This window comes from Enterobacter cloacae complex sp. P15RS (genome assembly GCF_014895905.1).
In the GTDB taxonomy this organism is placed as follows: Bacteria; Pseudomonadota; Gammaproteobacteria; order Enterobacterales; family Enterobacteriaceae; genus Enterobacter; species Enterobacter quasihormaechei.
The window spans coordinates 1-57,671 of sequence record NZ_JADBQL010000008.1; the positions used below are offsets into that span (position 1 = coordinate 1).

Below are 57,671 nucleotides of genomic sequence, written 5' to 3' on the forward strand. Positions count from 1 at the left end.
GAATCTGGCCCAGTACTTTCAATATGCAATTTCTGTCAGGATAACCAGCGCAAAAGTTTTGGTTTCGCTTTATTCATATATTTTGTGAATGCAATGCATTGAACTTATTTGACTGAGTTATAAATTAAGAGAATTGACTTTTTTTGTGCAAAATGAAAAACGGTTATAATGAATGCTTTTATTTATCCGACCCCATCATTACGTTTGGTGGTGTATTAACCGTATGAGCAATGAGTAGCAGGCTATGGCGCGTAAAAAGAAAGAAGAGGCTCAAAAGACCCGTCAGCAGTTGATTGAAGCCGCTATCGGGCTATTCGCGACGCGAGGCGTGGCTAACACCACGCTTACCGACATCGCCGATGCTGCGCAACTCACTCGCGGGGCAGTTTACTGGCATTTTTCGAGTAAAGCGGAAATATTTAACGCCATCTGGGAACAGCAATTACCGCTGCGTGAGATGATTCGTGACAGGTTAATGCTTTCCGAAAAAGATGATCCGCTGTTAATGCTTCGTGAACAATTTATCGTCGGGTTGCAATATATTGCAAGCAATCCCCGACAGTATGCTCTTCTACAGATTTTGTATCATAAGTGTGAATTTCATGACGATGTGATTTCAGAATGTGAAATACGAAAGCGGATCGGTTTAAACGATGATTATCTTCGCAGGACGCTGAGGCAATGCATTGCTCGTAACACCATCTCGTCACAAACGAATATTGAACTTGCGGTAATAGTTTTCCACGCCTTTTTTAGCGGAGTCATCAAAAACTGGCTCATGAACAGCAACAGTTTCAATCTGTACCAACAGGCGCCGGCGCTGGTGGATAATATTCTGGCGACGCTGCATATCACCCGAGTGACGCCAGTGGTTTACGATACGGCCTCATGACGGCGTCCGGGGTGGCGACATCTCCCCGTGCTGGCACTGTTCCGTAATCGCTTGCGCGGTGATCGGTTTGCCCAGCAGATAACCCTGTAGCGTATTACATCCCAGTTCTGTCAAAAACGCCTGCTGCGCTGCGGTTTCCACCCCTTCCGCCACAACCTTCAGATTCAGCGTTTTTGCCAGAGCGACAATCGCCGAGACAATCGTTGCATCTTCGCTCTCACCACTTAACTCTTTCACGAAAGCGCGATCGATTTTTAACTCACAGGCGGGGAGCCGCTTAAGATAGAGCAGGCTTGAGTAACCTGTACCAAAATCGTCTATCGAGGCTTTTACGCCCGCATCCGTCAGCGCTGTCAGGACGCGAACGCTTTCGTCTGGATTGCTCATCGCCGTGGTTTCGGTCACCTCCAGGATCAACATACCGGGCGGTACGCTATGGCGCGTCAGACAATCGAGAACCGTTTTAACCAGCGTCGGCTGTTCGAACTGCAACGTAGAAAGATTCACCGCCATTGACCAGTCCGTGTGACCCTGAAGATGCCATTCACGCAGCTGACGGCAGGCCTCGTCGATAACCCAGTTTCCAATGGGAATAATCAGCCCGGTTTTCTCTGCCAGCGGCAGAAACAGCTCGGGAGACAACAATCCCTGTTTTGGATGCTGCCAGCGTAACAGCGCTTCAAACCCAAGTACTGGCCCGGCAGGGGCGTGGAATTTAGGTTGATATACCAGGCGTAGCTCATTACGGTCGATGGCCTGCCACAGATCGTTCATCAACTGAAGATGCGTCTGCGCCAGCGTATTCATTGACGGCTGGAAGAAGTGATAACCGTTGCGACCCATATGTTTTGTGTGATACATCGCCGCATCAGCGTTAAACATCAGTTCACGATCGGTTTTGCCGTCGTGCGGATAGAGCGCGATGCCAATGCTCAGGGTGACCATCAGCTCGTAAGGATCGAGATGGAACGGGCTATCAATAACGCGCACCAGTGAATTGGCCAATGAGGCTGCATCATCCGGGCTGTCAGTTTCGGCCAGCAGGACGAATTCATCCCCACCGATACGCGCCAGCGTGTACTGACCTTTCAACTGCAACAGCAGGCGCTGAGTCACGGCAACCAGAAGCTTGTCACCGACGTCATGACCGTAGGCATCATTTATGGTTTTAAAACCATCGAGATCCATAAACATCAGCGCGAAGGCGCTCCCCTCGCGATCGGCCTTGCTGATAGCCTGATCGAGACGATCCTCCAGCAGAATGCGATTGGGCAAACGCGTCAGCGTATCATGTAACGCCAGTTGTGCGAGCTCGCGGTTAGCTTCTGCCAGCGATGAGGCCAGCAGCGAGGTACGAGCCTGAAGGCGGGCATCGAACATCGACACCAGTAATGTGATCCCCAAAATAGCAAGCGCGACCACGCTTACCAGTACCGCCAGCCAGCTACCGTTAATGCCATGATGGTGGACCATCGTCGACACCGGAAACTGGGCGGCTTCCATGCCGGCGTAATGCATACCAGCGATAGCGATGCCCATGGTGATCGCCGCCCCCAGCCGCATCAGCGCCATTTGTGCAGCTTCCTGTCGTAAACGGAACGTCAGCCAAAGAGCGGCCAGTGACGCGGCCAGGGCAATGACCACAGAGACGGCCACCCACGTTTTATCCCAGACAATACCCGGTGTGACTTCCAGTGCAGCCATTCCGGTGTAGTGCATGGCAACAATGCCCGCTCCCATCACGGCTGCGCCGGGGAGCAGCCGGTGCAGACGCAACTGCTCACCGCTAACGAGCCACAGGGCGAACATCGACGAGCTGATGGCGATAACCATCGAAAGCACGGTCAGGGCCGCGTTGTAGCTCATGCTCAAGGAAAGATCCATCGCCAGCATACCGATGAAATGCATCGCCCACACGCCAATCCCCATCGACACCCCGCCGCCTGCCAACCAGACGCGCGCAGCGACGCCCTGGCTACCGGCAACGCGCGCAGCCATATTCAGTGCGGTATAGGCGGCAAGAATGGCGACAACAAAGGAGATGACGACGAGGATTTGGTTGTATTGGCTAACCAGCATGGTCTGTTCACTCGTTGGGGGATGTTAAGCAAGAGCGGTTGGAAAGGGCACAGACATTATCATCGTCAGGAAATGACGAAAAGTGATTTAAATCCCTGTTTTTATTAGGTGATAGCAGGGATGGCGCAGGGGGTAGCGGTTAGTCCAGCTCTGAACAGTTCACCAGTTTTAGCGGATTCACGGAATTCATATTGCGACATTTATCGGTTTCAGTGCTCATCAGTTCAATCCACTGCATCAGCAGCGCATCGAAAAGGAAAACAGAGACAGCAAAAACGACCAGCCACCAGTATTTACGAATCATGTGTCATTCCGCGAAAAGAGAGCCTGTAAGGTGCTGGAAATATACACGAAAAGCGGGCGTTGAAAAGTGGGGAACGAGAAGGTTTACAAAGGTTGACGGTCGCCCATTTGGGCGATAAAAAAGGCGCTTCCCCATGCCGAAGAGCGCCTTTTTAAACAAGCAGTTAGCTAATCGAAATTAGTTCATGCCGTATTTTTTCAATTTCTTACGCAGGGTACCACGGTTGATGCCCATCATCAGGGCAGCGCGGGTTTGATTACCACGGGTGTATTGCATCACCATGTCCAACAGTGGCTGTTCAACTTCAGCCAGTACCAGCTCATACAGGTCATTAACATCCTGACCGTTCAGTTGAGCAAAATAGTTCTTCAGTGCCTGTTTAACCGAGTCACGCAGGGGCTTTTGAGTCACCTGATCCTGAGAGTTAACGGTAGATACGGTCAGTACGTCAGAATTTACGCGTTGTTCGAACATAGTTCTGTCAGCTCTTTATTTCATTACGCAAGATTTTCGAAGTATGCCTCCAACGCCTCCAGCTGTTCGCTGGCATCCTCAATGGCGTTGAATGTGCGCCGAAACTGGTCATTTGGAGCGTGCTCCTGGAGATACCAGGAGACGTGTTTACGCGCAATTCGGTACCCTTTTGCCTGGCCGTAGTGGTCATGCAGTTCCCGAACATGCGAACAAAGCAAGCGCTTAACCTCTGCCAGAGGCAGCGGGGCAAGCAGCTCCCCAGTGTCCAGATAATGCTGGATTTCCCGAAAGATCCAGGGTCTTCCCTGAGCGGCACGTCCTATCATCAGAGCATCAGCTCCCGTATAGTCGAGCACAGCTCTGGCTTTAAGCGGGTCAGTAATGTCGCCATTCGCGATAATCGGAATGGAAACTTTCTGCTTAACTGCCCGAATGCTGTCGTATTCAGCTTCACCGTTGAACAAACAGGCGCGAGTGCGTCCATGAATGGTCAGGGCCTGAATGCCACAGTCTTCGGCCAGTTGGGCAATCTCTACGCAGTTACGGTGTTCCGGCGACCAACCCGTGCGAATCTTTAACGTAACAGGAACGTCCACTGCGCTGACAACCGCCGTCAGGATTGACTTCACCTGGTCGGGGTATTGCAGAAGGGCTGAACCTGCAAGCTTGCGATTCACCTTTTTGGCCGGGCAACCCATATTGATATCAATAATCTGGGCGCCACTTTCCACGTTAATACGCGCGGCATCTGCCATTTCTTCAGGCACGCTTCCGGCAATTTGCACGGTGCGAATACCTGGCTCATCAACGTGCACCATCCGTAGGCGGGACTTATCGCTTTCCCAAACCTGCGGGTTAGACGACATCATCTCGGAAACGGTCAGTCCTGCTCCCATCTCGTAGCACAGCGTCCTGAACGGCCGGTCGGTAATACCTGCCATGGGTGCTGCGATCAGGCGATTTCTGAGCTGGTGGTGTCCGATGCGCATGAGTTAAGAAATGACCATACTGTGACTGCAAGGCGGCGTATATTACGCATTTTTTGCACGAGATGAAAGGCCAAACTTTGAACAATCCACTGCTGTAGATCAATGAATCGCCAGTCATACTTTTGGGATAAGATTATTCGCTATTTAAATCATTGGGTTATGAATAAATGAACGTTTTGTGGGCTCTTACAATTTCCCGTAACTTCTCATCATTTCTGAATAAATGAATCAATTGTCCGGGATAATCTGCTGCGATATGCAGCAGATTAGGGTGCTTCTTGCGATCTGTGTCGCCTTTCAGCACAGGATATCAGCGCAAAAAATCGACTTATTCAACCACCAGGCGGCCATGAAGCGGCTGGACCGGACGGTTGTTATCGTGATGCATTGTGTGGGTGAATTTTTGCAGCTGTTCAGCAGAGACGGTCAGCGGCTGCTTAAGCACCAGCCACGTTACCCCTTCTGAGCACGGCGGCGTGGTCAGAGAGCCGCTGAAGCGCCAGTAGGTTTTATCCGCGGGCAGGAGTTTATTAATATCGAGGGTTGGCTTGATCGTGACGTTCTGGTCAACCTGTCCCGGCATCACGCTCCAGAGTTTATCCAGCTCAGCGTTTGCCGCACCCTGGTCGAACATAACGGCAACGACCGTCAGTTCGCCGTCAGCATTTTTGTGCACCAGATGCATTTCCATCGCGTATTTTTTACCGTGCACCGTGTTTTCGGATGGCGCATGGAAATGGAACTGTTGTAACGTCCAGGTCTGTTTATCAAGCGTGATGCTGTCGCGTGTATCGGCGTTTTCACTCGCCTGGATAGTATGGCCGTTGTTTGTCAGGGTGACCGGGCCGTCGATGTAGTGTGTTTCCAGCGGAGTGATATGGGCTTTGACCGTGCTATCAATGTTAATCGGCGACTGATACATCCCGCTTTTACACGTTTTATACGCCTCGTCCAGTTCGCCCCAGTGCTCCGGTGCGCCTTCTCCCTGATAGCTCCAGTGTGATGCGTAAGCCGAAGCCGACATCATGCTCAGCGCCAGCAGCGCTGCCTTGCATGCAATATGTTTCATCGTATTCTTCCTGTGAATTTTATTATTCAAATCAATAATTAACATTATTGTTTGCAGGGCTATTTTATCGGAGAAAAGATGAAGGCGGGAGGGAAAACCGAAGGGGAAAGGCGTGGTCAGAGGACCACGCCAAATGCTTATTTTTTACGACCGGTGATGCGGCACCACTCTTCTTTCTCGACGACCGGGTCAAGCGCAAAGAGATCGGCGTAGGCTTCGCAGACGCTGTCTGCCTGGCTTGCCAGAATGCCGGACAGACCCAGCAGGCCGCCCTCAACCGGCAGGACGCTGATTAACGGCGCCAGCTCGCGTAACGGGCCAGCCAGGATATTCGCGACCACCACATCGGCTTTCATGGCCTCTGGCTGTGCATCGGGCAGATACAGTTCAAGGCGATCGGAAACGCCGTTACGCTCGGCGTTATCACGGCTGGCCTGAATCGCCTGCGGATCGATGTCGATCCCGATGGCTTTGGCCGCGCCCAGCTTCAGCGCCGCGATAGCGAGGATCCCGGATCCGCAGCCGAAGTCGATCACGGTTTTGCCTTCCAGATCCAGACCATCCAGCCATTGCAGGCACAGGGAGGTTGTCGGGTGAGTACCGGTTCCAAACGCCAGACCCGGATCGAGCATCACGTTCACCGCGTTTTCATCCGGAACCTCGCGCCAGCTTGGGCAGATCCACAGACGCTGACCAAACTGCATCGGATGGAAGTTATCCATCCACTCGCGTTCCCAGTCTTTGTCTTCCAGCTGTTCGATTTTATGCGCGAAGCCTGCGCCCAGCAGCGGATGGTTTTCCAGAATCGCCACCACCTCTTTCATGTCGGTTTCTGCATCAAACAGGCCGATAACGTCGGTATCGCCCCACAGGCGCGTTTCGCCCGGCAGCGGCTCAAAGACCGGCGTGTCATGGGTATCCTGGAAAGTGATAGAGACCGAACCGGCTTCCATCAGCGCATCACTCAGTTCTTCGGCGTTCGCGCCGGTTGTGTTCAGTTTTAATTGGATCCACGGCATGGCAAAACTCTTTATTTATCAGTAGACATCAGGGTGGCGGGTGGTACGGGGCTGCCGAAACGGTTACCCACCACAAACGCCAGTAAACTTAACAGCAGCGAGGGCACAATCGGGTGAAAGCCCAGATACTGAATTTTAAACGTTGCGAGAACGGCATACAGAACGCCCCCGACAATCATGCCGCTTAACGCACCCGCGGCATTAGCGCGTTCCCAGTACAGGCCCAGCACCAGCGGCCACAGGAATACGGCCTCAAGCCCGCCAAAGGCGAGCAGGTTCAACCAGATGATCATCTCCGGTGGACGCCACGCGGCCAGCAGCAGCAGCGCACCCAGCACCAGGGTGATCGCGGCCGACATACGCTTCAGGCGACGCTCATTTTCAACCTGTTCAGGGCGTAGGTTCAGGTAGAGATCTTTAATGATCGTAGCGGAACTTTGCAGTAACTGGGCGTTGATGGTCGACATAATGGCCGCCATGGGCGCGGCGAGGAAAATCCCGGCGGCAAACGGCGGCAGCACTTTTACCATCAGGGTCGGGATGACCAGATCCGGCACGGTAAGGTCAGGGATCACCGCGCGTCCCAGCGCGCCCGCCAGGTGCATGCCAAACATCAGGATCGCCACCACAATCGTCCCGATGATGATCCCCCGGTGCACGGCTTTGCTGTCTTTATATGAGATGCAGCGCACGGCGGTATGCGGCAGGCCAATGACCCCAAAGCACACCAGCACCCAGAACGAAGTCATGAAGGTTGGAGAGAGGATATCATCCGCCCCCTGCGGCGAGACCAGCTTCGGATCGATCGCTTCCAGGGTTTCAACCGCATGGCCCAGGCCACCCGCGGCATGCACGATGCCGACCAGAAGAACGAGAGTACCTACGAGCATGACCAGCCCCTGCATCGTGTCGTTCAGCACGCTGGCGCGGAACCCGCCAAACGCGGTATACAGCGCGATACTGACGCCGAAGATGACCAGACCCGTCTCGTAGGGGATCCCGGCCGCCGTTTCCAGCAGGCGCGCGCCGCCGATGAACTGCACGGTCATCGCCCCGATGAACGCCACCAGCAGACTCAGGCTTGCCAGCCATACCAGCAGGCGGCTCTGATAGCGGGCAAACAGCATATCGTTCAGCGTCACGGCATTGTAGCGGCGGGCCAGGATGGCAAATTTTTTACCCAGTATGCCAAGCGAGAGCCAGATGGCAGGAAGCTGGATCATGGCCAGCAGTACCCAGCCCAGTCCGTACTTATAGGCTGCGCCGGGGCCACCGATAAACGAGCTGGCGCTGATGTAGGTGGCGGTCAGCGTCATCGCCAGCACGACGCCACCCATTGAGCGGCTCCCGAGGAAATACTCGTTCAGAAAGGTGCCGGTCGAACGTTTACGCATCGCATAAACCGACAGGCCAAACACCAGGAACAGGTAAGCGATAAGGGGCAGAATGACTTCAAGCTGCATCATCGTCCTCCAGAGAAATATCGCGATAGATGAATTTCACCATCGCCCAGCACAGCACAATAAACACCAGCGGCAGCAGCAGGCAGGCCATTTCAAACCAGTGCGGAAGGCCGGTTATGCCGATAGCTGAATCAGGTAAGTAAGCAGTTACTAACCAAGCAGCAAGATAGAGAAGGGTCAGCCACAGCGCCCAGCGCGCTTCTTTATGGGCCTGAACAAAACGCTTGTCCATTTTTTGTCCCTTGTGGATGAAGAAAGCGGGGATTGTACATGATGGGGCTTTGCGATCCCCAGAAATAAAAAAGGCCGGATTATCCGGCCTTTTAGCAACGCTGGTCTGTTACTTCTCGTTCAGACCGAGTTTTTTCTCCAGGTAGTGGATGTTAGTTCCACCATTCTGGAAGTGCTCGTCGCTCATGATGCGCATCTGGAGATCAACGTTGGTTTTGATCCCATCGATGATCAGCTCCTGGAGGGCGTTCTTCATGCGGGCAATTGCCACGTCACGGTTTTCGCCGTAGCAGATCAGCTTACCGATCATTGAGTCATAGTACGGCGGTACGGTGTAACCGGCGTAGATATGGGACTCCCAGCGCACACCGAAGCCACCCGGCGCGTGGAAACGCGTGATTTTACCCGGGCTTGGCAGGAAGGTGTTCGGGTCTTCGGCGTTGATACGGCACTCTACCGCATGGCCTTTCACCACAACTTCTTCCTGCTTGATGGACAGCGGCTGACCGGCTGCGATACGCAGCTGCTCTTTGATCAGGTCAACGCCGGTGATCATTTCGGTAACCGGGTGTTCAACCTGAATACGGGTGTTCATCTCAATGAAGTAGAACTCGCCGTTTTCGAACAGGAACTCAAAGGTACCCGCCCCGCGATAGCCGATATCAACACAGGCTTTAGCGCAACGCTCGCCGATGTAGCGACGCAGTTCCGGGGTAATGCCCGGCGCTGGCGCTTCTTCGACGACTTTCTGGTGACGACGCTGCATGGAGCAGTCACGTTCTGCCAGATAGATCGCGTTACCCTGACCGTCGGCCAGCACCTGAATTTCGATGTGGCGTGGGTTTTCCAGGTATTTTTCCATGTACACCATGTCATTGCTGAAAGCCGCTTTCGCTTCCGCTTTGGTCATGGAGATGGACTGCGCCAGTTCGGCATCGCTGCGCACAACGCGCATACCGCGACCGCCGCCGCCGCCGGACGCCTTGATGATAACCGGGTAGCCAATGCGTTTAGCATGAGCACGGTTAGCATCCATGTCGTCGGTCAACGGGCCGTCAGAGCCTGGTACGGTTGGAACACCGGCTTTTTTCATCGCGGTGATGGCAGACACTTTGTCGCCCATCAGGCGAATGGTGTCGGCTTTCGGGCCGATGAAGATAAAGCCAGAGCGTTCAACCTGCTCAGCAAAGTTGGCGTTCTCAGAGAGGAAGCCGTAGCCCGGGTGGATCGCGACCGCGCCGGTGATTTCGGCGGCGCTGATGATCGCCGGAATGTTCAGATAGCTTTTTACGGACGGAGCCGGACCGATACAGACCGTCTCATCCGCCAGCAATACGTGTTTTAAATCGCGATCCGCGCTTGAGTGCACGGCCACGGTCTTGATGCCCAGTTCTTTACAGGCACGAAGAATACGCAGTGCAATCTCGCCACGGTTGGCGATAACAATTTTATCCAGCATGTTCGCCTCGTTACTCGATGACGACCAGCGGCTCGTCAAATTCTACCGGCTGACCACTTTCGACCAGAATCGCTTTCACAGTACCTGATTTGTCTGCTTCGATCTGGTTCATCATTTTCATGGCTTCAACGATGCACAGGGTATCGCCTACGTTGACTTTCTGACCCACTTCGATGAACGCTTTCGCATCCGGGCTCGGGGTGCGGTAGAAAGTACCAACCATTGGGGAACGTACGATGTGACCACTGATTTCTGTTGCAGCCGCAGGTGCTGCTTCTGCTGCCGCTGGCGCAACGGCTGCGGCGAGCGCAGGCTGTTGCACTGGCGCAGCGTAAGCTTGCTGCATTACCGGGAAGCTAGCGGCTGGGGCTGCACGGCTGATGCGTACAGACTCTTCGCCTTCAGAAATTTCCAGTTCGGAGATGCCTGATTCTTCAACCAGCTCGATCAGTTTTTTAATCTTACGAATATCCATGAGTGGGTTCCGTACTCTTGTTTAGTGTGATTGTGACAAGCGTTTTACCGCTGTCTGTAAAGCGTATGAATAGCCGTCTGCACCCAGCCCACAAATCACGCCAGCGGCGATATCCGACAGGTAGGAATGGTGGCGGAACGGCTCTCGGGCGTGCACGTTACTCAGGTGGATCTCGATAAACGGGATACTCACCGCGAGCAGTGCGTCGCGTATAGCAACACTGGTGTGCGTAAACGCGGCCGGATTGATCAGGATATAGTCCACAGTGTCTTTAGCCTGATGAATACGGTCGATGATTGCGTACTCCGCATTTGACTGAAAATGGTCCAAATCCACATTCAGCGAGGCTGCTTCCGTACCCAGACGGTTAACAATTTCGCTCAATGTCAGCGTGCCGTACTTCTCTGGCTCACGGGTGCCGAGCATGTTCAGGTTCGGTCCGTTCAAAACTAAAATTTGGAATTTGTCAGCCATTGTGCCGCTATCTCCTGCGATTTTCGGGTAAAAAACAACATATACCCTCAACGCGCAATTGTCACCCTTTCAGAGGCCTAAAACCCCTGTCCGGAAAACCGAAGTCGCACATTATAACGATTTCGTAGCATTTGGCAGCTAAATACTGGTCTTATCAGGGAAGATTATCAACCGCTATCCGAAAAAGATTCGCGGTTGATAAATATTCTGCGGGAAAACGCACAGTTTCGCGAACTATCGCCACCACTGGCGGAACTTCTTGTAACGCCATGCTAAAAGGGCCAATGCCAGCAGGGCGTAGATGACCGGCTGAGGGGATAAAATCTTCACCGACCACAGGTAATGAAGGGGGGCGAGGATCGCGACAAGATAGACGAAGTTGTGCAGCCGTTGCCAGCGTCGGCCCAGTTTTCGCTGCGCGTACTGCGTGGATGTCAGCGTCAGCGCCAGTAAAACCAGCCAGCTTATGATACCCAGCGTCAGATAAGGGCGCGTCACCAGTTCGCTGCCGAGTAGTGCCAGGTTGTTAATGCCCAGCTCCAGCAGGGCGTAGCTGGTGAGATGCAGCGTCGCCCAGGCAAAACACCATAGCCCCAAAAGCCGTCGCGTGCGTATCAATAAGGGCTGTTTAGCGTAGCGCGCCAGCGGTGAGACGAGCAAGGTCGCCAGCAAAAATTTCAGAGCCATCCGACCCGTAAAATGCTGAATATCTTTAGCCGGATCGGCACTAAACTGCCCCTGACTGGCTGCCCAAAAGAGCCAGATAAAGGGGAGTAATCCGGCTAAGTGCAGGAGAACCTTCAGCCCGGTTATCTGCTTTGCCGTTAAACGCACTCAGAAGTTCTCCCGTAAATTCAGCCCACGGTACAGGGATGCCACTTCATCCGCATAGCCGTTAAACAGCAGCGTTGGCTGGCGTTTAACGTCCAGCGCGCCGCCGGAACCGATAAAACGTTCCGTCGCCTGGGACCAGCGAGGATGGTCAACGTGTGGGTTAACGTTGGCGTAAAACCCGTACTCGTCGGGCGCCGCCAGGTTCCAGGTGGTCGGCGGGCGCTCGCGGGTGAGCTTGATGCTGACGATGGATTTAATGTTTTTGAAGCCGTATTTCCACGGTACGGTTAAGCGAATGGGGGCCCCGTTTTGCGGCGGCAGCGCTTTGCCGTAAACGCCCACGGTCAGCAGCGTAAGGGGATGCATGGCTTCGTCGAGGCGTAACCCTTCAACGTACGGATATTCCAGCCCGCCGCCGATGAACCGATCCTTCTGGCCCGGCATCTCGTCCGGCGCATAGCGCGTCTGGAAGGAGACATACTTCGCGTTGCTGGTGGGCTCAGCCAGGGCCAGCAGCTTGTGCAAAGGGAAGCCCACCCACGGCACGACCATCGACCAGGCTTCCACGCAGCGCATGCGGTAAATGCGTTCTTCAAGGGGGAAGCGGGTGGTGAGGTCGTGATGATCCAGCGTCAGCGGTTTTGCCACTTCGCCGTCAATCTTCAGGGTCCAGGGATCGGTTTTCATGCTGCCCGCGTTGGCGGCAGGATCGGCCTTATCAAGACCAAACTCGTAAAAGTTGTTATAGCCGGTGACTTTTTCTTCCGGGGTCAACGCCAGCTTATTTTGCCATTGCGCCGGTTTGGTGAAGTTAAGGGGGGCACCGGAGGGGGCTTTCGGACGATCGTTACCCTTAAACCAGTCGAGCAGGTCGGCGTGGGCCGCAGGCGTGAGCGTCAGGGCGGTGGCGCTGATGCCAAGCATCTTCAGGATCTGGCGGCGCTGTAGCATAAAGACAGATTCAGACGTTACGTCGGCTTCCGTCAGTTTTCGGGTTTTCATGGCATCCTCCGTCAGGCGTTTTTCTAAGCATGACGGAGGAGGCGGGTTAGCGCGAATATGTCACGAAAATTTGAAGATTAGGCAATTTTGACCAGCGCACGACCGTGGAACTGGTTGTCCATGATTTTATTCGCGAACTCTGGCGCCTGGCTCAGGGTAATCTCCGTGGCGCTCTGCTCATAGAACGAGGCCGGTAGATCGCGGACCAGACGTTCCCAGGCCTCGGCACGCCGCTCGGCTGGAGCCATAACCGAATCGACGCCCTGAAGACGCACGTTGCGCAGAATAAACGGCATCACCGTCGTCGGCAGGGCAAAACCACCCGCCAGCCCACAGGCCGCCACGCAGCCGCCGTAGTTCATTTGCGCCAGCACTTTCGCCAGCACTTTGTCGCCGACGGTATCGACCGCGCCAGCCCAGACCTGTTTTTCCAGCGGGCGGGTTTCGGCGAACTCGTCGCGGCTCAGAATACGGTTTGCGCCCAGCTGACGCAGATAATCATGCGTACTTTCGCGGCCAGAGACGGCGGCGACCTGATATCCCAGCTTGTGCAGCAGCGTGACGGCCGTGCTGCCCACACCGCCGCTTGCGCCGGTGACGACGATTTCGCCGGAGTCAGGACGGATCCCGGCCTCTTCCAGCGCCATGACGCACAGCATGGCGGTGAAGCCCGCCGTGCCGACGATCATCGCTTTGCGGCCGTCCATGCCTTTCGGCATCGGGACCAGCCAGTCACCTTTTACGCGCGCCTGTGCTGCCAGCCCGCCCCAGTGGTTTTCACCCACGCCCCAGCCGGTGAGCAGGACCTGCTGTCCGGCGTGGAAGCGCGGATCTTCACTGGTATGCACACGGCCTGCAAAGTCGATTCCGGGCACCATCGGGAAATTTCGGATGATTTTACCTTTCCCCGTAATGGCCAGTGCGTCTTTATAGTTCAGGCTGGACCAGTCGATATCCACGGTCACGTCGCCTTCCGGCAGGCGGCTCTCCTCAATGGTTTGCACCGAGGCAACGGTTTTGCCGTCCTGCTGTTCTAAAATCAAAGCCTGCATAGGGGGTCCTCACCAGGTTTAGTAATGGGAAAATATGTTCTGAAGACTATACTCGCTCAGTGAAACACCGTGCCGATGTAACGCAATAAATTGCCAGATACACCAGGTTTGGTAGTATGCCGCATTTGAAATGCAAGTTAGCGCTCACTTGCGACCCCTTCAACCCACGGAGTAATCTCAAGGATGCGATTAACGACGAAGTTCTCAGCTTTTATCACTTTGCTGACGGGGCTGACCATCATTGTCACGCTGATCGGCTGCTCGCTGAGCTTTTATAATGCCATCCAGGATAAGCTGGTTAACCGTGTTGAATCGGTTGCATCGGTTATCGACACCCGCCTGATCACCACACCCTTCCCGGCGCTTTCGCGTGAGCTGGATGAGTTAATGGTGCCTGTGGATATTGTGCGGATCGAGATTAAACAGGGGAAGCAGACCGTTTTCAGCCATACCCGCCAGGGCAGCTATCGTCCTGCCGGCACGGTAGATCAGTATCGGGATGTAACGGTCCATTCGCTTAAACACCCTGGTATGACGATCCATATGATGTACCAGGATCCGATGAGCAACTATTTACGCTCGCTCATGACCACCGCACCTTTAACCATCGCCGTTGCCTTTATCGTGCTGCTCATTTTCCTCGCCGTTCGCTGGCAGCGTCGTCAGCTTTCCGGCCAGGAACTGCTGGAAACACGCTCCGTGCGGATACTCAATGGCGAGCGGGGGCCGCAGGTGCGGGGATCGGTGTATGAATGGCCGTCGCGCACCAGTAGCGCCCTGGACGTGCTGCTCTCCGAAATCCAGTTTGCCAGCGACCAGCGTAGCCGTATGGACACGCTGATCCGCTCCTACGCCGCGCAGGATAACAAAACGGGCCTTAACAACCGTCTCTTCTTTGATAATCAGCTGGCTACGCTGCTTGATGACCCCGAAAAGGTAGGCACGCACGGCGTGGTGATGATGATTCGCCTGCCGGACTTCGATCTGCTTCGTGATACCTGGGGACAGCGCGTGGCGGAAGAGAATCTCTTCACCCTGATTAACCTGCTGTCCACCTTTATTATGCGCTACCCCGGCGCGCTGCTGGCGCGCTACCACCGCAGTGACTTTGCTGTCTTGCTGCCGCATCGCACCTTAAAGGAGTCCGAGAGTATCGCCAGCCAACTGCTGAAAGCCGTTGATGCGCTGCCGCAGAGCAAAATGCTCGACAGAGACGACATGGTGCATATGGGCATCTGTGCCTGGCGCGGCGGCCAGTCGACGGAGCAGGTGATGGAACATGCGGAAGCGGCTACGCGTAACGCCGTATTACAGGGCGCGAACGGCTGGGCGGTCTATGATGATACGCTGCCGGAGAAAGGGCGCGGCAATGTGCGCTGGCGAACCCTGATTGAACAGATGCTGAGCCGCGGTGGACCGCGTATCTATCAAAAACCGGCGGTCATGAAGAATGGCCATGTTCATCACCGTGAGCTGATGTGCCGTATTTTTGATGGCACCGAAGAGGTTATCTCGGCGGAATATCTGCCGATGGTGCTGCAATTTGGCTTATCCGAAGAGTATGACCGCCAGCAAATCACCCGCCTCATCCCGTTTTTATCGTACTGGCCTGAGGAAAATCTGGCTTTACAGGTGACCGTCGAGTCGCTGATTCGTCCGCGCTTCCAGCGCTGGTTACGCGACACGTTAATGCAGTGCGAAAAATCGCAACGCAAACGCATTATTTTTGAACTTGCAGAGGCAGATGTAGGTCAACACATCAGCCGGTTACGTCCGGTGGTACGTTTAATCAATGCGCTTGGGGCTCGTGTGGCCGTCACCCAGGCGGGTTTGACGCTGGTGAGCACCAGCTGGATCAAAGAGCTGGATGTTGAATTATTGAAGCTGCATCCTGGTCTGGTCAGAACGATTGAAAAACGCACGGAAAACCAGCTGCTGGTACAGAGCCTGGTGGAAGCGTGCAAAGGAACGCAAACGCAGGTATTTGCCACAGGCGTACGTTCACGCAGTGAATGGCAGATGTTGAAAGAGCGCGGTGCAGCGGGCGGTCAGGGGGATTTTTTTGCGGCCTCACAGCCCCTTGACACCAATGTGAAAAAATATTTGCAAAGATACTCTGTTTGACCTGCCGTTTACTTTGTTTTCACGTAGAATATCGCGCCTGTAGCTTTGAGTAAGACGAGCATAAAAGCCAGTGAACGACCTTTAATGGGTTACAAGTGAAAGTGAGGGACGCTGCTGTTTACTCAGCCCTGACGGATTCAGGGGATGAATTTGTAACAAAGGAAACGTGCTGCACTAATTTTCACCGTAGCAGACGATTTTTGCGCCTTGTCGCTGCTGCGTGTGGTTGGTAAAGTAAGCGGATTTTGTTTTCCGCCCCAGCTTTCAGGATTATCCCTTAGTATGTTGAAAAAATTTCGTGGCATGTTTTCCAATGACCTGTCCATTGACCTGGGTACCGCGAATACCCTTATTTATGTAAAAGGACAAGGCATCGTATTGAATGAGCCTTCCGTTGTGGCCATTCGTCAGGATCGTGCCGGCTCGCCAAAAAGCGTGGCCGCAGTAGGTCATGATGCGAAGCAGATGCTGGGCCGTACGCCGGGCAACATCGCCGCGATCCGCCCAATGAAAGACGGCGTAATTGCTGACTTCTTCGTGACCGAAAAAATGCTTCAGCACTTCATCAAGCAGGTTCACAGCAACAGCTTCATGCGCCCAAGCCCGCGCGTGCTGGTGTGTGTGCCGGTTGGCGCAACCCAGGTTGAACGCCGCGCGATCCGTGAATCCGCTCAGGGTGCCGGTGCGCGTGAAGTGTTCCTGATTGAAGAGCCGATGGCTGCGGCAATTGGTGCGGGTCTGCCGGTTTCTGAAGCAACCGGTTCTATGGTGGTGGATATTGGTGGCGGTACTACCGAAGTGGCCGTCATCTCCCTGAACGGCGTAGTGTACTCCTCCTCCGTACGTATCGGTGGTGACCGCTTCGACGAAGCCATCATCAACTACGTTCGCCGTAACTACGGCTCTCTGATCGGTGAAGCAACCGCAGAGCGTATCAAGCACGAAATCGGTTCTGCTTATCCGGGTGACGAAGTACGCGAGATCGAAGTTCGCGGCCGTAACCTGGCTGAAGGCGTGCCGCGCGGATTCACCCTGAACTCTAACGAAATTCTGGAAGCATTGCAGGAGCCGCTGACCGGCATCGTGAGCGCGGTGATGGTTGCGCTGGAACAGTGCCCGCCAGAGCTGGCTTCCGATATCTCCGAGCGCGGTATGGTGCTGACCGGTGGTGGTGCGCTGCTGCGTAACCTCGACCGCCTGTTAATGGAAGAGACAGGTATTCCTGTCGTAGTTGCAGAAGATCCACTGACTTGCGTCGCCCGTGGTGGTGGCAAGGCGCTGGAAATGATCGACATGCACGGCGGCGACTTGTTTAGCGAAGAGTAGTCGGGTGTGAGAGGGTAGCAATTTGCTACCCTTTCTCTCTGACGCGAGAATACGCATAGCCTATGAAGCCAATTTTTAGCCGTGGCCCGTCGCTACAGTTTCGCCTGATCCTGGCGGTTCTGGTGGCGCTCGGGGTCATTATTGCCGATAGCCGCCTCGGTACGTTCAGCCAGATCCGAACGTACATGGATACCGCCGTCAGTCCTTTCTACTTTATTTCAAATGGTCCCCGTGAACTGCTCGACTCCGTGTCGCAAACGCTTTCATCGCGTGACCAGCTCGAACTTGAAAATCGTGCGTTACGCCAGGAACTGCTGCTGAAAAACAGCGAGCTGCTGATGCTGGGGCAATATAAGCAGGAAAACGCGCGCCTGCGTGAACTGCTTGGCTCGCCGCTGCGCCAGGATGAACAGAAAATGGTCACCCAGGTGATCTCCACCGTAAACGATCCCTACAGCGATCAGGTGGTGATTGATAAAGGCAGCGTGAACGGCGTATACGAAGGTCAGCCTGTGATCAGCGATAAAGGCGTTGTGGGCCAGGTCGTGGCGGTTGCCAAACTGACCAGCCGCGTGCTGCTGATTTGCGATGCTACCCATGCGCTGCCGATTCAGGTGCTGCGTAACGACATTCGCGTGATTGCTGCCGGCAATGGCTGTACGGACGATCTTCAGCTTGAACATCTGCCAGCCAACACGGACATCCGCGTGGGCGACGTGCTGGTGACGTCCGGTCTGGGCGGTCGTTTCCCTGAAGGCTACCCGGTTGCGGTGGTCTCATCCGTGAAGCTCGACACTCAGCGTGCTTACACCGTAATCCAGGCGCGTCCAACGGCGGGCTTGCAGCGTTTACGTTACCTGCTGCTGCTGTGGGGAGCCGATCGTAACGGTGCGAACCCGATGACGCCGGAAGATGTGCATCGCGTCGCGAACGAACGCCTGATGCAGATGATGCCGCAGGTGCTGCCTGCGCCGGATGCGATGGGGCCACCTGCGCCCGTACCGGCTCCGGCGACAGGGTTAACGCAGCCGCTACCGGATGCGCCACCGCCGCCGCAAGTCTCGGGTGGAGGGCAGTAGTGGCCAGTTATCGTAGCCAGGGACGCTGGGTAATCTGGCTCTCATTCCTCGTTGCACTGTTGCTGCAAATTATGCCCTGGCCGGACGACATTCTTGTTTTCCGGCCAAACTGGGTTTTGCTCATTTTGCTCTACTGGATCCTTGCCCTGCCGCACCGCGTAAATGTCGGCACAGGTTTTGTGATGGGTGCCATACTGGATCTCATCAGTGGCTCTACGCTTGGCGTGCGCGCCTTATCCATGAGCATTATTGCGTACCTCGTCGCACTCAAATTCCAGCTCTTTCGTAACCTTGCGCTCTGGCAACAGGCGCTGGTGGTGATGTTGTTGTCGCTCGCTGCGGATATCGTTGTTTTCTGGGCAGAGTTTTTAGTGATCAACGTCTCTTTCCGACCGGAAGTGTTCTGGAGTAGTGTAGTAAACGGTGTGCTCTGGCCGTGGCTGTTCCTGCTGATGCGTAAAATTCGCCAGCAGTTTGCCGTGCAATAAAAGGTTTCTATGACGTCTCTGTATCTTGCCTCCGGTTCTCCGCGTCGCCAGGAACTGCTCGCGCAGCTGGGTGTCTCCTTCGAACGCATCGTTACCGGCATTGAAGAAAAACGTGCTGAGGGCGAAAGCGCTCAGCAGTACGTCTCTCGTCTGGCGCGTGAAAAAGCGCAGGCGGGCGTCGCATGCGTGCCGCGTGACTTACCGGTGCTGGGTGCGGACACCATCGTCATTCTCAAGGGTGAAGTGCTTGAGAAACCCCGTGACGCAGACCATGCGGCGCAGATGCTGCGCAACCTGTCCGGACAAACGCATCAGGTGATGACGGCGGTGGCGCTGGCGGACAGCCAGTACGTTCTGGATTGCCTGGTGGTAACGGAAGTGACGTTCAGAGTCCTCACCGACGAGGAGATCGCCGGCTATATCGCCAGCGGTGAACCGATGGATAAAGCAGGTGCATACGGTATTCAAGGGTTGGGTGGCTGTTTTGTCAGGAAGATAAATGGCAGCTATCACGCCGTAGTCGGCTTACCGCTGGTGGAAACGTATGAGTTGCTGAGTAATTTTAACTCACTGCGTGAGGGAAGGGATAATTATGACGGCTGAATTGTTGGTAAACGTAACGCCCTCGGAAACCCGTGTGGCCTACATTGATGGTGGCATTCTTCAGGAAATTCATATTGAGCGTGAAGCGCGACGCGGAATCGTAGGCAATATCTACAAAGGTCGTGTCAGTCGTGTACTACCGGGTATGCAGGCGGCTTTTGTAGATATTGGGCTCGATAAGGCGGCGTTTTTACATGCCTCCGATATCATGCCGCACACCGAATGCGTGGCTGGCGAAGAGCAAAAGCAGTTTGCCGTGCGCGACATCTCTGAGCTGGTGCGTCAGGGCCAGGATCTGATGGTGCAGGTGGTGAAAGATCCGCTGGGCACCAAAGGCGCGCGTCTGACCACCGACATCACCCTGCCTTCACGCTATCTGGTGTTTATGCCGGGCGCGTCGCACGTTGGCGTTTCACAGCGTATTGAAAGCGAAAGCGAGCGCGAGCGCCTGAAAAAAGTCGTGAGCGCCTACTGCGACGAGCAGGGCGGCTTTATTATTCGTACCGCGGCGGAAGGGATCAGCGAAGACGATCTGGCCTCGGATGCGGCCTACCTGAAGCGCGTCTGGACCAAGGTGATGGAGCGTAAAAAACGCAACCAGACCCGCTACCGTCTGTACGGCGAGCTGGCGCTTGCTCAGCGCGTACTGCGTGATTTCGCCGATGCGCAGCTTGACCGCATCCGCGTGGACTCCCGCCTGACGTATGAAGCCCTGCTGGAGTTTACCGCCGAGTACATTCCGGAAATGCCGGGTCTGCTGGAGCATTACACCGGACGCCAGCCGATATTTGACCTCTATGACGTTGAAAACGAAATCCAGCGCGCGCTGGAGCGTAAGGTTGAGCTGAAATCGGGCGGTTACCTGATTATCGACCAGACCGAAGCGATGACCACCGTGGATATCAACACCGGCGCGTTTGTCGGCCATCGCAACCTCGATGACACCATCTTCAACACCAACATCGAAGCGACGCAGGCCATCGCGCGCCAGCTTCGCCTGCGCAATCTGGGCGGGATTATCATCATCGACTTTATCGATATGAATAATGAAGATCACCGCCGTCGCGTGCTGCACTCGCTGGAGCAGGCGCTGAGTAAAGATCGCGTGAAAACCAGCATCAACGGCTTCTCCCAGCTGGGGCTGGTGGAAATGACCCGGAAACGGACCCGCGAAAGCGTGGAACACGTGCTCTGCAACGAGTGTCCAACCTGCCATGGACGCGGAACGGTAAAAACGGTGGAGACGGTCTGCTACGAGATCATGCGTGAGATTGTCCGCGTCCATCATGCCTACGACTCCGACCGTTTTCTGGTCTATGCTTCCCCTGCGGTGGCGGAGGCCCTGAAAGGGGAAGAGTCGCACGCGCTGGCGGAAGTGGAAATCTTTGTCGGCAAACAGGTAAAAGTGCAGATTGAGCCGCTCTATAACCAGGAGCAGTTTGACGTCGTAATGATGTAAACGCAGTTCGCTGCGAGATTAAAGGCTGACAAGGAGAGACGCGTGAGGCGATTGCCGGGGATTTTACTGCTTACAGGGGCAACGCTGGTCGTGATTGTCGCGTTGCTCGTGAGCGGGCTGCGTCTCGTCTTGCCGCATCTTGACAGCTGGCGTCCGCAGATCCTGGCGAAAATCGAGTCCACCACCGGCCTGCCGTTAGACGTGAGCCATATCGAGGCAAGCTGGCAGACCTTTGGCCCGACGCTTGATGCGCGGGATATCAGCGCCAGCCTGAAAGATGGCGGTCACCTTAAAATCAAACGCGTTACCCTGGCGCTGGATGTCTGGCAAAGCCTGCTGCATCTGCGCTGGCAGTTTCGCGATCTCACCTTCTGGCAACTTCAGCTAAAGACCAATACGCCGCTGCAAAGCGGCGAAGGCGATCGGGGGCTGGAAACCAGCCGTATCAGCGATCTCTTCCTGCGTCAGTTCGATCATTTCGATCTGCGCGACAGCGAAATCAGCTTTATTACCCTTTCCGGGCAGCGCGCCGAGCTGGCGATCCCACAGCTGACCTGGCTAAACGGAAAAGATCGCCACCGCGCCGAGGGGCAGGTAAATCTCTCTAGCCTGAACGGGCAGCACGGCGTGATGCAGGTGCGGATGGATCTGCGCGACGACAATGGCCTGCTGAACAATGGCCGCGTGTGGTTGCAGGCGGACGATGTGGACGTGAAGCCGTGGCTTGGCGAGTGGATCCAGCAGAACATGCAGCTGGAAACCGCGCGTTTCAGTCTCGAAGGCTGGATGACCCTGACGAATGGGGCGTTCGCCAGCGGTGATATCTGGCTCAAGCAGGGGGGCGCGAGCTGGAAGGGCGAAAACCATCAGCATCAGCTTTCGGTCGATAACCTCACCGCCCACGTAACCCAGGAAAAAGGCGGCTGGCAGTTCGCTATTCCGGATACGCGCATCTCCATGGATAACAAACCCTGGCCAAGCGGCGCGCTGACGCTGGCGTGGATGCCGGAGCAGGACGTCGGCGGGGTAAACGGTAAACGCAGCGACGAGTTGCGTATCCGCGCCAGTAACCTGGACCTGACGGCGATCGAGGGCCTGCGTTCAATGGCCGCAAAACTCTCCCCGGAGCTGGGTGACATCTGGCTGGCGACGCAGCCGAGCGGGCAGATAAACCGTCTGGCGCTGGATATTCCGCTTCAGGCCACGGAAAAGACGCGCTTCCAGGCGGCATGGAAAAATCTCGCCTGGAAACAGTGGAAACTGCTGCCGGGCGCTGAGCACTTCAGCGGCAAGCTTGAAGGAAGCGTGGAAAACGGCAGGCTGACGGCAGAAATGCAGGATGCCAAAATGCCGTACGAAACGGTCTTTCGTGCGCCGCTGGAGATCGCGCAGGGTAATGTCACCCTCAACTGGCTGAAAAATGACAAAGGTTTTCAGCTTGATGGCCGCGATATCGATGTAAAAGCCAGGGCGGTGCATGCCCGCGGCAATTTCCGTTACCTACAGCCTGAAGGCGATGAGCCGTGGCTGGGTATCCTGGCAGGCATCAGCACGGATGACGGCTCGCAGGCGTGGCGCTACTTCCCGGAGAACCTGATGGGGAAAGCTCTGGTGGACTATCTCAGCGGCGCCATTCAGGGCGGTCAGGCGGATAACGCCACGCTGGTCTACGGCGGCAACCCGCACCTGTTCCCGTATAAGCATAACGAAGGTCAGTTCCAGGTTCTGGTGCCGCTGCGCAACGCCACCTATGCCTTCCAGCCGGGCTGGCCCGCGCTGAAAAATCTCGATATCGAACTCAACTTCCTCAATGACGGCTTGTGGATGAAGACGGACAGCGTGGCGCTGGGCGGCGTGACGGCGAGCAACCTGACCGCAAACATCCCGGATTACTCGAAAGAGAAATTGCTGATTGATGCGGATATTAAGGGGCCGGGTAATGCGGTTGGCCCGTATTTTGAAGATACGCCGCTGAATGACTCTCTGGCGGCCACCCTTCAGCAGTTGCAGCTAGATGGCGATGTGAATGCTCGCTTACATCTGGATATTCCGCTCGACGGGGAAATGACCACCGCCAAAGGCGACGTTCGTCTTAACAACAACAGCCTCTATATCAAGCCGCTGGACAGTACGCTGAAAAACCTCAGCGGTCAGTTCAGCTTTGTTAACGGCAATCTGAAAAGTGAGCCGCTGAAAGCGACCTGGTTCAATCAACCCGTCAATATCGATTTCTCCACCACCGAGGGTGATAAAGCCTACCAGGTGGCGGTAAATATGGACGCGAACTGGCAGCCGTCACGCATGAATGTCCTGCCGAAGCCGGTTGAGAACGCGGTTGACGGCGCGGTGTCGTGGAATGGCAAGGTGGCCATCGACCTGCCTTATCACTCCGGCGCGCGGTATAAGGTCGACATCACGGGCGATCTTAAAAATCTCAGCAGCCAGCTGCCCGCGCCCCTGAATAAGAAAAGCGGCGAGCCGCTGCCTGTCAACGTCAACGTAGACGGTAACCTCAACGGCTTTGACGTAACCGGTAACGCTGGCGGAACAAACCACTTTAACAGCCACTGGCTGCTTAACCGCAAGCTGACGCTGGACAGGGCGATCTGGACGACAGACAGCCGTACCACGCCACCGCTGCCGGAGCAGGCGGGCATTGAGCTGAATCTGCCGGCGATGGATGGCGCAGAGTGGCTGGCACTGTTCCAGAAAGGTGTCGGGCAAAACGTCGATCAAACGGCGCAGTTCCCGCAGGCCATTACCTTACGTACGCCTGCGCTGACGCTGGGTGGGCAGCGGTGGAACAACCTGAGCATCGTTTCCCGGCCGACGGCTAACGGCTCAAAGGTTGAGGCTCAGGGCCGTGAAATTAACGGCACGTTGACGATGCGCGATAACGCGCCGTGGCAGGCGGCGATCCGCTACCTCTATTACAACCCGACCTTTGCCGTGGCTGAAAAACAGCCATCGGTCGCTTCGCCCCTCAGCAAGGCATCGCGCGTTGATTTCAGCGGCTGGCCCGATCTCCAGCTGCGCTGTGCGGAGTGCTGGCTGTGGGGGCAAAAATATGGCCGTATCGACGGAGATGTCGCCATCAAGGGCACGACGCTGAGCCTTACCGGTGGTCTGGTGGATACCGGTTTTGGCCGTTTGACCGCCGCCGGGGAATGGGTGAATAAGCCGGGCGCGCAGCGCACCTCCCTGAAAGGCGATATCAAAGGCAGCAAGCTGGATGCGGCGGCTAACTTCTTCGGCATCAGCACGCCGCTTCGGGGATCGTCATTCGATGTGAATTACGATCTGCACTGGCGTGCGGCGCCGTGGCAGCCGGACGTCGCCACGCTGAACGGCATTCTCAGAACCCGTTTTGGTAAGGGACAAATTGCCGATGTCAGCACGGGCCATGCGGGGCAAATACTTCGCCTGCTGAGCTTTGACGCGCTGCTGCGCAAGCTGCGCTTCGATTTCAGCGATACCTTCAACGACGGTTTCTATTATGACTCCATTCGCGGAACGGCCTGGATCAAGGACGGCGTGATGCATACCGACGATACGCTGCTGGATGGCCTGGAGGCGGATATCGCCATGAAAGGCTCGGTGGATCTGGTGCGTCGTGAACTGGATATGGAAGCGGTCGTCGCCCCGGAGATTTCCGCTACCGTGGGCGTGGCGACGGCGTTTGTGGTTAACCCGATTGTCGGTGCGGCGGTATTTGCCGCCAGCAAAGTGCTGGGGCCGCTCTGGAGTAAGGTCTCGATTTTGCGCTACCGCATTACGGGCCCAATCGATAAACCGCAGATTAATGAGGTGCTGCGCCAGCCGCGCAAAGAAGCACAGCAATGATTTGACGTGGGCAGGTAATTGCCTCACTCTCAATAAATACGATTTTTACACCGCCACGGGCGGCAACGAACGAGTAGCAATACGATGAGTCTGAACCTGGTAAGTGAACATTTGCTCGCAGCGAACGGCCTGAGCCATCAGGACCTGTTCTCCATTCTTGGTCAACTGACCGAACGCCGTCTCGACTACGGCGATCTCTATTTCCAGTCGAGCTATCACGAATCCTGGGTTTTAGAAGACAGCATCATTAAAGATGGCTCCTATAACATCGACCAGGGCGTCGGCGTGCGCGCCGTGAGCGGCGAGAAAACCGGTTTTGCCTATGCCGACCAGATAAGCCTGGCCGCGCTGGAGCAGAGCGCGCAGGCCGCACCCACCATCGTGCGCGACGCGGGCGATGGTCGCGTAAAAACCCTGGGCGAAGTGCAGCATTCGGCGCTCTATACCAGCATCGACCCGCTGCAAAGCATGAGCCGCGAAGAGAAGCTGGACATCCTGCGTCGCGTGGACAAAGTGGCCCGCGCCGCCGACAAACGCGTGCAGGAAGTGTCCGCCAGCCTGAGCGGCGTCTATGAGCTGATCCTGGTGGCAGCTACGGACGGTACGCTGGCCGCCGACGTGCGTCCGCTGGTGCGTCTCTCCATCAGCGTGCAGGTGGAAGACGACGGCAAGCGCGAGCGCGGCTCAAGCGGCGGCGGCGGTCGTTTTGGCTATGACTGGTTCCTCGGCGACGTTGACGGCGAAGCGCGCGCGGATGCGTGGGCAAAAGAAGCTGTGCGCATGGCGCTGGTTAATCTTTCTGCCGTGGCGGCACCCGCCGGTACGCTGCCGGTTGTACTGGGCGCAGGCTGGCCCGGCGTGCTGCTGCACGAAGCGGTCGGTCACGGGCTGGAAGGCGATTTCAACCGCCGTGGTACGTCTGTATTCAGCGGTCAGATGGGGCAGCTTGTCTCCTCTGAGCTGTGTACCGTGGTCGATGATGGCACCATGCCTGACCGTCGCGGCTCGATTTCTATCGACGATGAAGGCACGCCGGGCCAGTACAACGTGCTGATCGAAAACGGCGTCCTGAAAGGCTACATGCAGGACAAGCTCAACGCGCGTCTGATGGGCGTTGCGCCAACGGGCAACGGTCGTCGCGAATCTTACGCGCACCTGCCGATGCCGCGCATGACCAACACCTACATGCTGCCGGGTAAATCCACGCCGCAGGAGATTATCGAATCCGTTGATTACGGTATCTTCGCGCCGAACTTTGGCGGTGGCCAGGTGGATATCACCTCCGGCAAATTTGTCTTCTCGACTTCAGAGGCGTACCTGATTGAGAAGGGCAAAGTGACTAAAGCAGTGAAGGGCGCAACCCTGATTGGTTCCGGCATTGAGGCCATGCAGCAGATTTCCATGGTCGGTAACGACCTGAAGCTGGATAACGGCGTGGGCGTTTGCGGCAAAGAAGGCCAGAGCCTGCCGGTAGGCGTCGGCCAGCCGACGCTGAAGGTTGATAACCTGACCGTGGGCGGTACGGCGTAATTTTTCATTTTCCCCTCACCCTAACCCTCTCCCCAACGGGGAGAGGGCCGGGGTGAGGGGGAAGGCCTACTCTTTCCTTCTTCCCCGCATGCCCTGAAACAGCTCCGCCACTTCCACAAAATAGTCCGTCAGATAGTTAATACAGACCTGCACCTTCAGCGGCAGCTTGTCCTTTTCGGTATACAGCGCGTACACCGGGCGCGGATCCGACTGGTAGCGCGGGAACAGGATCTCCAGCTCGCCGCTGTTGATCTCGTTGATCACCCACATCAGCGGCACGTAGGCGATACCGGCCCCGGCCACCAGCCAGCGCGAGATGGTCATCGGATCGTTGGTCACGAAGCGGCCTTCAGGCAGCAGCCGGGTGGAAAGCCCTTCCGGCGCGATCAGCTCAAATTCGTTATCCGGGCGCACGCTGTATTCCAGCCACGAGTGGTTGCTCAGGTCGGCGGGTTTTTCCGGCACGCCATACTGTGCCAGGTAGCTCTTTGAGGCGCAGACCACCATCGGCATGCTGCCCAGCCGACGCGAGAACAGGCTCGAGTCCTGCAAGGCGCCAACGCGGATCACCACGTCTAACCCATCGGCAATCAGGTCCGGTGCGGGAATACCCGTCACCAGATTGACGGTTAAGCCAGGATACTCTTTCAGCATTTCCGCCGTCATGGCAGCGAGAACATTTTGTGCCATAGTTGAAGAACACCCGATGCGCAGCGTGCCGATAGGGGTGTTATTAAAGGCATAAAGCTGCTCGTGAACATCCTGCACCTCATGCAGCATTCGACGGCAGCCCTGATAGTAAATTTTACCCGCTTCCGTCAGCCCGATGCTGCGGGTACTGCGGTTGAGCAGCTTCACCTGAAGCTCGTCTTCCAGTTTTGACACCGTCTGGCTAATGGATGAGACGCTCATTTGTAGCTGACGTGCTGCGGCGGTAAAAGAGCCTTGTTCGACAACTTTGGCAAACACCGACATGCGTTTTAGTCGTTCCATTATTCACTCTGGCTTAAAAGTGATTTAGATCACATATGATAGATAACAGCATAACAGTTACGTTAATATACTATTAATTACATAACGGCTGCGCCACTCTCGCCCGGCATTTCTTGCCCTCCTGCGGCGGCGCGAGCTTAACAATCCAGTAGCCTGCACTCTCTATAATCAAGGTCAACATGAGTCTGTTTCCCGTTATCGTGGTGTTCGGTCTGTCGTTCCCACCGATATTTTTCGAGCTTCTTTTATCACTGGCGACCTTCTGGCTGGTGCGCAAGGTGCTGGTCCCTACCGGGATTTATGATTTCGTCTGGCATCCTGCATTGTTTAATACCGCGCTGTATTGCTGCCTGTTCTATTTAATATCGCGCATGTTTGTCTGAGGTTGATGTGAAAACGCTAACAAGAAAAATCTCCCGCACTGCCGTCACTATGGCGCTGGTCATCCTGGCGTTCATCGCTATTTTTCGCGCCTGGGTCTATTACACCGAATCGCCGTGGACGCGCGACGCGCGTTTCAGCGCGGAGGTGGTCGCGATAGCGCCCGATGTTGCCGGTCTTATTACGGCGGTGAACGTTCACGATAACCAGCTGGTGAAGAAAGATCAGGTGCTGTTCACCATTGACCAGCCGCGCTATCAAAAAGCCCTTGAAGAAGCAGAAGCCGACGTGGCGTATTACAACGCGCTGGCCTCTGAAAAACGCCGTGAAGCAGGACGCCGTAACAAGCTGGGCATCCAGGCCATGTCCAGAGAAGAGATTGACCAGTCCAATAACGTGCTGCAAACCGTGCTGCACCAGCTGGCAAAAGCTCAGGCGACGCGCGATCTGGCGAAGCTCGATCTGGAACGTACCGTGATCCGCGCTCCGTCCGATGGCTGGGTGACTAACCTTAACGTCTATGCCGGTGAGTTTATCACGCGCGGCTCAACCGCCGTGGCGCTGGTGAAACAAAACTCCTTCTACGTCCTCGCCTATATGGAAGAGACCAAGCTGGAAGGCGTGCGTCCGGGCTATCGCGCCGAAATCACGCCGCTCGGCAGCAACCGTGTCCTGAAAGGGACCGTGGACAGCGTTGCCGCGGGGGTGACCAACTCCAGCAGTACGGTTGATAACAAAGGGATGGCGACCGTCGATTCCAACCTTGAGTGGGTTCGCCTGGCGCAGCGCGTACCGGTGCGCATTCGTCTGGACGAGCAGCAGAGCAACCTCTGGCCCGCAGGCACCACGGCGACGGTGGTGATCACCGGTGAAAAAGACCGTGATGCCAGCCAGGACTCCATCTTCCGTCAAATCGCCCATCGCCTGCGCGAGTTTGGTTGATCGCTATGGGCATTTTTTCCATCGCCAGCCAGCACATCCGCTTCGCCGTGAAGCTGGCATGCGCCATTGTGCTGGCGCTGTTTGTTGGCTTCCATTTCCAGCTTGAAACGCCGCGCTGGGCCGTTCTGACCGCCGCGATTGTCGCCGCCGGTCCCGCCTTCGCGGCGGGTGGCGAACCCTATTCCGGGGCCATCCGCTATCGCGGGATGCTGCGTATTATCGGGACCTTTATCGGCTGTATCGCCGCCCTGACCATTATCATCCTGATGATCCGCACGCCGCTGCTGATGCTGATCGTGTGCTGTATCTGGGCGGGTTTTTGTACCTGGGTCTCCTCCCTGGTGAAGGTTGAGAACTCGTACGCCTGGGGCCTGGCGGGATATACCGCGCTGATTATTATCATCACCATCCAGACCGATCCGCTGCTCGCCCCGCAGTTCGCCGTGGAACGTTGCAGCGAGATTGTGATTGGTATCGTCTGTGCGATTGTCGCCGATCTGCTTTTCTCTCCGCGTTCTATTAAGCAGGAAGTGGATCGTGAGCTGGACGCGCTGATCGTTGCCCAGTACCAGCTCATGCAGCTGTGCATTAAGCACGGCGACAGCGAAGAGGTCGACAAGGCCTGGAGCGGGCTGGTGCGCCGCACGCAGGCGCTGGAAGGGATGCGCAGTAACCTCAACATGGAGTCTTCCCGCTGGGAGCGCGCCAATCGTCGTCTGAAAGCGATCAATACTGTCTCGTTAACGCTGATCACCCAGGCGTGTGAAACCTACCTGATTCAGAACACTCGCCCCGAAGCGGTAACGGATACCTTCCGCGAACTGTTTGATGAGCCTGTGGAGACGGTGCAGGACGTGCATCGACAGCTTAAACGCATGCGCCGCGTGATTGGCTGGACGGGAGAGCGTGACACGCCAGTCACCATTTATACCTGGGTTGGCGCCGCAACGCGCTACCTGCTTCTGAAACGCGGCGTGATTGGCAACACTAAAATCAGTGCGGCGGAAGAAGAGGTGTTACAGGGCGAAGTGGTCATTAAACCGGAATCCGCCGAGCGGCATCATGCGATGGTCAACTTCTGGCGCACCACGCTGGCCTGTATACTCGGCACGCTGTTCTGGCTGTGGACCGGCTGGACGTCCGGTAGCGGCGCGATGGTGATGATTGCCGTCGTGACCGCGCTGGCAATGCGTCTGCCCAACCCGCGCATGGTCGCTATCGATTTCCTGTACGGTACCATTGCGGCGTTACCGATTGGCGCGCTCTATTTCCTGGTGATTATCCCCTCGACACAGCAAAGCATGCTTTTGCTCTGCATCAGCCTGGCGGTAATGGCGTTCTTTATCGGGATAGAGGTACAAAAACGCCGACTGGGATCGTTAGGCGCTCTGGCGAGTACGATTAACATCATTGTGCTGGATAACCCGATGACCTTCCATTTTAGCCAGTTCCTGGACAGCGCATTAGGCCAGCTGGTGGGCTGTTTCCTGGCGATGATGGTCATCCTGCTGGTGCGGGATAACTCCCGGGCGCGGACAGGGCGTGTGCTGCTGAATCAGTTTGTGTCGGCCGCCGTTTCGTCCCTGACCACCAATACCGCACGACGCAAGGAGAACCACCTGCCGGCTCTTTATCAGCAGCTGTTCCTGTTGCTGAACAAATTCCCGGGCGATGTCGCCCGTTTCCGCCTGGCATTGACCATGATTATCGCGCACCAGCGCCTGCGGAACGCACCGGTGCCGATTAACGACGATTTGTCCGCCTTCCACCGCCAGCTACGGCGCACGGCGGACCACGTGATATCGGCATCCAGCGATGACAAACATCGCCGCTACTTTAAGCAACTGCTGGAAGAGCTGGATATCTACCAGGAAAAACTGCGGATCTGGGAAGCGCCGCCGCAGGTTACCGAGCCGGTTGAGCGGCTGGTATTTATGCTGCACCGCTACCAGAACGCGCTGACGGACAGCTGATGAAGAGAAAACCGACGCCAAAAGCGTCGGTTTTTTTGTGGCTATACTTAATCCTGTAGGTTCAAACATTCAGGAAGGGAGGACACATGACAACCCAGGCTCTTCAGGACAGTACGCTTTTTCAGACCGGGTATCTGGTTAACGGTATCTGGAAAACACTCGACACCACGTTTGATGTGCTAAACCCGGCCACGGGCGAGGTCATTGCAAAAGTAGCGAAAGCAGGTAAAGCCGAAACCGAAGAGGCTATTGCGGCCGCGACGAAAGCCTTTCCCGCATGGCGCGCAAAAACGGCAAAAGAGCGTTCTGCGATCCTCTATCGCTGGTATGAACTGATTATTGAGAATAAAAGCTGGCTCGGAAGGCTGATGACCACCGAGCAGGGCAAGCCGCTGAAAGAAGCTGAGGGCGAAGTAGAGTATGCCGCCAGCTTCATTCAGTGGTTTGCCGAGCAGGCCAAGCGTGCCAACGGCGAAATTATCCCTCCGGTTAAACCCGGCTCCCGTATCCTGGCCACCCGGGAGCCTGTCGGGGTGGTTGCCGCTATTACGCCATGGAACTTCCCGATGGCCATGCTCACCCGTAAGCTCGGCCCGGCGCTGGCAGCGGGGTGTACCGGCGTGATCAAACCTGCAAACAACACGCCGCTGAGCGCCTTTGCGCTGCTGACGCTGGCGAAGCAGGCCGGCGTGCCGGATGGTGTGCTGAATGCGGTCGCGGGGAGCACCTCTGAAATTAGCGACGCCATTATGGCCAGCCATGACGTGCGCAAAATCTCGTTTACCGGTTCAACCGCCGTCGGGAAAACGCTGGTCCGCAATTCCGCAGACACCATGAAAAAGGTGTCGATGGAGCTGGGCGGCAATGCGCCGTATATCGTTTTTGAGGACGCGGACATTGAGGCCGCCGTTAAAGGCGCCATCGCCAATAAGTTCCGTAACGCCGGGCAGGTCTGCGTCAGCGTAAACCGTTTCTATATTCAGGAGACGGTCTACGACAAGTTTGTCAATCAGCTTGCTGATGCGGTGAAGGCGCTGAAGGTGGGTAATGGCCTGGACGAGGGCGTGGTTGTCGGCCCGCTGATTGAGCCTTCGGCTGTCGATAAAGTCCGTGAGCACGTCGAAGATGCAGTAGCGAAGGGCGCCACGGTGTTGGCCGGCGGTAAACCGCATGAGCTTGGCGGTAACTTCTGGATGCCCACCGTCCTCGGTGACTGCCATGAAGGCATGAAGCTGGCGGAAGAGGAGACCTTCGGACCTGTTGCCGCCTGCTTCCGCTTCACATCGGAAGACGAAGTTGTGATGCGTGCGAACAATACGCCTTATGGGCTGGCAGCCTACTTCTATACCCAGAATCTGTCGCGCGTGTTCCGCGTCTCACAGGCCATTGAGAGCGGCATGATCGGGATTAATGAATGTGCGGTATCGACCGAACTGGGCCCGTTTGGGGGAGTAAAAGAGTCCGGGCTGGGACGCGAGGGGTCCGTGCTGGGGCTGGAGGAGTTTCTGGAAGTTAAAACCCTGCATATCGGGGGATTATAATAGACAGGGCGGCATCTGCCGCCCGCCTGTACCGGGTGGCTGGCAATGAAAATTTATACCTTTGATTTTGACGAAATTGATAGTCAGGAAGACTTCTACCGCGAGTTTATTCGGGCGTTCGACCTGGAGCGGGACAGCGTAAGCAACCTTGATATGCTGTGGGATGTGGTGACCGGCGACAGGCTGCCGTTACCGCTGGAAATCGAGTTTACCCATCTGCCTGAAAAGCTGCGCAGACGCTTTGGCGCACTGATTTTATTGTTTGATGAAGCGGAGGAGGAGCTGGAAGGGCAACTGCGTTTCAATGTGCGTCAGTCATAAAAAAGCCCCTGACCGGGAGGTCAGGGGCAAGTCGTATGATGAGATACGACGAGGGTTTATTTGTACAGTTCAGCCGTAGCGTGCCAGTGGTCGCCGCTGCGTGCTTCAATTACGCGATAGGATGATGCACCTTGTTCTTCCGCTTTTTTGTTCAGCATGTCGTGCATGTCCATTGGAGATGCGCCGATGGCACCAACAGAAACCGTCCCGATAGCCTGACGGGATTGTGCCTGTTCGGCATTAATGGCGTCGGCCGCAAACGCACCGAATGACAGGACAGAGAGTACGCTCAGGGCAGCAACAGTGTTTTTAATTTTCATGATCGGTTACCTCGTCAATTATTCTACTGGGGTCTTTGTTCTGTGACCCTCATCACAAAATCAAGTATACACTAATCACGCAAAAAATTAATACCAGACTAATGGTTTCCCTTGTTATTACGTATTAAAAAAATCGATTTTTATAACGGGAGTGCATAAAAAAGGACCTGGCAAGGCGATATTTGTCCATTTTTGTATTTAAAATCATATTGATAGATGAATTTGATTTTTAGTGCGATTTTGCAGCAAATCATCCACTGGCTGAATGTTAACAGGCGGTAAAAAGCACTATTTGCAAAAGCAGCAGGCAGTGGAAAGCAGGGTAAAACGAGGCAACAGCAGAATGATCCCCGTAGCCGTGCGCTACGGGGCAGGCAATTACAGCTCCTGTTCGAACAGGACCAGAATCGCTTCGTAGAGGTCTTTCACCGAGAAACCATTTGCCGGGGTGGTAAAGATGGTGTCATCACCGGCGATAGTGCCGAGGATCCCCTCAGCTTTACCCAGCGAATCCAGCAGGCGAGCAATCAGCTGTGCGGCACCTGGGCTGGTGTGGATCACAACCACGGCATCGTTATAGTCGATGTCCAGAACCAGGTTCTTCAGCGGGCTGGAGGTTGTCGGGACGCCAAGTTCAGCAGGCAGGCAATAAACCATTTCCATTTTGGCGTTGCGCGTACGCACCGCACCAAACTTGGTTAACATGCGGGAGACCTTCGATTGGTTGATGTTATCGAAGCCTTGCTCCTGCAACGCCTGAACAATTTCTCCCTGAGAACTGAATTTCTCTTCTTTGAGCAGCGCTTTAAACGCCTTTACTAATTCTTCTTGCTTAGACGAGCTTCGCATAAGTCACCCGGAATATGACGAAAGAAACAACATTATTATGCATGTGGATGAATTTTTATGCAAATTATCTACCTGGGGCCAGGCTGAAATAATGTTATGAAAGGGAGTGATTTTATCAGATTTCGTTATCGGAAAACATGCCTGGGTCACGCCGCGCAAATAAGCTTAAAAGTAAATTAAATGTTATCAAAATGATGTTGTTTTGGTGGCGTGGCAGGGTGTATTGTAACCCCCTCTTAATACGTTGTTGCCCACAGCCTGATAGCATTCAGGTGAAGGCGAAAGACGTGCGACCTCAAATTCTTTAGCGATGAAAATTGTAATTAATGACGTGCTGAATTATGGTCGCCGCAACGGATTTACAGATACTTAAGTTAACCATAATAAGGAGTTTAGGATGAAAGTCGCAGTCCTCGGCGCTGCTGGTGGTATCGGCCAGGCGCTTGCCCTACTACTGAAAACCCAACTGCCTTCAGGCTCAGAACTCTCCCTGTACGATATTGCTCCGGTAACCCCAGGCGTGGCGGTTGACCTGAGCCACATCCCGACAGCTGTGAAAATCAAAGGCTTCTCCGGTGAAGATGCGCGTCCTGCGTTGCAGGGTGCCGACGTGGTGCTGATCTCCGCAGGTGTTGCACGTAAACCGGGTATGGACCGTTCAGATCTGTTCAACGTCAACGCGGGCATCGTGAAAAACCTGGTTCAGCAGATCGCTGAAACCTGCCCGAAAGCGTGCATCGGTATCATCACCAACCCGGTGAACACCACCGTTGCTATCGCAGCAGAAGTGCTGAAGAAAGCGGGCGTATACGACAAGAACAAACTGTTCGGCGTGACGACGCTGGATATCATCCGCTCCAATACCTTCGTGGCTGAGCTGAAAGGCAAGCAGCCAACGGAAGTGGAAGTGCCGGTTATCGGCGGTCACTCTGGCGTGACCATCCTGCCTCTGCTGTCGCAGATCCCGGGCGTGAGCTTCACCGAGCAGGAAGTGGCTGACCTGACTAAACGTATTCAGAACGCGGGCACCGAAGTGGTGGAAGCGAAGGCGGGTGGCGGGTCTGCAACCCTGTCTATGGGCCAGGCGGCGGCACGTTTCGGCCTGTCTCTGGTTCGCGCGTTGCAGGGCGAAAAAGACGTTGTTGAATGTGCCTATGTTGAAGGCGACGGTGAACACGCGCGTTTCTTCTCTCAGCCGCTGCTGCTGGGTAAAAACGGTGTTGAAGAGCGTAAGTCTATCGGCACGCTGAGCGCGTTTGAGCAAAACGCGATGGAAGGCATGCTGGATACGCTGAAGAAAGATATCACGCTGGGCGAAGAGTTCGTTAACAAGTAAAACGTCCTCTCCCATAGCAGGCCGGGTAAGCGTAAGCACCACCCGGCAAAAAAAACCGAAGCACAGGCTTCGGTTTTTTTATGGCCGTCAGTTAGTGGCCGGATATTCCTGAATGGTGACCTGAATCGTCAGCTTCTTATCATTGCGCATGACTTCAACAGGAATAATGGAGCCCGGTCGAATCTCGGCCACCTGGTCCATGGTTTCAAGCGCAGAGACTGCCGGCGTGCCGTTGACGGAGAGGATAACGTCGTTCACCTGGATGCCCGCATTGGCCGCCGGGCCGCCAGGCGCCACTTCGTTGACCACAATCCCCTGGATCTGATCGATACCCCCGCCCTGCGTATGCATCGGCGCGATTTCACGCCCGCCGATACCAATGTAACCGCGGATCACGCGGCCATCGCGGATCAGCTTGTCCATGATTTTGGTCGCCAGCTGGAACGGAATGGCAAAGCCAATTCCTTCCGGTGTTTCGCCGTCGTTGCTTTTGTCGAAGGAGAGGGTGTTAATGCCCATCAGTTCACCCAGGGAGTTCACCAGCGCGCCGCCGGAGTTACCGTGGTTGATCGAGGCATCGGTTTGCAGGAAGTTCTGTCGTCCTGACGGGTTCAGGCCAATTCGACCGGTCGCGCTGATGATCCCCTGCGTGATGGTCTGGCCCAGGTTGTACGGGTTACCGATCGCCAGCACCACATCGCCGATGTGCGGCGTTCGTTTGCGGTTTATCGGGATAGTCGGCAGACCGCCCGTGGCGTTGATCTTCAGGACCGCCAGATCGGTCAGGCTGTCCGACCCCACCAGCAGGGCTTCAAACACGCGGCCATCCTGCAAGGCGACGATAATCTGGTCGGCATCGTTAATGACGTGTTTATTGGTGATGATATAACCCCGGTCATCCATGATCACGCCGGAACCGAGCGTGCGGATCTCCAGCTGATTATGCGCGGAGCTGTTAAGCCCGCGGTTATAAACGTTAACCACGGCGGGGGCGGCACGGCGTACCGCCTGATTGTACGTCGCAGGCGTTTCATCCGTGCTGTCGAACTGGGGAGCCGACAGTTTGTTGAACTGGCGTAAAGATGGCAGAGCCACCAGCAGCAGACCGGCAACGATCAAACCAATGACAATTGAACGAAAGAGCTTTAAAAGCATGATGCGTGTGTCGTTAAAAAAGGAACGGTTTGCAGCATAACATGAGTTATCCGGACATCACACGCAGCGGCGATGCCCGGAGTCGCAAATGGTTAACGCAGTAAAATGTACAGAGTGTCGTTGCCACGGATAATTTGCAGGGCAATGACCGCCGGTTTACTCTCCAGCACCTTACGCATTTCCGCAATAGACTGCACGCGAGTGCGGTTCACGCCAATAATCACGTCGTCCTGATGTAAACCTGCCTGTGCGGCCGGGCTACTCTTCTCAACGTTAGTGACAGAAATGCCTTTCGTGCCGTTTTTAAGCTGACCGTCGCTCAGCGTAGCGCCCTGGAGCGCCGGGGAGATCTGTTCTGCACTGGCGGAAGAGGAGGTGCTCTTGTCCAGCGTCACTTCCACGGTCAGCGGTTTGCCCTCGCGGATCAGACCCAGCTTCACTTTAGCGCCAGGCTCCGTGGTGGCAATACGTGAACGTAATTCAGCAAAGCTGCTCAGCGGTTTATCGTTCAGGCTGACAATAACGTCGCCGGATTTCACGCCCGCCTTTGCAGAGCCTGAGTTGGGCAGCACTTCGCTGACAAACGCCCCGCGCTGGACGTTGAGCTTAAAGGCTTTGGCGATATCGGCGCTCATCTCCATGCCTTTAATGCCCAGCAGCCCGCGCTTAACCTCGCCAAACTGAATCAGCTGTTGAGACAGGGTTTTGGCCATGTTACTCGGAATGGCAAAACCAATCCCGATGCTGCCGCCGCCTGGCGCGAGTATCGCGGTGTTGATGCCGATCAGCTCACCGTTCAGGTTAAGCAGCGCACCGCCGGAGTTGCCCCGGTTGATGGAGGCGTCGGTCTGGATAAAGTTTTCCAGTCCTTCGAGATTCAGGCCGCTGCGCCCCAGGGCGGAGACAATCCCGGAGGTAGCGGTCTGGCCTAAGCCGAACGGGTTACCGACCGCGACGGCAAAATCACCGACGCGCAGCTTATCGGAATCGGCGATGGCGATCTGGGTCAGGTTGCTGGGGTTTTGCACCTGAAGCAGGGCAATATCACTCTGATCGTCACCGCCGATCAGTTTGGCGTCGAACTCCCGGCCATCGTTCAGCTGAACGCTGATTTTATCGGCCTGGCTGATCACGTGGTTATTGGTCAGGATATAGCCCTTAGCCGCGTCGATAATCACGCCCGAACCCAGTCCTTCAAACGGCTGAGCCTGCTGATCCGGCGCCTCTTCGCCAAAATATTTCTTCAGCTCTTCGGGGATGCGCTGGCTTTGTCGTGCGGTCCCTTCCACCTGCACGCTGACCACCGCCGGCAGGACTTTTTCAAGCATCGGCGCGAGGCTGGGAATGGCTTCTTGTCCGGGCACCTGCGAAGGCAGAGCCGCACTGGCAGGGAAGGAGGCCGAGAGAGATAACCCGACACTTAACGCTAAGGCGCTCAACAGCTGGTTTTTTTTCTTCATCGATGCTGACTCTCGTATCCTGGAATGAAAAAGAACGGCCCCAAAAACATCTTGATGTTATTGAATTTTCAACCGCTGAACAATGAGGTGATTGAGTAAATAATAGCTGGGGACGGGAAGAAAGGACGGGCGCATGAGGTGCGCCCGTAAAATTTATTCAGGTTTTGCGATTAATCGCGTTTTACACCACCGCGCAGCAGGCCGGACGCGCCGTCTGAATAGTCGCGTGGCATCTGAACCGGTGCCTGATCGTTACCGGCTTCAGAGTCCGCCAGACGATTGCGGAAGGGGTTGGTCTCTGCGGTCATTTCCGGCAGCAGGCTGCTGGAGCTTTTCGCCATGTGCTGATAGAGCTGGCGATAATCTGTCGCCATGTTGTCCAGCAGCTCGGCGCTACGGGCAAAGTGGCTGACCAGCTCTTCACGATATTCTTCCAGCTCGGCTTTGTTCTTTTCCAGTTCGTATTGCAGTGACTGCTGCTGACGCAATTTGCGGTTACCGAAACGCATGGCCACAGCACCGATGATGATGCCGACGACTAAACCGATTAGCGCATATTCCCAGGTCATGAACTTCTCCCGTTGTCTTGTTGTTCCGTAGGGTGTTGGCTCGGCTCCTGCCTGTGCCTGATTATGCCACTATAACCGCTATTTCCGCAGAAGTGGAATCCTGACGTATCATCGCGTAGTGTAGAACGGCCTTTTTTTCATCAGCCGCGCGCGCTGGTGAGGTTTAACTAAAGGAATAACAACAACATCATGCAAAACCTGTCCCCTTCATCGCGTTACCAACTGGCCCTGAGTGAGGGCACCCACCAGCCGGATGATGTCCAGCGTGAAGCGGTTAACCGCCTGAACACGATTTATCAGGAACTTCTGGCGAAACCCGCCGATGCGGCGCGGAGCAGCGGGCTGAAGGCGGCATTTGGCCGTTTGCTGGGTAAAAAAGAGCCGCCGGTAAACGCACCGGTTCGAGGCTTATATATGTGGGGCGGCGTTGGACGGGGTAAAACCTGGCTGATGGATATGTTTTACCAGAGCCTGCCCGGCACGCGTAAGCAGCGTCTGCACTTTCACCGTTTCATGCTGCGGGTTCATGAAGAGCTGACGGCGCTCCAGGGCGAAACCGACCCGCTTGAGATCGTGGCCGATCGCTTCAAGGCGGAAACGGACGTGCTCTGCTTCGACGAGTTCTTTGTTTCCGATATTACGGACGCCATGCTGCTGGGGGGGCTGATGAAAGCGCTGTTTGCGCGTGGGATCACCCTGGTGGCAACCTCAAATATCCCACCGGATGAGCTTTATCGCAATGGTCTCCAGCGGGCGCGTTTCCTGCCGGCCATTGATGCTATCAAACAGCATTGCGACATCATGAACGTCGATGCCGGTGTCGATTATCGTCTGCGCACGCTGACGCAGGCGCACCTGTGGCTTTCGCCGCTGAACGCCGACACCTCCCGCGAGATGGATAAACTGTGGCTGGCGCTGGCGGGTGCGCCGCGAGATAACGCCCCAGCGCTGGAGATTAACCATCGTCCGTTGCCGACGCTGGGCGTTGAGAACCAGACGCTGGCCGTCTCGTTTGCAACGCTCTGCGTGGATGCCCGCAGCCAGCATGACTACATTGCGCTGTCGCGTTTGTTCCATACCGTTATGTTGTGGGATGTGCCCGTCATGACCCCGCTCATGGAGAGCGAAGCGCGCCGCTTCATTGCGCTGGTAGATGAGTTTTACGAGCGCCACGTTAAGCTGGTGGTCAGCGCCGAAGTACCTTTATATGAGATTTATCAGGGCGAGCGCCTGAAGTTTGAGTTCCAGCGCTGCCTGTCGCGCCTGCAAGAGATGCAGAGCGAAGAGTACCTCAAGCGTGAGCATATGCCATAAATGCTACCCTCTCCTTGAGACGGGAACCATGTAGGCCGGGTTAGGCGCAGCCGCCACCCGGCATTTTCCACCGTCTCGAAAAACCCATTCCAAATCACATTTAAGGGTCGATCTTTGACCTCAACTTCTCTATAATCTTGCGACCCCACGTTACGAGAAGGTTTTTTTCCCGAAACTTTCTATGTGTCGGCATGTGCTATTCGAAGGGGTAGGTTTGCCGGACTTTGTCGTGTGAACCTCAACTGACTAAACGTTTGGGTGTTCACCAACGTGTAACTTATTATTTGGGTAAGCTTTTAATGAAAACTTTTACAGCTAAACCAGAAACCGTACAGCGCGACTGGTATGTTGTTGACGCGACCGGTAAAACTCTGGGCCGTCTGGCTACTGAACTGGCTCGTCGCCTGCGCGGTAAGCATAAAGCGGAATACACTCCGCACGTTGATACCGGTGATTACATCATCGTTCTGAACGCTGACAAAGTTGCTGTTACCGGCAACAAGCGTACTGACAAAGTGTACTACCACCACACCGGCCACATCGGTGGTATCAAAGAAGCGACCTTTGAAGAGATGATTGCCCGCCGTCCTGAGCGTGTGATTGAAATCGCGGTTAAAGGCATGCTGCCAAAAGGCCCGCTGGGTCGTGCTATGTTCCGTAAACTGAAAGTTTACGCAGGCAACGAGCACAACCACGCGGCACAGCAACCGCAAGTTCTTGACATCTAATCGGGATTATAGGCAATGGCTGAAAATCAATACTACGGCACTGGTCGCCGCAAAAGTTCCGCAGCTCGCGTTTTCATTAAACCGGGCAGTGGTAAAATCGTAATTAACCAGCGTTCTCTGGAACAGTACTTCGGTCGCGAAACTGCCCGCATGGTAGTTCGCCAGCCGCTGGAACTGGTTGATATGGTAGAAAAACTGGATCTGTACATCACCGTTAAAGGTGGTGGTATCTCCGGTCAGGCAGGTGCGATCCGTCACGGTATCACCCGCGCTCTGATGGAGTACGACGAATCCCTGCGTTCTGAACTGCGTAAAGCTGGCTTCGTTACTCGTGACGCTCGTCAGGTTGAACGTAAGAAAGTGGGTCTGCGTAAAGCACGTCGTCGTCCACAGTTCTCCAAACGTTAATCCATTCTGCTTACGCAGAACGATTGGCGAAAAACCCGCTTCGGCGGGTTTTTTTATGGATAATGCGCAGGTTATCCACAGTAACATTTCATATATCTTCTCTTTTTCCACATTTCCGGCATCCCCTCACCACAAAGCCATCAAAATCTGGTAAACTATCATCCAATTTTCTGCCCAAATATCGGTGAATACTCGATTTTTGTTCGATTCTTGAACAATGTGTCTTCTCTGGGATGGGCGATACTTCATCTGGCTGGCCCCGTTGGGCCGGTAGCAGTAAAAATTCTGAATATACCTGGAGGTTTTCATGGCTGTCGCTGCCAACAAACGTTCGGTAATGACGCTGTTTTCTGGTCCTACTGACATTTATAGCCATCAGGTTCGTATCGTGCTGGCCGAGAAGGGTGTCAGTTTTGAGATCGAGCATGTGGAAAAGGATAACCCGCCTCAGGATCTGATCGATCTCAACCCGAGCCAAAGCGTACCGACGCTGGTGGATCGCGAGCTGACCCTGTGGGAATCCCGTATCATTATGGAATACCTGGATGAGCGTTTCCCGCATCCGCCACTGATGCCTGTTTATCCTGTTGCGCGTGGTGAAAGCCGCCTGTACATGCAGCGTATCGAGAAAGACTGGTACACGCTGATGAACGTTATCGTCAACGGTTCCTCTTCAGAAGCAGATGCTGCGCGTAAACAGCTGCGTGAAGAGCTGCTGGCGATTGCGCCGGTATTTGGTCAAAAACCGTTCTTCCTGAGCGACGAGTTCAGCCTGGTAGATTGCTACCTGGCGCCGTTGCTGTGGCGTCTGCCAACCCTGGGCGTGGAGTTCAGCGGCCCGGGCGCGAAAGAGCTGAAAGGCTATATGACGCGCGTCTTTGAGCGCGACTCTTTCCTGGCATCCTTAACTGAACCGGAGCGCGAAATGCGTCTCGGCCGAGGCTAATGACTGTGGAAATGTCACAACTTACCCCACGCCGTCCGTATCTGCTGCGCGCCTTCTATGAATGGCTGCTGGATAACCAGCTCACGCCGCACCTGGTTGTGGATGTGACGTTGCCGGGCGTGCAGGTTCCAATGGAATACGCACGTGACGGACAGATTGTACTGAATATTGCGCCACGTGCAGTGGGTAACCTGGAGCTGGCAAACGACGAAGTGCGCTTTAATGCGCGTTTCGGCGGCGTGCCGCGTCAGGTTTCCGTTCCGCTGGCTGCGGTTCTGGCTATCTACGCCCGTGAAAACGGTGCAGGCACCATGTTCGAGCCGGAAGCGGCTTATGATGAAGAGGTTGCCAGCCTGAATGACGATGACGCATCCGATGAACGCGAAAGCGACCCGGTCATGTCTGTGATTGATGGCGACAAGCCCGATCGTCAGGACGACGACGAGGGCCCGGATGATGAACCGCCACCGCGCGGTGGTCGACCGGCGCTACGCGTTGTAAAGTAAATGAGAGCCCCTTACTTCGGTAAGGGGCTTTTTTTTTGGCTAACCCTTTCATTTTCCATTCTTAATTATTTTATTCAGATCATGAATGCGTAGCAGCAAAGTCATTAATTTATTCTGAAAAAAGAAATTAGTTAAATTAAATATACACATTCACAAAACAGGGTATATTGGCGTCAAATAATATCATTTAGAGCATAAATTACGTTTTAAAATTGGACGACATCGGACAGGAGCGTCAATGATGTCTGGGCTAAATAAAGCCCATCAAGGATGAGCAGAAGGTTAACAGGTTATAATCCTATCGCTTTAAATTCTTCTTATTCCTTCGTTGTATTATTTTTTAAACCAGTACGCGGGATATTTCCCTAAAATACCCTTTCACTAAAGTAGTGATTTTTATAACCGTTATATTTTTAAGGATTGAAAATGAAAAAATTCGCTAAATCAGCTCTGTTAAGCATGCTTGTATTAGGCGGTTCTGCTATGGCAGCCCACGCTGAAGGCAATGATGGTACCGTTACATTTGTTGGCAAAATTGTGACTTCCCCATGCTCAATTAAAATTGGCGACGAAAACCAGACCATTAGCCTCGGTGAAAACCTGGGTACCGGTTCACTGAAAGCAGGCCTTATTCAGGCTGTAGATTTCGATATTCAGCTGGTCAACTGCGTGTTTGACGATCAGACCAGCATGAACATTGTATTTAATGCGAGCGGTGACGAATCTACGGCGAACCCGGGCTACCTGGCGCTGATGGGTGCGAAGGGCGAGATGAAAGGCTCTCATATCGTTCTGGCGAACTCTAAGGGTACCGAAATCCGTCTGGGCACCGCTGCAACGCAGGCGCTGGCTGTAGATGCCGAAGGCAAAGGTCTGGCCGATCAGAAATTCGCGTTCAAAGCGTGGGTACAGGGCGAAACCGCTGCTGAAACTATCGACACCGGTGAGTTCTCCTCTCTGACCAGTTTCCAGATCAGCTACCTGTAATTCTCTGTTTTGCCCCGCGCAGGCGGGGCAATTTAGACATCTTTGCGCGGGCCATATCGGCATTCAAGGTATTAATCATGAAGTGCGGCAATTTCTATCAACTAAAGCATCTGGCCATATTGATTGGCCTTATTATGGGATCATCTCTTAATGATTCTTTTGCAGAAGATGCAGTTGAATTTAATACTCAGTTTCTGGATGTCCAGGGGAGTGAAAACTACGACTTAAGCCATTTTTCCCGCAAAGGCTATGTGCTGCCGGGGAAATATAATTTACAGGTCATTGTGAATAAAGGCCGGCTGCCTGAAAATTACGATATCAACTGGTATCCAAAAGAAGATGAGCCTGATGACAGCTTTGCATGTCTTTCACCTGATCTGGTCGCGCATCTGGGTATTAAGCCCGAGCTCACAGAGAAGTTTATCTGGATAAAAGAGGGCGCGTGTCTAAAACCAGATCAGCTGAAAGATATGCACGTGAACGCGGACATGTCCGAATCAGCGCTGCGTATTGCTATTCCACAAGCCTATCTCGAATATTCGGATGAAAACTGGGATCCGCCCACGCGTTGGGATGAAGGTATTCCGGGTATTCTCTTTGATTATAATATTAATGCCAGCCATGAACATGATGAAAATGAAGGCGGCAACGAACAGGATGTCAGCGGCAATGGGACCCTGGGGGCAAACTTAGGCCCGTGGCGTCTACGCGCCGACTGGCAGGCTGATTACCAGCATCAGGACGGCGAAACGACCCGTAACTGGGAGTGGAGTCGTTATTATGCCTATCGCGCTTTGCCTGCCTGGGGCGCCCAGCTTCTGATGGGAGAAACATCGCTCTCGTCAGATATTTTCGACACCTTTAACTACGCAGGGTTAAGCGTCAATTCAGACGATCAAATGCTGCCCCCAAACTTGCGGGGCTACGCGCCTGACATCGCGGGCGTCGCGCGCACCAATGCCAAAGTTGTGGTTACGCAGCAGGGAAGAGTGCTGTATGAAAAGCAGGTTCCGGCGGGCCCGTTCCGAATTCAGGATATTAACCAGTCCGTCTCTGGCGATTTGCACGTGCGCATTGAAGAGCAGGATGGAAAAGTACAGGAATACGATGTCAGCACCACGTCGGTGCCTTTCCTGACCCGCGCCAATCAGGTGCGCTTCAAAACCACCGTAGGCCGTCCACAGGACTGGAACCACAATATGGCTGGCAACATTTTTGCGGCCAGCGAAGCGTCCTGGGGCGTAGCCGATGGCTGGTCCCTGTATGGCGGCGGAATAGGTGAGCAGGATTATCAGGCGATGGCGGTAGGCATCGGGCGCGACATGGCCGCGCTTGGGGCACTCTCGTTTGACGTCACGCGTTCGCGCGCGCTCATCACGGAAGATCAAGACGACGATACGCTCCAGGGTAACTCATACCGCATAAGTTATTCCAAAGATTACGACGAGCTGCACAGCCGCATCTCCTTTGCCGGCTATCGCTTCTCTGAAGAAAACTTCATGACGATGAACGATTACCTGGATGCGCAGGACGGTGAACATTTCCGCTCTGGAAAAGATAAGCAGATGTTTACCGTTAACTATAACCAGAACTTAATTGATATTGGCATAAACGTTTTCGTGAACTGGACGCGTCGTTCTTACTGGGACCGTTCGGACGAGAATAACTATAACATTATGTTCTCTAAATATTTTGATATTGGTGACTTTAGAAATATCAGCCTGTCTCTGAACGGCTATCGCAGTGAATATGATGACGAGACTGACGATGGATTTTATCTTTCCGTCAATATTCCGTGGGGAGAAGGCGGCTCGTTTAATTATAACGGCTCTTACAGCCAGGACGATCACTCTAATCGTGTGGGCTATAGCCAGCGCGTGGATGACAATAATAATTACCAGCTTAGCGTCGGCGATTCACAAAGCCAGAAATCGGCCGACGGTTATTATCGCCACAACGGTGATATCGCGGATTTGGATCTCAATGCCAGCTATCTGGAGAATAATTATTCCTCGGTGGGGATATCCCTGGAAGGCGGAGCCACGCTGACGGGCCACGGCGGCGCGCTGCACCGCGTTTCCATCCCGGGCGGCTCAAGGTTAATGATTGACGCAAGCGGTCAGGAAGGCGTACCGGTGGGCGGCTATAATGCGCCCGTTTATACCAACGCGTTTGGCATGGCCGTCCTGTCGGACATTAACGACTACTACCGTAATGACATAAAAATCGATATTGAAAACTTGCCGGAGAATGCGGAAGCCACGCGCTCAACCGCCCAGATTACGCTGACTGAAGGGGCGATTGGTTACCGTCAGTTCGACATTATTCGCGGAGAAAAAGCGGTCGCGATCCTGCGGTTGAGTAACGGTAAAAATCCACCGTTTGGTGCAGAAGTCTTTAACGAAAGGCATCAGCAGGTAGGGTTAGTTGACGACAATGGCAGCGTCTATCTTGCGGGCGTCAACCCGGGGGAAGAGATGCAGGTGACGTGGAATGGCGACCAGCAATGTTCTATTTCGTTACCGGCTCCTTTGCCGAAAGATCTCTTTAATAACCTTTTACTGCCGTGCCGCAGCGATCGGGAATTAACGACGCCGGCCGCGCCTTCGGTCATGCCGGCAATTCAGCAACAAACTAAACGCGTTATCCCTGCTTCGGAACAAGACGATTTTTCCGCCAAGCCGGATCCGTCAATTCAATCAGGAGAAAACACATGAAAAAAATTGCTTCACTCCCAGCCTATATTGTATTGGGCTGTACGTTACTTCCCATGATGGCAGCCCATGCCGCCATTGTGCCGGACAGAACGCGTATTATTTTTAATGGCAACGAGAAATCCGTCAGCATTACGCTGCGCAATGATAATCAGGAAAGTCCTTACCTGGCACAGTCATGGGTTGAAGATAGTAAAGGTCAGAAAATTACGTCGCCACTGACTGTATTACCGCCGGTTCAGCGTATTGAGCCTAAAGAAACCGGGCAGGTTAAAATACAGGGAATGCCGGGGCTGGCCTCTTTGCCGCAGGATCGTGAATCGCTGTTCTATTTTAACGTGCGTGAGATCCCGCCGAAAGGTAAGCGACCGAATACGCTGCAAATAGCCTTACAGACGCGCATTAAATTATTTTACCGTCCGGCTTCGCTGCCGAAAATGGATCCCCATCATCCGTGGCAATATGCGCTGACGCTGACCCGCAGCGGAGACGATTATCAGGTAAATAACCCGACCAGTTATTACGTGGTGCTGAGTAATGCCAGCAAATCCCACGATACGCCATCCGTGGCGGGCTTCAATCCAATGGTGCTGGCGCCAAAATCCGGGGAATTAATGCACGTGAAAGCCTCTACGCTGGGTCAACAACCCGTGCTGGTCTACGTCGATGATTACGGTGGACGTATGCCGCTCTATTTCCGCTGTTCAGGCACAACCTGTAGCGTAGACCAGGAAAGAAGCAGTAAAAAATAACAGGCAGGAGGCCCCGTTATGTTTCGGAAAATAACCTGTTTACTGGCGATCGCGCTGGCTGGCGTCGCGGGGTCATGCAGGGCAGCTGACACGGAGGTGCTTATGAGCGTCACCGTTGTGGTGAACGTACCTATGCCATGTGAGGTGAGCGGCGGGGCGGTCGAGTTTGGCTCAGTGTACACCACAAAAATTGACGGCACCCGCTACACCCAGCCGCTTGATTACACGATCGACTGTAAAAACCGTCTGAAAGACAACCTGAAGATGCAAATTCAGGGAGAGTCGACGGTGATCAACGGGGAAAAGGTGCTTAAAACCAACGTCGAAGGATTTGGCCTGCGCCTACAGACAAAAGACGAAAAACGACTTATTGAACCGGGTTCCACCGACTGGCTGGAGTTTATCTACGCCAACAGCGGGCCCGAGCTGGAAGTCGTTCCGGTAAAGTCGGCCTCCGTCACCCTGAATGCATCTGAGTTCGATGCCAGAGCAACCCTGATCGTGGATTATCAATGAAAATGCGTTCATTTATCTTGCTGCTGTGCTGCTTAACGGTGGGCTCTGCTGGTGCAGAGGGGGATTTGACCTTTCACGGTTTTCTGGTCAGGCCGCCGGAATGCGTAATCAGCAACGATCAAACCATTGAAGTTAACTTCGTCGATGTACAGATAGAAGAGATCGACGGCACAAAATTCATGCAGAATTTGCCCTACACCATTGATTGTGATTCGCCTGACCGCTATTCGGATCTGACGATGTCGCTGACGCTAACCGGTAACGTGACGGACTTTAATAACGCTGCCGTCGTGACGGATGTTTCAGGGCTGGGCATTGAAATTCTGCACGGTAATACACCCTTTGAATTAGGTTCGACGTTAACCGTCACCGAACAGGCATTACCCGTTCTGAAAGCCGTGCCCGTAAAGAAAACGGGGGCTGTCATGTACGCGGGTAATTTCGAAGGCTGGGCAACATTGCAGGTGGATTATCAATGAAGCGCTATCAGCGAGGAACGCTCTCCCTGCTGCTGTTTCTGGCGACGGCAGGTGTTCAGGCTTCACCAGATAACGTGCATTTCACCGGCAACCTGCTGGGCGGAATTTGCAAGATGGAAATGCAGAACGGGGTGCTGGATACCGTCACCTTTCCTGATATTGCCGCCAGCGACTTAATGCTGCGCGGACACTCAGCCCGTCAGCCCGTCAGGTTAAGGCTTTATGACTGTCCGCCTTCCGTGCAAAAAAATGGCGTGCGGGTGACGTTTCACGGCACCGAAGTCACCGGGATGCGCGGTTTTCTGGCCTTCGATGCCACCTCGATTGCATCCGGCGTGGGCATTGGTCTCGAAATGCTAAACGGCGTGAGCGTTCTGGTTAACGATCCGGTGGGGGCGACCTTTCCGCTCGCCGACGGAAATAACGATCTGATGCTGAACGCCTGGCTTCAGGTCATTCCCGGGCAGGACGTTTTATCCGGAACGTTCACGGCAACATCAACGGTTATTTTTGAATATTTATAATATGAACAGACGATTACTGATTACCCTTGTACTCACTCTCATGAGCCTGTTTTACGCGAGCGGCAGTTACGCAGCTAAAGGTCTTACGGGCAGCCGGGGCCAGATCGTAACCTATTACGGTAAGCCTATTTCAGGGGCTAAAGGTACGGTTACGGTGAATATGGCCACTACCACAAAAGGCGGCGTTTTCCATGGCGTCTGGGATTTATTTAGCCGCGATCCGAATGGCTACATGACGGTTACTTCCTGGGACGGTAACGCCTCAGGATTTTCGCCAGTGCGTTTGAAGCTTGCCTCTGAGCAAGCGGTTTCTACGGGATGCGCCGGGATGGATAAAACGCGCTGGACCTGCATGAAAGTCTTCATTGATATTGAAGTCACGTGGCAGGACAGTGAAGCCTGTCCCTGGATTTTAATGTTTATTACCCGCTCAACGGATACTTCTACCGGCGACAGCTGGACGTCAACGATGGAGCGTACATCCGGCTGTAACTATGTACCCGCTACCGGTCTGGATATCTCCTGGGATCGCGACGTCGTTCAGCATGACAAGCAAATCACGCTGAATTCTACGGGCGGAACCATGGAAACGACGCTGCATACCTATCTTTGGGAAGGGGGAAGCTTTTGTGATAACAGCGCGATGACCGAACGGGGCGCCTACTGTCGCATGATTACCACGGGCGTTTCGATTAGCGCTATTGGCTGCAATAATGAAAAACTCACGACCTCGGTTGTCCGGCATCCCTTAATGGATCAAATCGTGCACGACATCATACTGAGGATAAATCTTGAGCACGTGGGGGGAGGGCAATTTATCTCCACCTGCAATTACCGGTACGTTATTGACCAGCTTTAGCGGCGCACGGCCCCAGAACAGAGGATTTTTGGCGCATTGTTCACCTGTGCTATGATGCAGTGTTTTCCTTCAATGGCACTGGACTGCAATGAAACCGACCGATCCTAACGCTGAAAACTCAGATGAAACCCTTGGCCGCAGCCTGCGTCGCCGTCCGCTGACGCGCAAAAAGCTGTCGGATATGGTGGAAGAAGAGCTGGAGCAGATGATCCGCCGGAAGGAATTTGCCCAGGGAGAGCAGCTGCCCTCCGAGCGCGAGCTGATGGCGTTCTTCAACGTGGGCCGCCCCTCGGTGCGCGAAGCGCTGGCGGCGCTAAAGCGTAAAGGTCTGGTGCAGATTAACAACGGTGAACGCGCCCGCGTCACCCTGCCGTCTGCCGATACCATCATCAGCGAGTTGTCGGGGATGGCGAAAGATTTTCTGACCCAGCCCGGCGGTATTGCCCATTTTGAGCAGCTCCGTCTGTTCTTTGAATCCAGCCTCGTGCGTTATGCCGCAGAGTACGCCACGGACGATCAGATTGCGCGGCTGACGAAAGCGCTGGAGATCAACAGCCAGTCCCTGGATGACAACGCGCTGTTCATTCGTTCCGACGTCGATTTTCACCGCGTGCTGGCGGAGATCCCCGGCAACCCAATCTTCAACGCGATCCACGTTGCGCTGCTCGACTGGCTAATCGCGGCGCGTCCTACAGTGCCGGACGCTGAGCTTTATCAGCATAACGAAGCCAGCTATCGCCAGCATATCGCGATCGTTGACGCGATCCGCCGCCGCGATCCCGATGAAGCCGATCGGGCGTTGCAAACTCACCTCAACAGCGTTTCCGCTACCTGGCACGCCTTCGGCCAGCATTCAAAAGCTAAAAAGTAACGATCCTTTAGTGAAGCAGCTCGCAATATAAGCGTTCTGTATTCCACTGCTGCTTATTTGATCTGGTATAACAGGTATAAAGGTATATCGTTATAGCAAACACACGAATGATTGAGGTATCTATGGCAACGCAATTACGCGGCGTAATGGCCGCTCTTCTGACTCCGTTTACCCAACAGCAGGCGCTGGATAAGGAGAGCCTGCGCCGTCTGGTGCAGTTCAATATTGCGCAGGGCATCGACGGGCTTTATGTCGGTGGTTCAACGGGGGAAGCCTTTGTCCAAAGCCTTTCTGAACGCGAGCAGGTGATGGAGATCGTGGCGGAGGAGGCGAAAGGAAAAATCACGCTCATTGCCCATGTTGGCTGCGTGAGCACCGCGGAAAGCCAGCAGCTGGCCACCGCCGCTGCCCGACTGGGCTTTGACGCGGTGTCTGCCGTCACGCCGTTTTATTACCCCTTTAGCTTTGAAGAACATTGCGATCATTACCGTGCAATCATTGATTCGGCGGATGGTCTGCCGATGGTGGTCTATAACATCCCGGCGTTAAGCGGCGTGAAGCTAAGCCTGGATCAGATCAACACCCTGGTGACGCTGCCCGGCGTCGGCGCGTTGAAACAAACCTCCGGCGATCTGTTCCAGATGGAGCAGATCCGCCGTGAGCATCCGGATCTGGTGCTCTATAACGGCTATGACGAAATCTTTGCCTCCGGCCTGCTGGCTGGCGCGGACGGGGGGATCGGCAGCACCTACAACATTATGGGCTGGCGCTACCGGGCTATCGCCAACGCGGTTCGTGAGGGGGATAACGCCACCGCACAGCGCCTGCAAAGCGAATGCAACAAGGTCATCGACCTGCTGATTAAAGCCGGGGTCTTCCGTGGTCTGAAAACGGTTCTGCACTACATGGACGTGGTGTCCGTGCCGCTGTGCCGAAAACCGTTTGCCCCTGTAGACGAGCAATTCGTGCCGGCGCTGAAGGCGCTGGCAGAGCAGTTAATGGCGGAAAAACGCTAACGCACTGCCGGATGGCGCGTCGCTTATCCGGCAAAACGACAGAGAAAACGTCGGGAGAGTGAAATGAGTAAGTCTACCCAAAGCATCCCGTGGTACCGCCATCTAAGCCGCCCTCAGTGGCGCGCCTTCTCCGCCGCCTGGCTGGGATATCTGCTTGATGGCTTCGATTTTGTCCTGATTGCCTTAGTGCTGACAGAAATTAAAAGTGAATTTGGCCTGACGACCGTGGAAGCGGCGAGCCTCATTTCGGCGGCCTTTATTTCGCGCTGGTTCGGCGGCCTGCTGCTGGGCGCCATGGGCGACCGCTATGGCCGCAAGCTGGCAATGATAACCAGTATCGTACTCTTCTCCTGCGGTACGCTGGCCTGCGGTTTTGCGCCGGGTTACGTCACCCTGTTTATCGCCCGCATGGTGATTGGAATGGGGATGGCGGGGGAATACGGCTCCAGCGCAACCTACGTCATCGAAAGCTGGCCGAAACACCTGCGCAATAAGGCGAGTGGTTTTCTCATTTCTGGCTTCTCCGTCGGTGCCGTGGTTGCGGCCCAGGTCTACAGCCTTGTCGTGCCCGTCTGGGGCTGGCGAGCGCTGTTCTTTATCGGCATCCTGCCCATCGTCTTTGCCCTGTGGCTGCGGAAAAATATTCCGGAGGCTGAAGACTGGAAAGCGAAGCACGAAGGTCAGGCGCCGGTACGCACAATGGTTGATATTCTTTATCGCGGCAAATACCGCCTGATCAATATGGCGATGACGCTGTTTGCCGGCACGGCGCTGTGGTTCTGCTTTGCCGGCGAACTCCACAACGCGGGGCTGATGGTGATTCTCGGCCTGCTGTGCGCCATTGTGTTTATCAGCTTTATGGTGCAAAGCAGCGGTAAACGCTGGCCTACGGGCGTCACGCTGATGGTTGTCGTGCTCTTCGCCTTCCTCTACTCCTGGCCGATTCAGGCGCTGTTACCCACGTATCTGAAAACCGACCTGGCCTATGATCCGTCAACGGTGGCGAAGGTGCTGTTCTTTAGCGGCTTCGGCGCGGCTGTAGGCTGCTGCGTGGGTGGTTTTCTCGGCGACTGGTTGGGCACCCGGAAAGCGTATGTCTGTAGCCTGCTGGCCTCACAGCTGCTGATCGTTCCCGTCTTTGCGATCGGTGGCGCAAATGTCTGGGTGCTGGGCCTGCTGCTCTTTTTCCAGCAGATGCTGGGGCAGGGGATCTCGGGGATCTTACCGAAACTCATCGGCGGTTATTTCGACACCGACCAGCGTGCGGCGGGTCTGGGCTTTACCTATAACGTCGGGGCATTGGGCGGAGCGATCGCCCCGGTGATTGGCGCGCTGCTGTCGCAGAATATGGCGCTGGGCACAGCCCTGGGCTCGCTCTCCTTCGGCCTGACCTTTGTGGTGGTCCTGCTGATTGGGCTGGATATGCCGTCTCGCGTTCAGCGCTGGCTGCGGCCGGAGGCGATTCGAACCCACGACGCCATCGACGGTAATCCTTTCAGCGGAGCCGTCCCGTTTGGCGGCGATAAAAGCGCTTTAGCCAAAAGCAAAAGTTAATCTGCTGGAAAAAACGGCAGGCCGTTAGCTCCGCCGTGAGGATATCTTTATGTACGCGATGACGTGTGCCACGCGGTTTCCAACCCAGAATTAGCGCTTAAACGTCACCGCTTCCGGCTGCGTCAGGTGCACGGTTGTCTGGCTGGGCACCGTCTCGGCAATCACCTTGCCGTGGCGAACAGAGTATCGTGCCGGCGTCTGGCGACGAACGGCATCAAACCCATTCTCTGCCGGAAGGATCACCAGGTTTGCTGAATTCCCAACGCGCACGCCGTAGTCCTGCAAATTGAGCGTTTTCGCGCTGTGGGTAGTGATCAGGTTAAGCCCATCGTTTATTTGCCCGTAGCCCATCAGTTGGCAGACGTGCAGCCCCATATGCAGAACCTGAAGCATATTCGCGGTTCCCAGCGGATACCACGGATCGAAAACGTCGTCATGACCAAAGCAGACGTTGATCTCCGCTTCCAGCATTTCTTTGACGCGCGTGATGCCGCGGCGTTTGGGGTAGGTATCGAAACGGCCCTGCAAATGCGTGTTAACCAGCGGGTTTGCCACGAAGTTAATGCCTGACATTTTTAACAGGCGGAACAGCCGGGACGTATACGCGCCATTATAGGAGTGCATCGCCGTGGTATGGCTGGCGGTCACGCGCGAACCCATTCCGTCACGATGTGCAAGAGCGGCAACGGTTTCAACGAAGCGCGATTGCTCATCATCAATTTCGTCACAGTGGACATCGATCAGGCGGTCGTACTTTCTGGCCAGGGAAAACGTTTTATGCAGCGACTCCACGCCATATTCACGCGTAAATTCAAAGTGCGGGATTGCGCCGATGACATCCGCCCCTAAACGCACGGCCTCCTCAAGCAGTGCTTCACCGTTCGGATAAGAAAGAATGCCTTCCTGCGGGAATGCCACAATTTGCATATCGACCCACGGGGCGACTTCCTGCTTCACCTCCAGCATGGCTTTCAGTGCCGTAAGCGTGGGGTCCGAGACGTCAACGTGTGTACGTACGTACTGAATGCCGTTGGCGATCTGCCACTTCAGGGTCTGCATCGCGCGGGTTTTAACGTCTTCGTGGGTGAGCATCGCCTTACGTTCGGCCCAGCGCTCGATTCCCTCGAAAAGTGTGCCTGACTGGTTCCAGTTCGGTTCACCCGCCGTTTGCGTTGTATCCAGATGGATATGCGGCTCGATGAAAGGAGGGATAACCAGCCCGCATTCTGCGTCCAGCACCTGACCGACTGGCGCAGGGGCAGTTTCCTGAGGATCGATACGGCTGAAGCGTCCGTTCTCAATCGTGATCTGCCATAAACCTTCCTGCCCCTGCAAACGGGCCTGACGGATAGTGAGGGAATTATTCTGCATGGGAAGCCTCCGAAGGATTAGCAAGGGTACGTCTGGCGAATGGGTTTAACACCAAATAGCTGAAGACGCCACCCAATACTGCGTTAACGGGGACAATTCCCGGAATGTAGTGCCCGGCAGCAACACCCAGGGCGACCGAGAAAATGGCAATCCAGTTAACGGACACAAATTTTGCGTGGTCGAAGCTGGCATAGCGGCGGCGATTAATCAGATAGTCGGCGATAATCACCCCGCCAATCGGCGGAATCGCTGCCGACAAAAAGGTCAGCCAGCCAACGAAGTTGTTGTATAGCCACAGCGCGCACAGCGTACCGATAATGCCATTCATCACCGACAGCGTACGGCTGGAAAGGCCAGTAATATTGGCGAAACCCAGACCAGAGGCGTACAGCGCGTTGTCATTGGTGGTCCAGATATTCAGGCCGAGAACGACAATCGCCGGCAGCAGCAGTCCCTGGGCGATCATCACGTCAGAAATATCGGCCTGTCCTACGGCGGCAGCGCCTGCCGCACCGAAGATAAACATCAGCGAGTTACCAAGGAAAAATGCCACCATCGCCACCAGAACGGCCCCTTTGGCATTGCGGCCAAAGCGGACGAAGTCGGCGGTCAGCGTGCCTGCGCTGATAAACGAACCTACAACCAGCGCCAGCGCGCTGGAAAAGTTGAGCGGCGTCTGCGGCACAATGGATTTGAGGTGGTCCAACCCTCCCACGCCGTCCACCGCCAGCCAGACGGAGTAGCTACCCAGGATGACGATAGCGGGTACGGCGATGATGGATAAAATCGTCAGTGCCGAGATGCCAAAAAAAATGGTCAACGTCATCAGCAGGCCGGAAACCGCAATCAGGATGTTCACGTCGATGCCCGTGGCTTTACTCACCGGGATGGCAAACATCGCTACGCCGACGCCAAACCATCCTACCTGCGTACCGCCTAAAAGCATGGAGGGAAGCCAGGACCCTTTTATACCGAACGAGTAACGCGCAAGAAGATGGGTTGAGAGGCCGGTTTTTGCGCCAATGTAGCCAAGAAAAGCAGTGTAAATACCGAGGAGGAGATTGCCGAAGAGAACTGCGAGGAAGAAATCATTATAGGAAAGACCGGTACCGAGCGTGCCTCCGGTCCACATACTGGCGGAAAAAAACGTTAACCCTAACATCACAAAAGTGAGTGGAACCACGCCTTTCCGCGCCGCCAGAGGAACGGGGCCCTGGCTATAATTGTTATCTTGCGACACAACGCCTCCTTGAATTTTGGCCAAAAAATCCGCCGCATAATATACATTTTTTTCAACAATGCAAACGTTTACGTCGGGATTTACGCTGCTTTTTAGGGGTAGAGGGTATCGTTGACTAAGGGTAGGTTACTGAAAACAGACTCCCCGGCGTTTGGCGTTATGCTTCTGCCGGGGAGTCAGAGGGGCTTACACTTCCAGGAAGTTCATGATCCCGTCAGCCGCTTTACGCCCTTCGGCAATCGCGGTAACCACCAGGTCTGAACCGCGAACGATATCGCCACCGGCGAAGATTTTCGGGTTGCTGGTCTGGAAGGCGTTGTCGCTGCCTTCCGGCGCAATCACGCGGCCCTGAGAGTCCAGCTCTACGCTGTGCTTCGCCAGCCACTCCATGCTGTGAGGGCGGAAACCAAACGCCATCACCACGGCGTCGGCCGGGATCACGTGCTCAGAGCCTGCCACGATCTCCGCGCGACGACGGCCTTTCGCATCCGGCGCGCCCATCTCGGTGCGCGCCATCTTCACGCCGCTCACCTTACCGTTGGCGTTCACTTCAATGCCCAGAGGCTGGATGTTGAACTGGAACTCCACGCCCTCTTCACGCGCGTTTTTCACTTCGCGCTTAGAGCCCGGCATGTTCTCTTCGTCACGACGGTAGGCGCAGATGACGTGCGCCGCGTTTTGACGAATGGAGGTACGCACGCAGTCCATCGCGGTATCACCGCCGCCCAGCACGACAACGCGTTTACCTTCCATGCTGACAAACGGCTCGTCGGCGGTTTCGCCGTAGCCCATCAGCTGTTTGGTGTTAGCAATCAGGAACGGCAGCGCGTCGTACACGCCTGGCGCATCTTCGTTCTCCAGACCACCGCGCATGGACTGATAGGTGCCCACGCCCAGGAACACGGCGTCGTAATCCTTCAGCAGATCGTCGAGCTGCACGTCGCGGCCCACTTCGGTGTTGAGTTTGAACTCAATGCCCATGCCGGTGAAGATTTCACGGCGGCGGGTCATCACCTCTTTCTCCAGCTTGAAGGCTGGGATGCCGAACGTCAGCAGGCCGCCGATTTCCGGATGACGGTCAAAAACCACCGCCTTCACGCCGTTGCGTGTCAGCACGTCGGCACAGGCGAGGCCTGCCGGACCCGCACCGACGATCGCCACCCGCTTGTCGGTTTGACGCACGCCGGTCATATCCGGACGCCAGCCCATCTCGAAGGCTTTATCGTTGATATAGCGCTCGATGTTGCCGATGGTCACCGCACCAAACTCGTCGTTCAGCGTACAGGAGCCTTCGCACAGGCGATCCTGAGGACACACGCGCCCGCACACTTCCGGCAGGGTGTTGGTCTGGTGAGAGAGCTCGGCGGCTTCAAAAATACGCCCTTCGTTGGCCAGCTTCAGCCAGTTCGGAATGTAGTTATGGACCGGACATTTCCATTCGCAGTAAGGGTTTCCGCAGGACAGGCAGCGGTCTGCCTGTGCTTTGGCCTGGCCTTCTGAAAACGGCTCATAGATTTCAACAAATTCAATTTTACGGATCTTCAGCGGTTTCTTTGGCGGATCAACACGCTGAAGGTCGATAAACTGGTAAACGTTCTGGCTCATCTGAATTCCTTACTGCGCCTGCACGCGCAGCTCTGCTGCGCTACGACTACGGTGACCCAACAGGGCTTTAACATCGCTGGACTTCGGCTTAACCAGCGCGAATTTCGCAGAGAACGCTGGCCAGTTCGCCAGGATCTCTTCGCCGCGCGAAGAACCGGTATGCTGCACGTGTTCGGTAATCAAACCGCGCAGGTGTTCTTCGTGAATGGCCAGCGAATCAACGTCCAGCACTTCCACCAGTTCCGGGTTCACGCGTTTGCGGAACTCACCGTCTTCATCCAGCACGTAGGCAAAACCGCCCGTCATGCCGGCGCCAAAGTTCACGCCGGTTTTACCCAGGACGCATACAATTCCGCCCGTCATGTATTCGCAGCCGTTATCGCCGATGCCTTCCACCACGGTGATGGCACCGGAGTTACGCACCGCAAAACGCTCGCCCGCACGGCCCGCGGCAAACAGACGACCGCCGGTCGCACCGTACAGACAGGTATTGCCGATGATGCTGGCTTCATGGCTGCGGAAGGCTGAACCCACCGGAGGACGCACCGCCAGCAGACCGCCCGCCATGCCTTTCCCGACGTAGTCGTTGGCATCGCCGGTCAGGTATAACTCAACGCCGCCGGCGTTCCACACGCCGAAGCTCTGGCCCGCGGTACCGCTGAAGTGCGCGGTAATCGGATCCGACGCCAGCCCCTGGTCACCGTGCGTTTGTGCGATGTAACCGGAGAGAGACGCGCCCACGGAACGGTCGGTGTTGCGGATGTCAAACCAGAACGTTTTGCTCTGCTTCTCGTCTACATACGGCTTCGCCTGTTGCAGCAGCTGCGCGTTCAGCACGCCGTTGTCGAACGGCGGGTTGTTCTCGGTGCAGTAAACCGCTTTGCCAGGATGCGGCTCAGCCGTTTCCAGCAGCTTAGACAGCTCAAGCTTCTGCTGCTTGGCGGTGAAGCCTTCCAGCTCTTTCAGCAGGTCGGTACGACCAATCAGATCCACCAGACGCTTCACGCCCAGCTGCGCCATCAGCTCGCGGGTTTCACGGGCGATGAAGTCAAAGTAGTTGGTCACCTTGAACGGCAGGCCGTGATAGTGATTCTTACGCAGCTTCTCGTCCTGGGTCGCAACGCCGGTTGCGCAGTTGTTCAGGTGGCAAATACGCAGGTATTTACAGCCGAG

At 55.1% G+C, this 57,671-nt stretch carries 54 protein-coding genes (1 of these 54 running past the window's edge); 30 read left to right on the plus strand and 24 right to left on the minus strand.

The window, feature by feature from the left end; all coding sequences use genetic code 11:
• Positions 1-244: 244 nt before the first annotated feature.
• Complete coding sequence (envR, locus tag IM267_RS05600) at positions 245-892, plus strand: acrEF/envCD operon transcriptional regulator (protein ID WP_193032976.1); 648 nt, start codon at positions 245-247, stop codon at positions 890-892.
• Here the strand turns inward: envR and IM267_RS05605 are convergent.
• The 14 genes from IM267_RS05605 to IM267_RS05670 all read right to left on the minus strand — a co-directional run bounded on the left by IM267_RS05605 (position 887) and on the right by IM267_RS05670 (position 13,816).
• A complete protein-coding gene (locus IM267_RS05605; RefSeq protein ID WP_193032977.1) occupies positions 887-2,971 on the minus strand; it encodes a bifunctional diguanylate cyclase/phosphodiesterase in 2,085 nt (694 codons plus the stop codon). The two genes, envR and IM267_RS05605, sit on opposite strands and share 6 nt — an antisense overlap.
• A 139-nt stretch (positions 2,972-3,110) precedes the next feature.
• Complete coding sequence (locus IM267_RS05610; protein WP_063450987.1) at positions 3,111-3,275, minus strand: DUF2556 family protein; 165 nt, start codon at positions 3,273-3,275, stop codon at positions 3,111-3,113.
• Between the two features lie 177 nt (positions 3,276-3,452).
• Complete coding sequence (fis, locus tag IM267_RS05615) at positions 3,453-3,749, minus strand: DNA-binding transcriptional regulator Fis (RefSeq protein WP_000462905.1); 297 nt, start codon at positions 3,747-3,749, stop codon at positions 3,453-3,455.
• A 23-nt stretch (positions 3,750-3,772) separates the two neighbouring features.
• Positions 3,773-4,738, minus strand: a complete 966-nt coding sequence (dusB, locus tag IM267_RS05620) for a tRNA dihydrouridine synthase DusB (protein WP_006812176.1) — start codon at positions 4,736-4,738, stop codon at positions 3,773-3,775.
• Positions 4,739-5,066: 328 nt separating this feature from the next.
• Complete coding sequence (locus tag IM267_RS05625) at positions 5,067-5,807, minus strand: carbonic anhydrase (protein WP_193032978.1); 741 nt, start codon at positions 5,805-5,807, stop codon at positions 5,067-5,069.
• Between the two features lie 137 nt (positions 5,808-5,944).
• Complete coding sequence (gene prmA / locus IM267_RS05630) at positions 5,945-6,826, minus strand: 50S ribosomal protein L11 methyltransferase (protein WP_017382703.1); 882 nt, start codon at positions 6,824-6,826, stop codon at positions 5,945-5,947.
• An 11-nt stretch (positions 6,827-6,837) separates the two neighbouring features.
• Entirely contained in the window at positions 6,838-8,289 is a 1,452-nt protein-coding gene (gene panF, locus IM267_RS05635; protein WP_193033012.1) for a sodium/pantothenate symporter, read from the minus strand.
• Positions 8,279-8,521, minus strand: coding sequence for a YhdT family protein (locus IM267_RS05640; protein WP_022649569.1), 243 nt, complete (start codon positions 8,519-8,521; stop codon positions 8,279-8,281). The genes panF and IM267_RS05640 overlap by 11 nt, the downstream gene beginning before the upstream one ends.
• A gap of 108 nt (positions 8,522-8,629) precedes the next feature.
• Positions 8,630-9,979 carry an acetyl-CoA carboxylase biotin carboxylase subunit gene (gene accC / locus IM267_RS05645; protein ID WP_003860388.1) on the minus strand — a complete coding sequence of 450 codons (1,350 nt, stop codon included), beginning with the start codon at positions 9,977-9,979 and terminating at the stop codon, positions 8,630-8,632.
• 10 nt (positions 9,980-9,989) lie between these two features.
• Positions 9,990-10,454 carry an acetyl-CoA carboxylase biotin carboxyl carrier protein gene (accB, locus tag IM267_RS05650; protein ID WP_063450991.1) on the minus strand — a complete coding sequence of 155 codons (465 nt, stop codon included), beginning with the start codon at positions 10,452-10,454 and terminating at the stop codon, positions 9,990-9,992.
• 21 nt (positions 10,455-10,475) lie between these two features.
• Entirely contained in the window at positions 10,476-10,928 is a 453-nt protein-coding gene (gene aroQ, locus IM267_RS05655) for a type II 3-dehydroquinate dehydratase (RefSeq protein ID WP_022649568.1), read from the minus strand.
• Positions 10,929-11,162: 234 nt separating this feature from the next.
• Complete coding sequence (gene msrQ, locus IM267_RS05660; RefSeq protein ID WP_193032979.1) at positions 11,163-11,762, minus strand: protein-methionine-sulfoxide reductase heme-binding subunit MsrQ; 600 nt, start codon at positions 11,760-11,762, stop codon at positions 11,163-11,165.
• The gene (msrP, locus tag IM267_RS05665) at positions 11,763-12,764 is read right to left on the minus strand and encodes a protein-methionine-sulfoxide reductase catalytic subunit MsrP (protein WP_063450993.1); all 1,002 of its coding nucleotides are present in this window, start codon (positions 12,762-12,764) and stop codon (positions 11,763-11,765) included.
• Between the two features lie 77 nt (positions 12,765-12,841).
• On the minus strand, positions 12,842-13,816 hold the full coding sequence (locus IM267_RS05670; RefSeq protein WP_063450994.1) for an MDR family oxidoreductase: 975 nt from the start codon (positions 13,814-13,816) through the stop codon (positions 12,842-12,844).
• A 183-nt stretch (positions 13,817-13,999) separates the two neighbouring features.
• Here IM267_RS05670 and csrD point away from each other — a divergent pair, with 183 nt between their 5' ends.
• From csrD to tldD, 8 genes are all read left to right on the plus strand, one after another.
• Positions 14,000-15,940 carry an RNase E specificity factor CsrD gene (csrD, locus tag IM267_RS05675; protein WP_193032980.1) on the plus strand — a complete coding sequence of 647 codons (1,941 nt, stop codon included), beginning with the start codon at positions 14,000-14,002 and terminating at the stop codon, positions 15,938-15,940.
• Positions 15,941-16,222: 282 nt separating this feature from the next.
• Positions 16,223-17,266 carry a rod shape-determining protein MreB gene (gene mreB, locus IM267_RS05680; protein ID WP_000913396.1) on the plus strand — a complete coding sequence of 348 codons (1,044 nt, stop codon included), beginning with the start codon at positions 16,223-16,225 and terminating at the stop codon, positions 17,264-17,266.
• 62 nt (positions 17,267-17,328) lie between these two features.
• Positions 17,329-18,345, plus strand: coding sequence for a rod shape-determining protein MreC (gene mreC / locus IM267_RS05685; protein WP_003860400.1), 1,017 nt, complete (start codon positions 17,329-17,331; stop codon positions 18,343-18,345).
• The gene (gene mreD / locus IM267_RS05690) at positions 18,345-18,833 is read left to right on the plus strand and encodes a rod shape-determining protein MreD (RefSeq protein WP_003860402.1); all 489 of its coding nucleotides are present in this window, start codon (positions 18,345-18,347) and stop codon (positions 18,831-18,833) included. The genes mreC and mreD overlap by 1 nt, the downstream gene beginning before the upstream one ends.
• Before the next feature lie 9 nt (positions 18,834-18,842).
• Positions 18,843-19,436 (plus strand): nucleoside triphosphate pyrophosphatase, encoded by a 594-nt coding sequence (locus IM267_RS05695; protein ID WP_063450997.1) that lies wholly within the window; start codon positions 18,843-18,845, stop codon positions 19,434-19,436.
• Positions 19,426-20,895: a ribonuclease G gene (gene rng, locus IM267_RS05700; RefSeq protein WP_063450998.1), complete on the plus strand. Its 1,470-nt coding sequence runs from the start codon at positions 19,426-19,428 to the stop codon at positions 20,893-20,895. The genes IM267_RS05695 and rng overlap by 11 nt, the downstream gene beginning before the upstream one ends.
• A 42-nt stretch (positions 20,896-20,937) precedes the next feature.
• Positions 20,938-24,738 carry an AsmA2 domain-containing protein YhdP gene (gene yhdP / locus IM267_RS05705; protein WP_193032981.1) on the plus strand — a complete coding sequence of 1,267 codons (3,801 nt, stop codon included), beginning with the start codon at positions 20,938-20,940 and terminating at the stop codon, positions 24,736-24,738.
• A gap of 84 nt (positions 24,739-24,822) precedes the next feature.
• Positions 24,823-26,268 (plus strand): metalloprotease TldD, encoded by a 1,446-nt coding sequence (gene tldD / locus IM267_RS05710; protein WP_193032982.1) that lies wholly within the window; start codon positions 24,823-24,825, stop codon positions 26,266-26,268.
• 66 nt (positions 26,269-26,334) lie between these two features.
• On the opposite strand, the gene aaeR is transcribed toward tldD, so the two are convergent.
• Positions 26,335-27,261 (minus strand): HTH-type transcriptional activator AaeR, encoded by a 927-nt coding sequence (gene aaeR, locus IM267_RS05715; RefSeq protein WP_063451001.1) that lies wholly within the window; start codon positions 27,259-27,261, stop codon positions 26,335-26,337.
• A gap of 179 nt (positions 27,262-27,440) precedes the next feature.
• Between aaeR and aaeX the strand changes: the two genes are divergently transcribed.
• From aaeX to IM267_RS05740, 5 genes are all read left to right on the plus strand, one after another.
• Entirely contained in the window at positions 27,441-27,644 is a 204-nt protein-coding gene (gene aaeX / locus IM267_RS05720) for a p-hydroxybenzoic acid efflux pump operon protein AaeX (RefSeq protein ID WP_193032983.1), read from the plus strand.
• Positions 27,645-27,651: 7 nt separating this feature from the next.
• Complete coding sequence (aaeA, locus tag IM267_RS05725; RefSeq protein ID WP_193032984.1) at positions 27,652-28,584, plus strand: p-hydroxybenzoic acid efflux pump subunit AaeA; 933 nt, start codon at positions 27,652-27,654, stop codon at positions 28,582-28,584.
• Positions 28,585-28,589: 5 nt separating this feature from the next.
• Positions 28,590-30,557, plus strand: coding sequence for a p-hydroxybenzoic acid efflux pump subunit AaeB (aaeB, locus tag IM267_RS05730; RefSeq protein ID WP_193032985.1), 1,968 nt, complete (start codon positions 28,590-28,592; stop codon positions 30,555-30,557).
• Between the two features lie 86 nt (positions 30,558-30,643).
• Positions 30,644-32,098 carry an NAD-dependent succinate-semialdehyde dehydrogenase gene (locus IM267_RS05735; protein ID WP_112791870.1) on the plus strand — a complete coding sequence of 485 codons (1,455 nt, stop codon included), beginning with the start codon at positions 30,644-30,646 and terminating at the stop codon, positions 32,096-32,098.
• A 45-nt stretch (positions 32,099-32,143) separates the two neighbouring features.
• A complete protein-coding gene (locus IM267_RS05740) occupies positions 32,144-32,419 on the plus strand; it encodes a barstar family protein (protein WP_063451004.1) in 276 nt (91 codons plus the stop codon).
• A gap of 56 nt (positions 32,420-32,475) precedes the next feature.
• On the opposite strand, the gene yhcN is transcribed toward IM267_RS05740, so the two are convergent.
• Positions 32,476-32,739, minus strand: coding sequence for a peroxide/acid stress response protein YhcN (gene yhcN, locus IM267_RS05745; protein WP_063451005.1), 264 nt, complete (start codon positions 32,737-32,739; stop codon positions 32,476-32,478).
• Between the two features lie 378 nt (positions 32,740-33,117).
• Positions 33,118-33,588, minus strand: coding sequence for a transcriptional regulator ArgR (argR, locus tag IM267_RS05750; protein WP_003860428.1), 471 nt, complete (start codon positions 33,586-33,588; stop codon positions 33,118-33,120).
• A gap of 397 nt (positions 33,589-33,985) precedes the next feature.
• Here argR and mdh point away from each other — a divergent pair, with 397 nt between their 5' ends.
• Positions 33,986-34,924: a malate dehydrogenase gene (gene mdh / locus IM267_RS05755; RefSeq protein ID WP_006812159.1), complete on the plus strand. Its 939-nt coding sequence runs from the start codon at positions 33,986-33,988 to the stop codon at positions 34,922-34,924.
• A gap of 87 nt (positions 34,925-35,011) precedes the next feature.
• Here the strand turns inward: mdh and degS are convergent, their stop codons facing one another.
• The 3 genes from degS to zapG form a co-directional block, all read right to left on the minus strand.
• Complete coding sequence (gene degS / locus IM267_RS05760) at positions 35,012-36,079, minus strand: outer membrane-stress sensor serine endopeptidase DegS (protein ID WP_193032986.1); 1,068 nt, start codon at positions 36,077-36,079, stop codon at positions 35,012-35,014.
• Between the two features lie 92 nt (positions 36,080-36,171).
• Positions 36,172-37,539 (minus strand): serine endoprotease DegQ, encoded by a 1,368-nt coding sequence (gene degQ / locus IM267_RS05765; protein WP_107534001.1) that lies wholly within the window; start codon positions 37,537-37,539, stop codon positions 36,172-36,174.
• A gap of 170 nt (positions 37,540-37,709) precedes the next feature.
• Complete coding sequence (gene zapG, locus IM267_RS05770; RefSeq protein WP_003860432.1) at positions 37,710-38,108, minus strand: Z-ring associated protein ZapG; 399 nt, start codon at positions 38,106-38,108, stop codon at positions 37,710-37,712.
• A 189-nt stretch (positions 38,109-38,297) separates the two neighbouring features.
• On the opposite strand from zapG, the gene zapE reads away from it, so the two are divergent.
• The 15 genes from zapE (at position 38,298) to IM267_RS05845 (ending at position 52,282) form a co-directional block, all read left to right on the plus strand.
• Positions 38,298-39,422, plus strand: coding sequence for a cell division protein ZapE (zapE, locus tag IM267_RS05775; protein WP_193032987.1), 1,125 nt, complete (start codon positions 38,298-38,300; stop codon positions 39,420-39,422).
• A gap of 299 nt (positions 39,423-39,721) precedes the next feature.
• Positions 39,722-40,150, plus strand: a complete 429-nt coding sequence (gene rplM / locus IM267_RS05780) for a 50S ribosomal protein L13 (protein WP_006178824.1) — start codon at positions 39,722-39,724, stop codon at positions 40,148-40,150.
• A gap of 15 nt (positions 40,151-40,165) precedes the next feature.
• Positions 40,166-40,558: a 30S ribosomal protein S9 gene (rpsI, locus tag IM267_RS05785; protein ID WP_003860436.1), complete on the plus strand. Its 393-nt coding sequence runs from the start codon at positions 40,166-40,168 to the stop codon at positions 40,556-40,558.
• Positions 40,559-40,865: 307 nt separating this feature from the next.
• Positions 40,866-41,504, plus strand: a complete 639-nt coding sequence (gene sspA, locus IM267_RS05790; RefSeq protein ID WP_014071978.1) for a stringent starvation protein SspA — start codon at positions 40,866-40,868, stop codon at positions 41,502-41,504.
• A gap of 5 nt (positions 41,505-41,509) precedes the next feature.
• Complete coding sequence (sspB, locus tag IM267_RS05795; RefSeq protein WP_063867931.1) at positions 41,510-42,010, plus strand: ClpXP protease specificity-enhancing factor; 501 nt, start codon at positions 41,510-41,512, stop codon at positions 42,008-42,010.
• Between the two features lie 426 nt (positions 42,011-42,436).
• Entirely contained in the window at positions 42,437-42,997 is a 561-nt protein-coding gene (locus IM267_RS05800; RefSeq protein WP_063867544.1) for a fimbrial protein, read from the plus strand.
• A gap of 77 nt (positions 42,998-43,074) precedes the next feature.
• Entirely contained in the window at positions 43,075-45,714 is a 2,640-nt protein-coding gene (locus tag IM267_RS05805; RefSeq protein WP_193032988.1) for an outer membrane usher protein, read from the plus strand.
• A gap of 53 nt (positions 45,715-45,767) precedes the next feature.
• Positions 45,768-46,463: a fimbria/pilus periplasmic chaperone gene (locus IM267_RS05810; RefSeq protein ID WP_226842347.1), complete on the plus strand. Its 696-nt coding sequence runs from the start codon at positions 45,768-45,770 to the stop codon at positions 46,461-46,463.
• Positions 46,464-46,565: 102 nt separating this feature from the next.
• Positions 46,566-46,979 (plus strand): fimbrial protein, encoded by a 414-nt coding sequence (locus IM267_RS05815; RefSeq protein ID WP_077221105.1) that lies wholly within the window; start codon positions 46,566-46,568, stop codon positions 46,977-46,979.
• Entirely contained in the window at positions 46,976-47,458 is a 483-nt protein-coding gene (locus IM267_RS05820; protein WP_370551724.1) for a fimbrial protein, read from the plus strand. The genes IM267_RS05815 and IM267_RS05820 overlap by 4 nt, the downstream gene beginning before the upstream one ends.
• On the plus strand, positions 47,455-47,982 hold the full coding sequence (locus IM267_RS05825; protein ID WP_193032991.1) for a fimbrial protein: 528 nt from the start codon (positions 47,455-47,457) through the stop codon (positions 47,980-47,982). The genes IM267_RS05820 and IM267_RS05825 overlap by 4 nt, the downstream gene beginning before the upstream one ends.
• 160 nt (positions 47,983-48,142) lie before the next feature.
• Complete coding sequence (locus IM267_RS05830) at positions 48,143-48,841, plus strand: StfH/YfcO family fimbrial adhesin (RefSeq protein ID WP_193032992.1); 699 nt, start codon at positions 48,143-48,145, stop codon at positions 48,839-48,841.
• Between the two features lie 88 nt (positions 48,842-48,929).
• Entirely contained in the window at positions 48,930-49,712 is a 783-nt protein-coding gene (gene nanR / locus IM267_RS05835; RefSeq protein WP_193032993.1) for a transcriptional regulator NanR, read from the plus strand.
• Between the two features lie 122 nt (positions 49,713-49,834).
• Positions 49,835-50,728 (plus strand): N-acetylneuraminate lyase, encoded by an 894-nt coding sequence (gene nanA / locus IM267_RS05840; RefSeq protein WP_193032994.1) that lies wholly within the window; start codon positions 49,835-49,837, stop codon positions 50,726-50,728.
• A gap of 63 nt (positions 50,729-50,791) precedes the next feature.
• A complete protein-coding gene (locus tag IM267_RS05845; RefSeq protein ID WP_193032995.1) occupies positions 50,792-52,282 on the plus strand; it encodes an MFS transporter in 1,491 nt (496 codons plus the stop codon).
• A gap of 90 nt (positions 52,283-52,372) precedes the next feature.
• Here IM267_RS05845 and codA read toward each other — a convergent pair whose 3' ends face one another.
• The 4 genes from codA to gltB form a co-directional block, all read right to left on the minus strand.
• Complete coding sequence (gene codA, locus IM267_RS05850) at positions 52,373-53,653, minus strand: cytosine/isoguanine deaminase (RefSeq protein ID WP_193032996.1); 1,281 nt, start codon at positions 53,651-53,653, stop codon at positions 52,373-52,375.
• Positions 53,643-54,893 (minus strand): cytosine permease, encoded by a 1,251-nt coding sequence (gene codB, locus IM267_RS05855; RefSeq protein ID WP_193032997.1) that lies wholly within the window; start codon positions 54,891-54,893, stop codon positions 53,643-53,645. The genes codA and codB overlap by 11 nt, the downstream gene beginning before the upstream one ends.
• 186 nt (positions 54,894-55,079) lie before the next feature.
• Positions 55,080-56,498 (minus strand): glutamate synthase subunit GltD, encoded by a 1,419-nt coding sequence (gene gltD / locus IM267_RS05860; RefSeq protein ID WP_063451012.1) that lies wholly within the window; start codon positions 56,496-56,498, stop codon positions 55,080-55,082.
• 9 nt (positions 56,499-56,507) lie between these two features.
• Positions 56,508-57,671 carry the 3' end of a glutamate synthase large subunit gene (gene gltB / locus IM267_RS05865; protein ID WP_063867554.1) on the minus strand. The gene runs 3,297 nt beyond the window's last position, so only the last 1,164 of its 4,461 coding nucleotides appear in the window; its start codon lies beyond the right edge, outside the window; its stop codon occupies positions 56,508-56,510.

Excerpts from the sequence above, each read along its gene's own strand:
- gltD (WP_063451012.1), bottom strand. The coding sequence starts at position 56,498 with ATGAGCCAGAACGTTTACCAGTTTATCGACCTTCAGCGTGTTGATCCG.
- fis (WP_000462905.1), bottom strand. The coding sequence starts at position 3,749 with ATGTTCGAACAACGCGTAAATTCTGACGTACTGACCGTATCTACCGTT.
- prmA (WP_017382703.1), bottom strand. The coding sequence starts at position 6,826 with ATGCCGTGGATCCAATTAAAACTGAACACAACCGGCGCGAACGCCGAA.
- rplM (WP_006178824.1), top strand. The coding sequence starts at position 39,722 with ATGAAAACTTTTACAGCTAAACCAGAAACCGTACAGCGCGACTGGTAT.
- zapG (WP_003860432.1), bottom strand. The coding sequence starts at position 38,108 with ATGACCTGGGAATATGCGCTAATCGGTTTAGTCGTCGGCATCATCATC.
- nanR (WP_193032993.1), top strand. The coding sequence starts at position 48,930 with ATGAAACCGACCGATCCTAACGCTGAAAACTCAGATGAAACCCTTGGC.
- degS (WP_193032986.1), bottom strand. The coding sequence starts at position 36,079 with ATGCTTTTAAAGCTCTTTCGTTCAATTGTCATTGGTTTGATCGTTGCC.
- IM267_RS05695 (WP_063450997.1), top strand. The coding sequence starts at position 18,843 with ATGACGTCTCTGTATCTTGCCTCCGGTTCTCCGCGTCGCCAGGAACTG.
- aaeB (WP_193032985.1), top strand. The coding sequence starts at position 28,590 with ATGGGCATTTTTTCCATCGCCAGCCAGCACATCCGCTTCGCCGTGAAG.
- IM267_RS05605 (WP_193032977.1), bottom strand. The coding sequence starts at position 2,971 with ATGCTGGTTAGCCAATACAACCAAATCCTCGTCGTCATCTCCTTTGTT.
- IM267_RS05740 (WP_063451004.1), top strand. The coding sequence starts at position 32,144 with ATGAAAATTTATACCTTTGATTTTGACGAAATTGATAGTCAGGAAGAC.
- codA (WP_193032996.1), bottom strand. The coding sequence starts at position 53,653 with ATGCAGAATAATTCCCTCACTATCCGTCAGGCCCGTTTGCAGGGGCAG.
- mdh (WP_006812159.1), top strand. The coding sequence starts at position 33,986 with ATGAAAGTCGCAGTCCTCGGCGCTGCTGGTGGTATCGGCCAGGCGCTT.
- rpsI (WP_003860436.1), top strand. The coding sequence starts at position 40,166 with ATGGCTGAAAATCAATACTACGGCACTGGTCGCCGCAAAAGTTCCGCA.
- dusB (WP_006812176.1), bottom strand. The coding sequence starts at position 4,738 with ATGCGCATCGGACACCACCAGCTCAGAAATCGCCTGATCGCAGCACCC.
- IM267_RS05805 (WP_193032988.1), top strand. The coding sequence starts at position 43,075 with ATGAAGTGCGGCAATTTCTATCAACTAAAGCATCTGGCCATATTGATT.
- IM267_RS05670 (WP_063450994.1), bottom strand. The coding sequence starts at position 13,816 with ATGCAGGCTTTGATTTTAGAACAGCAGGACGGCAAAACCGTTGCCTCG.
- msrP (WP_063450993.1), bottom strand. The coding sequence starts at position 12,764 with ATGAAAACCCGAAAACTGACGGAAGCCGACGTAACGTCTGAATCTGTC.
- aaeR (WP_063451001.1), bottom strand. The coding sequence starts at position 27,261 with ATGGAACGACTAAAACGCATGTCGGTGTTTGCCAAAGTTGTCGAACAA.
- rng (WP_063450998.1), top strand. The coding sequence starts at position 19,426 with ATGACGGCTGAATTGTTGGTAAACGTAACGCCCTCGGAAACCCGTGTG.
- envR (WP_193032976.1), top strand. The coding sequence starts at position 245 with ATGGCGCGTAAAAAGAAAGAAGAGGCTCAAAAGACCCGTCAGCAGTTG.
- IM267_RS05625 (WP_193032978.1), bottom strand. The coding sequence starts at position 5,807 with ATGAAACATATTGCATGCAAGGCAGCGCTGCTGGCGCTGAGCATGATG.
- panF (WP_193033012.1), bottom strand. The coding sequence starts at position 8,289 with ATGCAGCTTGAAGTCATTCTGCCCCTTATCGCTTACCTGTTCCTGGTG.
- IM267_RS05825 (WP_193032991.1), top strand. The coding sequence starts at position 47,455 with ATGAAGCGCTATCAGCGAGGAACGCTCTCCCTGCTGCTGTTTCTGGCG.
- IM267_RS05610 (WP_063450987.1), bottom strand. The coding sequence starts at position 3,275 with ATGATTCGTAAATACTGGTGGCTGGTCGTTTTTGCTGTCTCTGTTTTC.
- zapE (WP_193032987.1), top strand. The coding sequence starts at position 38,298 with ATGCAAAACCTGTCCCCTTCATCGCGTTACCAACTGGCCCTGAGTGAG.
- IM267_RS05640 (WP_022649569.1), bottom strand. The coding sequence starts at position 8,521 with ATGGACAAGCGTTTTGTTCAGGCCCATAAAGAAGCGCGCTGGGCGCTG.
- IM267_RS05815 (WP_077221105.1), top strand. The coding sequence starts at position 46,566 with ATGAGCGTCACCGTTGTGGTGAACGTACCTATGCCATGTGAGGTGAGC.
- aaeX (WP_193032983.1), top strand. The coding sequence starts at position 27,441 with ATGAGTCTGTTTCCCGTTATCGTGGTGTTCGGTCTGTCGTTCCCACCG.
- sspA (WP_014071978.1), top strand. The coding sequence starts at position 40,866 with ATGGCTGTCGCTGCCAACAAACGTTCGGTAATGACGCTGTTTTCTGGT.
- tldD (WP_193032982.1), top strand. The coding sequence starts at position 24,823 with ATGAGTCTGAACCTGGTAAGTGAACATTTGCTCGCAGCGAACGGCCTG.
- mreC (WP_003860400.1), top strand. The coding sequence starts at position 17,329 with ATGAAGCCAATTTTTAGCCGTGGCCCGTCGCTACAGTTTCGCCTGATC.
- IM267_RS05820 (WP_370551724.1), top strand. The coding sequence starts at position 46,976 with ATGAAAATGCGTTCATTTATCTTGCTGCTGTGCTGCTTAACGGTGGGC.
- IM267_RS05735 (WP_112791870.1), top strand. The coding sequence starts at position 30,644 with ATGACAACCCAGGCTCTTCAGGACAGTACGCTTTTTCAGACCGGGTAT.
- IM267_RS05800 (WP_063867544.1), top strand. The coding sequence starts at position 42,437 with ATGAAAAAATTCGCTAAATCAGCTCTGTTAAGCATGCTTGTATTAGGC.
- degQ (WP_107534001.1), bottom strand. The coding sequence starts at position 37,539 with ATGAAGAAAAAAAACCAGCTGTTGAGCGCCTTAGCGTTAAGTGTCGGG.
- mreB (WP_000913396.1), top strand. The coding sequence starts at position 16,223 with ATGTTGAAAAAATTTCGTGGCATGTTTTCCAATGACCTGTCCATTGAC.
- csrD (WP_193032980.1), top strand. The coding sequence starts at position 14,000 with ATGCGATTAACGACGAAGTTCTCAGCTTTTATCACTTTGCTGACGGGG.
- IM267_RS05830 (WP_193032992.1), top strand. The coding sequence starts at position 48,143 with ATGGCCACTACCACAAAAGGCGGCGTTTTCCATGGCGTCTGGGATTTA.
- yhcN (WP_063451005.1), bottom strand. The coding sequence starts at position 32,739 with ATGAAAATTAAAAACACTGTTGCTGCCCTGAGCGTACTCTCTGTCCTG.
- argR (WP_003860428.1), bottom strand. The coding sequence starts at position 33,588 with ATGCGAAGCTCGTCTAAGCAAGAAGAATTAGTAAAGGCGTTTAAAGCG.
- IM267_RS05845 (WP_193032995.1), top strand. The coding sequence starts at position 50,792 with ATGAGTAAGTCTACCCAAAGCATCCCGTGGTACCGCCATCTAAGCCGC.
- aroQ (WP_022649568.1), bottom strand. The coding sequence starts at position 10,928 with ATGGCTGACAAATTCCAAATTTTAGTTTTGAACGGACCGAACCTGAAC.
- accB (WP_063450991.1), bottom strand. The coding sequence starts at position 10,454 with ATGGATATTCGTAAGATTAAAAAACTGATCGAGCTGGTTGAAGAATCA.
- accC (WP_003860388.1), bottom strand. The coding sequence starts at position 9,979 with ATGCTGGATAAAATTGTTATCGCCAACCGTGGCGAGATTGCACTGCGT.
- IM267_RS05810 (WP_226842347.1), top strand. The coding sequence starts at position 45,768 with ATGATGGCAGCCCATGCCGCCATTGTGCCGGACAGAACGCGTATTATT.
- nanA (WP_193032994.1), top strand. The coding sequence starts at position 49,835 with ATGGCAACGCAATTACGCGGCGTAATGGCCGCTCTTCTGACTCCGTTT.